Source organism: Terrirhizobium terrae (assembly GCF_030323265.1).
Classification (GTDB): domain Bacteria; phylum Pseudomonadota; class Alphaproteobacteria; order Rhizobiales; family Rhizobiaceae; genus Neorhizobium.
In genome coordinates this window covers 1,323,466-1,381,136 of record NZ_CP104992.1, presented here as the reverse complement: position 1 = coordinate 1,381,136, position 57,671 = coordinate 1,323,466, and the positions used below count along the sequence as shown (strand labels likewise).

34 protein-coding genes, 3 tRNA genes, 3 rRNA genes and 11 pseudogenes (2 of these 51 only partly in view) are annotated in these 57,671 nt (G+C 60.5%); 22 read left to right on the top strand and 29 right to left on the bottom strand.

Annotation, left to right across the window (positions count from 1 at the left end; all coding sequences use genetic code 11):
• Window positions 1-468 (top strand): annotated as a pseudogene (gene cobD / locus N7E02_RS14525) (threonine-phosphate decarboxylase CobD) (it extends 544 nt beyond the left edge of the window).
• Here the strand turns inward: cobD and N7E02_RS14520 are convergent.
• The 3 genes from N7E02_RS14520 to N7E02_RS14510 all read right to left on the bottom strand — a co-directional run bounded on the left by N7E02_RS14520 (window position 465) and on the right by N7E02_RS14510 (window position 4,382).
• The gene (locus N7E02_RS14520) at window positions 465-1,454 is read right to left on the bottom strand and encodes a P1 family peptidase (RefSeq protein ID WP_286583831.1); all 990 of its coding nucleotides are present in this window, start codon (window positions 1,452-1,454) and stop codon (window positions 465-467) included. The pseudogene cobD and the gene N7E02_RS14520 sit on opposite strands and share 4 nt — an antisense overlap.
• 17 nt (window positions 1,455-1,471) lie before the next feature.
• Entirely contained in the window at window positions 1,472-3,013 is a 1,542-nt protein-coding gene (amaB, locus tag N7E02_RS14515; RefSeq protein ID WP_286582750.1) for an L-piperidine-6-carboxylate dehydrogenase, read from the bottom strand.
• An 85-nt stretch (window positions 3,014-3,098) separates the two neighbouring features.
• A complete protein-coding gene (locus tag N7E02_RS14510; RefSeq protein WP_286582747.1) occupies window positions 3,099-4,382 on the bottom strand; it encodes an NAD(P)/FAD-dependent oxidoreductase in 1,284 nt (427 codons plus the stop codon).
• A gap of 97 nt (window positions 4,383-4,479) precedes the next feature.
• On the opposite strand from N7E02_RS14510, the gene N7E02_RS14505 reads away from it, so the two are divergent.
• Entirely contained in the window at window positions 4,480-5,382 is a 903-nt protein-coding gene (locus tag N7E02_RS14505; RefSeq protein ID WP_286582746.1) for a LysR family transcriptional regulator, read from the top strand.
• 77 nt (window positions 5,383-5,459) lie between these two features.
• Complete coding sequence (locus tag N7E02_RS14500; protein ID WP_286582744.1) at window positions 5,460-5,696, top strand: Lrp/AsnC ligand binding domain-containing protein; 237 nt, start codon at window positions 5,460-5,462, stop codon at window positions 5,694-5,696.
• A gap of 88 nt (window positions 5,697-5,784) precedes the next feature.
• On the opposite strand, the gene N7E02_RS14495 is transcribed toward N7E02_RS14500, so the two are convergent.
• From N7E02_RS14495 to purU, 5 genes are all read right to left on the bottom strand, one after another.
• Window positions 5,785-5,982 (bottom strand): hypothetical protein, encoded by a 198-nt coding sequence (locus N7E02_RS14495; RefSeq protein WP_286582741.1) that lies wholly within the window; start codon window positions 5,980-5,982, stop codon window positions 5,785-5,787.
• Window positions 5,983-6,389: 407 nt separating this feature from the next.
• Window positions 6,390-6,863: an aminotransferase class III-fold pyridoxal phosphate-dependent enzyme gene (locus N7E02_RS14490; RefSeq protein WP_286582739.1), complete on the bottom strand. Its 474-nt coding sequence runs from the start codon at window positions 6,861-6,863 to the stop codon at window positions 6,390-6,392.
• Between the two features lie 5 nt (window positions 6,864-6,868).
• Complete coding sequence (locus tag N7E02_RS14485) at window positions 6,869-8,458, bottom strand: hypothetical protein (protein ID WP_286582738.1); 1,590 nt, start codon at window positions 8,456-8,458, stop codon at window positions 6,869-6,871.
• The gene (locus tag N7E02_RS14480; RefSeq protein WP_286582737.1) at window positions 8,455-9,015 is read right to left on the bottom strand and encodes a hypothetical protein; all 561 of its coding nucleotides are present in this window, start codon (window positions 9,013-9,015) and stop codon (window positions 8,455-8,457) included. Before N7E02_RS14480 ends, N7E02_RS14485 begins: the two co-directional genes overlap by 4 nt.
• Before the next feature lie 85 nt (window positions 9,016-9,100).
• A complete protein-coding gene (gene purU, locus N7E02_RS14475) occupies window positions 9,101-9,985 on the bottom strand; it encodes a formyltetrahydrofolate deformylase (protein WP_286582736.1) in 885 nt (294 codons plus the stop codon).
• 345 nt (window positions 9,986-10,330) lie between these two features.
• Between purU and N7E02_RS14470 the strand changes: the two genes are divergently transcribed.
• Together N7E02_RS14470 and N7E02_RS14465 are read left to right on the top strand one after the other, a co-directional pair.
• A complete protein-coding gene (locus N7E02_RS14470) occupies window positions 10,331-11,716 on the top strand; it encodes an alpha/beta hydrolase (protein ID WP_286582735.1) in 1,386 nt (461 codons plus the stop codon).
• Window positions 11,713-12,126 carry a hypothetical protein gene (locus tag N7E02_RS14465; RefSeq protein ID WP_286582734.1) on the top strand — a complete coding sequence of 138 codons (414 nt, stop codon included), beginning with the start codon at window positions 11,713-11,715 and terminating at the stop codon, window positions 12,124-12,126. Before N7E02_RS14470 ends, N7E02_RS14465 begins: the two co-directional genes overlap by 4 nt.
• On the opposite strand, the gene N7E02_RS14460 is transcribed toward N7E02_RS14465, so the two are convergent.
• From N7E02_RS14460 to epmA, 8 genes are all read right to left on the bottom strand, one after another.
• Window positions 12,094-14,028 carry a glycoside hydrolase family 2 protein gene (locus N7E02_RS14460; protein ID WP_286582733.1) on the bottom strand — a complete coding sequence of 645 codons (1,935 nt, stop codon included), beginning with the start codon at window positions 14,026-14,028 and terminating at the stop codon, window positions 12,094-12,096. The genes N7E02_RS14465 and N7E02_RS14460 overlap by 33 nt on opposite strands.
• A 196-nt stretch (window positions 14,029-14,224) precedes the next feature.
• Window positions 14,225-14,674, bottom strand: a complete 450-nt coding sequence (locus tag N7E02_RS30205; protein ID WP_286582732.1) for a glycosyl hydrolase 2 galactose-binding domain-containing protein — start codon at window positions 14,672-14,674, stop codon at window positions 14,225-14,227.
• The gene (locus N7E02_RS14450) at window positions 14,671-15,651 is read right to left on the bottom strand and encodes a DUF1839 family protein (RefSeq protein WP_286582731.1); all 981 of its coding nucleotides are present in this window, start codon (window positions 15,649-15,651) and stop codon (window positions 14,671-14,673) included. The genes N7E02_RS30205 and N7E02_RS14450 overlap by 4 nt, the downstream gene beginning before the upstream one ends.
• Before the next feature lie 4 nt (window positions 15,652-15,655).
• Window positions 15,656-16,567, bottom strand: coding sequence for an amino acid--[acyl-carrier-protein] ligase (locus tag N7E02_RS14445; RefSeq protein WP_286582729.1), 912 nt, complete (start codon window positions 16,565-16,567; stop codon window positions 15,656-15,658).
• Window positions 16,568-16,597: 30 nt separating this feature from the next.
• Entirely contained in the window at window positions 16,598-17,779 is a 1,182-nt protein-coding gene (locus N7E02_RS14440; RefSeq protein ID WP_286582727.1) for an acyl-CoA dehydrogenase family protein, read from the bottom strand.
• Window positions 17,779-18,030, bottom strand: a complete 252-nt coding sequence (locus N7E02_RS14435; RefSeq protein ID WP_286582725.1) for an acyl carrier protein — start codon at window positions 18,028-18,030, stop codon at window positions 17,779-17,781. Before N7E02_RS14435 ends, N7E02_RS14440 begins: the two co-directional genes overlap by 1 nt.
• Window positions 18,031-18,884: 854 nt before the next feature.
• Window positions 18,885-19,931 (bottom strand): lysine-2,3-aminomutase-like protein, encoded by a 1,047-nt coding sequence (locus N7E02_RS14430; RefSeq protein WP_286582724.1) that lies wholly within the window; start codon window positions 19,929-19,931, stop codon window positions 18,885-18,887.
• Window positions 19,928-20,998 (bottom strand): EF-P lysine aminoacylase EpmA, encoded by a 1,071-nt coding sequence (epmA, locus tag N7E02_RS14425; protein ID WP_286582723.1) that lies wholly within the window; start codon window positions 20,996-20,998, stop codon window positions 19,928-19,930. Before epmA ends, N7E02_RS14430 begins: the two co-directional genes overlap by 4 nt.
• Window positions 20,999-21,150: 152 nt before the next feature.
• Here epmA and efp point away from each other — a divergent pair, with 152 nt between their 5' ends.
• Window positions 21,151-21,720: an elongation factor P gene (gene efp, locus N7E02_RS14420; RefSeq protein WP_286582722.1), complete on the top strand. Its 570-nt coding sequence runs from the start codon at window positions 21,151-21,153 to the stop codon at window positions 21,718-21,720.
• A 130-nt stretch (window positions 21,721-21,850) separates the two neighbouring features.
• Here efp and N7E02_RS14415 read toward each other — a convergent pair.
• The 5 genes and pseudogenes from N7E02_RS14415 to N7E02_RS14390 all read right to left on the bottom strand — a co-directional run bounded on the left by N7E02_RS14415 (window position 21,851) and on the right by N7E02_RS14390 (window position 29,560).
• Window positions 21,851-23,303, bottom strand: a pseudogene (locus tag N7E02_RS14415) (efflux transporter outer membrane subunit).
• 118 nt (window positions 23,304-23,421) lie between these two features.
• Window positions 23,422-26,532: an efflux RND transporter permease subunit gene (locus tag N7E02_RS14410; protein WP_286582720.1), complete on the bottom strand. Its 3,111-nt coding sequence runs from the start codon at window positions 26,530-26,532 to the stop codon at window positions 23,422-23,424.
• A gap of 78 nt (window positions 26,533-26,610) precedes the next feature.
• A pseudogene (locus N7E02_RS14405) lies at window positions 26,611-27,806 on the bottom strand (efflux RND transporter periplasmic adaptor subunit).
• Between the two features lie 148 nt (window positions 27,807-27,954).
• Window positions 27,955-28,557 carry a TetR family transcriptional regulator gene (locus N7E02_RS14395; RefSeq protein ID WP_286582719.1) on the bottom strand — a complete coding sequence of 201 codons (603 nt, stop codon included), beginning with the start codon at window positions 28,555-28,557 and terminating at the stop codon, window positions 27,955-27,957.
• Window positions 28,558-28,612: 55 nt separating this feature from the next.
• On the bottom strand, window positions 28,613-29,560 hold the full coding sequence (locus tag N7E02_RS14390; protein ID WP_286582717.1) for a phosphoribosylaminoimidazolesuccinocarboxamide synthase: 948 nt from the start codon (window positions 29,558-29,560) through the stop codon (window positions 28,613-28,615).
• 716 nt (window positions 29,561-30,276) lie between these two features.
• On the opposite strand from N7E02_RS14390, the gene N7E02_RS14385 reads away from it, so the two are divergent.
• From N7E02_RS14385 to N7E02_RS14360, 6 genes are all read left to right on the top strand, one after another.
• Window positions 30,277-31,756, top strand: a 16S ribosomal RNA gene (locus N7E02_RS14385).
• Between the two features lie 258 nt (window positions 31,757-32,014).
• Window positions 32,015-32,091: transfer RNA gene (locus N7E02_RS14380), tRNA-Ile, on the top strand.
• A gap of 123 nt (window positions 32,092-32,214) precedes the next feature.
• Window positions 32,215-32,290, top strand: a tRNA-Ala gene (locus N7E02_RS14375).
• Window positions 32,291-32,868: 578 nt separating this feature from the next.
• Window positions 32,869-35,664, top strand: a 23S ribosomal RNA gene (locus tag N7E02_RS14370).
• Between the two features lie 255 nt (window positions 35,665-35,919).
• Window positions 35,920-36,034 (top strand): 5S ribosomal RNA (gene rrf, locus N7E02_RS14365).
• Together the 16S, 23S and 5S rRNA genes with 3 tRNA genes alongside form the textbook arrangement of a ribosomal RNA operon.
• 251 nt (window positions 36,035-36,285) lie before the next feature.
• Window positions 36,286-36,362 (top strand) — tRNA-Met (locus tag N7E02_RS14360).
• A 222-nt stretch (window positions 36,363-36,584) separates the two neighbouring features.
• Here the strand turns inward: N7E02_RS14360 and derI are convergent.
• From derI to N7E02_RS14325, 7 genes and pseudogenes are all read right to left on the bottom strand, one after another.
• Window positions 36,585-37,040 carry a D-erythrulose-4-phosphate isomerase gene (derI, locus tag N7E02_RS14355; RefSeq protein WP_286582714.1) on the bottom strand — a complete coding sequence of 152 codons (456 nt, stop codon included), beginning with the start codon at window positions 37,038-37,040 and terminating at the stop codon, window positions 36,585-36,587.
• Window positions 37,041-37,052: 12 nt separating this feature from the next.
• Window positions 37,053-37,823 (bottom strand): triose-phosphate isomerase, encoded by a 771-nt coding sequence (locus N7E02_RS14350; protein WP_286582713.1) that lies wholly within the window; start codon window positions 37,821-37,823, stop codon window positions 37,053-37,055.
• Between the two features lie 5 nt (window positions 37,824-37,828).
• Window positions 37,829-38,600: pseudogene (locus tag N7E02_RS14345) on the bottom strand (DeoR/GlpR family DNA-binding transcription regulator).
• 93 nt (window positions 38,601-38,693) lie between these two features.
• Window positions 38,694-39,632: a sugar-binding transcriptional regulator gene (locus tag N7E02_RS14340; RefSeq protein WP_286582710.1), complete on the bottom strand. Its 939-nt coding sequence runs from the start codon at window positions 39,630-39,632 to the stop codon at window positions 38,694-38,696.
• Between the two features lie 69 nt (window positions 39,633-39,701).
• Window positions 39,702-40,634: a sugar phosphate isomerase/epimerase family protein gene (locus N7E02_RS14335; RefSeq protein ID WP_286582708.1), complete on the bottom strand. Its 933-nt coding sequence runs from the start codon at window positions 40,632-40,634 to the stop codon at window positions 39,702-39,704.
• Window positions 40,635-40,644: 10 nt separating this feature from the next.
• Window positions 40,645-42,155: pseudogene (locus N7E02_RS14330) on the bottom strand (glycerol-3-phosphate dehydrogenase).
• Window positions 42,156-42,194: 39 nt separating this feature from the next.
• Window positions 42,195-43,767: pseudogene (locus tag N7E02_RS14325) on the bottom strand (FGGY-family carbohydrate kinase).
• Between the two features lie 774 nt (window positions 43,768-44,541).
• On the opposite strand from N7E02_RS14325, the gene N7E02_RS14320 reads away from it, so the two are divergent.
• From N7E02_RS14320 to N7E02_RS29730, 7 genes and pseudogenes are all read left to right on the top strand, one after another.
• Window positions 44,542-45,198 carry a DUF2291 family protein gene (locus N7E02_RS14320; protein ID WP_286582705.1) on the top strand — a complete coding sequence of 219 codons (657 nt, stop codon included), beginning with the start codon at window positions 44,542-44,544 and terminating at the stop codon, window positions 45,196-45,198.
• Window positions 45,195-46,735: pseudogene (locus N7E02_RS14315) on the top strand (sugar ABC transporter ATP-binding protein). Before N7E02_RS14320 ends, N7E02_RS14315 begins: the two are co-directional and overlap by 4 nt.
• A gap of 116 nt (window positions 46,736-46,851) precedes the next feature.
• A pseudogene (locus N7E02_RS14310) lies at window positions 46,852-47,903 on the top strand (ABC transporter permease).
• Window positions 47,904-48,015: 112 nt separating this feature from the next.
• The gene (locus N7E02_RS14305) at window positions 48,016-48,963 is read left to right on the top strand and encodes a D-ribose ABC transporter substrate-binding protein (RefSeq protein ID WP_286582703.1); all 948 of its coding nucleotides are present in this window, start codon (window positions 48,016-48,018) and stop codon (window positions 48,961-48,963) included.
• A gap of 276 nt (window positions 48,964-49,239) precedes the next feature.
• Window positions 49,240-49,996 (top strand): annotated as a pseudogene (locus N7E02_RS14300) (DeoR/GlpR family DNA-binding transcription regulator).
• 54 nt (window positions 49,997-50,050) lie between these two features.
• Window positions 50,051-51,565, top strand: coding sequence for an FGGY-family carbohydrate kinase (locus N7E02_RS14295; RefSeq protein ID WP_286582701.1), 1,515 nt, complete (start codon window positions 50,051-50,053; stop codon window positions 51,563-51,565).
• 40 nt (window positions 51,566-51,605) lie between these two features.
• A pseudogene (locus tag N7E02_RS29730) lies at window positions 51,606-53,350 on the top strand (glycerol-3-phosphate dehydrogenase/oxidase).
• Window positions 53,351-53,448: 98 nt separating this feature from the next.
• On the opposite strand, the gene N7E02_RS14275 reads toward N7E02_RS29730, so the two are convergent.
• A complete protein-coding gene (locus N7E02_RS14275) occupies window positions 53,449-54,129 on the bottom strand; it encodes a GntR family transcriptional regulator (protein WP_286582696.1) in 681 nt (226 codons plus the stop codon).
• Window positions 54,130-54,347: 218 nt separating this feature from the next.
• Between N7E02_RS14275 and N7E02_RS14270 the strand changes: the two are divergent.
• The 3 genes and pseudogenes from N7E02_RS14270 to N7E02_RS14260 all read left to right on the top strand — a co-directional run.
• Window positions 54,348-55,336 (top strand): annotated as a pseudogene (locus N7E02_RS14270) (4-hydroxythreonine-4-phosphate dehydrogenase PdxA).
• Between the two features lie 181 nt (window positions 55,337-55,517).
• Window positions 55,518-56,456, top strand: a complete 939-nt coding sequence (locus N7E02_RS14265; protein ID WP_286582695.1) for a sugar phosphate isomerase/epimerase family protein — start codon at window positions 55,518-55,520, stop codon at window positions 56,454-56,456.
• 11 nt (window positions 56,457-56,467) lie between these two features.
• Window positions 56,468-57,671: the 5' portion of a dihydroxyacetone kinase family protein gene (locus N7E02_RS14260; RefSeq protein WP_286582694.1), read on the top strand. 509 nt of this gene lie beyond the right edge of the window; 1,204 of the gene's 1,713 nt are visible here — the first part of the coding sequence; it begins with the start codon at window positions 56,468-56,470; its stop codon lies beyond the right edge, outside the window.

The window sequence follows — 57,671 nt, the reverse complement described above, 5'->3', positions numbered from 1 at the left end:
GACGCGGAAAGCGTCGCCGCTATGGTTGACGAAGGCGGTCTTCTCGTCCTGCGCTCCTTCGGCAAATTTTATGGCATGGCCGGACTGCGGCTCGGTTTCGCTATCTCGCACCCGCAAGTCGTAGCTAGGATCGAAGACAGGTTAGGTCCTTGGGCCGTGTCGGGACCGGCGCTGCATGTGGCAAGCGAAGCGCTTGCCGATACGGTGTGGCAAGACCGGATGCGTGATAGCCTGAAGGCCGACATGGCTCGGCTCGATAATCTGTTTGCTTCCAAAGACATTGCCATCTTTGGCGGTACGTCGCTCTTCCGTTTGGTCCGAGATCCGCGTGCCCGGGCTCTGTTTCATCATCTCGGCAGCCGAGGCATTATCACGCGTCGGTTCGACGAGCGACCGGACGATCTGAGGATCGGACTTCCCGATGAAGATGGCTGGCCTCGTCTCGAAGACGCGTTGAAAAGTTTTTAGCCGGCGAATTTATCACGCCACGCAACCTGTGCATTCGGCACCGGCAATGCCGTCGCTTCGTATACTCCCCGAGCCACGGCACGCGCCGTCACCAGCGTCGCCAGATGGCAGAGTTCGGCGAAAGCGGTCATGTCGCCGAGCGGCTTTGCGCCGGTCGCAGCGGAAAAGATCGTGTCGCCGTCGCCCGGAAGGTGGGCGGGGAGCACCGCGCGCGCCAGGCCGTCATGGGCCATGATCGACAGCCTATGCGCCTGCGCCTTGGTCAGCGCGGCGTCGGTGACGATCACTCCGATCGTCGTCGCTTTCAGTTTCACGCCCTTCATCCGAAGCGCGGAGTGATCTTCGGTGAATGTCTGCGGCAATCCGAGGCCGCCAAATTCGCCATTTCGCTCGAATGGGGCTGCCCAGAAATGTGGTCCGTCACCGACGGTCGCGGCGCCCATGGCATTGACGGCGAGCAGGGCCGCTATCTTGTGGCCCGAGGATGTCATGGCGCTTGCCGAGCCGATGCCGCCCTTGAAGGTCGCGGTTGTGGCGCCTGTTCCGGCGCCGACTGTGCCGAGTTCGAAGGTACCTTTCCCGGCAGCTTTGAACGCGTCGTAGCCCATATCGCGATAGGGTGAATGCAGGCCCCAATCCTTGTCGCCGCCATTTAGCAAATCCATCAGGATCGCCTGCGGCACGATCGGAACCTTCGCGGAGCCGACCGGAAAACCGCGGCCGATCTGGCGCAATCCCGCCTGCACGCCACCGGCTGCATCCAGCCCGAAGGCCGAGCCGCCGGAAAGCACGAAGGCATCGACCGTCTGCACCGTCATGGCAGGATCGAGAAGCGCCGTATCGCGCCCGCCCGGCGCGCCGCCGAGAACCGAGCCGGAGGCAATCGCCGGCTCGTCGAAGATGATCGCCGTGACGCCCGAGCCAAGCACGAGATCGGTGACATGGCCAACGGCCACGCCCTCGATATCGGTCAGGAGATTCAACAGCGCCACGACGGTATCACTCAGGCGATATCGAACTTGACGCCCTGCGCCAGCGGCAGGGTGCGACCGTAGTTCAACGTGTTGGTTGCGCGGCGCATGTACGCCTTCCAGGCGTCGGAGCCGGATCTGCGGCCGCCGCCGGTCTCTTTCTCACCACCGAATGCGCCGCCGATTTCAGCACCAGAAGGTCCGATATTGACATTGGCAATGCCGCAGTCGGAGCCACGGGCGGAGACGAAGGTCTCGGCTTCACGCATGTCGTTGGTGAAGATCGACGACGAAAGGCCCTGCGGAACGTCGTTATGCAGGTCGACCGCTTCGTTGAAGGTCGAATATTTCATCACGTAGAGGATCGGCGCGAAGGTTTCTTCCTTCACTGGACCGGCCTGGGCCGGCATTTCGACGATTGCCGGGCGGACGTAATAGGCGTCGCCCGCTTCGCTATCGAGCACGCGCTCACCACCGACGACCTTGCCGCCAGCAGCCTTCGCCGCATCGAGTGCCGACTGCATCTTGTCGAAGGCGGCCTTGTCGATCAGCGGGCCAACGAGATTGCCGTCGGTCAGCGGCGAACCTATCGTTACAGACTGATAGGCCTTGGCGAGACGCGGCACGAGCGCGTCATAGACGCTGTCATGAACGAAGAGGCGGCGCAGCGTCGTGCATCGCTGACCGGCCGTGCCCATGGCCGAAAAGGCCACGCCGCGCAGGGTGAGGTCGAGATCCGCCGTCGGGGTGACGATCGCGGCATTGTTGCCGCCGAGTTCGAGGATCGAGCGGGCAAAGCGCTGGGCGAGCTTCGGGCCGACTTCGCGGCCCATGCGGGTCGAGCCGGTGGCGGAGACCAGCGGTACCTTCTCATGGTCGACCAGTGCTTCGCCGATCTCGCGGCCGCCGATCAGAAGGGTCGACAGCTTCTTCGGTGCGCTGCCGCCATCGGCGACATAGCGGGCCAGAGCCTTGTCGAAGATCGCCTGGGTGGCGAGCGCCGTCAGCGGCGTCTTTTCCGACGGCTTCCAGATGGTGGAATTGCCGCAGACGATGGCGAGCGCTGCATTCCACGACCAGACGGCGACGGGGAAATTGAAGGCGGAAATGATGCCGATGGCGCCGAGCGGATGCCAGGTTTCCATCATCCGGTGCTCGGAACGTTCGGTTGCGATGGTGAGACCGTAGAGCTGGCGGGAAAGACCGACGGCAAAATCGCAGATGTCGATCATTTCCTGCACTTCGCCGAGACCTTCCGACGTCACCTTGCCGACTTCGATCGAGACGAGACGGCCGAGTGCTGCTTTGCCGGCGCGCAGTTCCTCGCCGAGCAGGCGGATCAGTTCGCCGCGCTTCGGTGCGGGCACGAGACGCCATTCGAGGAAGGCTTCATGGGCGTCGTCGATCGCCTTTTTCGCGTCCGCAGCGCTGACTTCCGGCAGCTTGCCGATCTCGGTCCCGGTGATCGGCGAGTGCACGGTCAGCGTACCGCCCTTGTACTTGTTGGAGGCGACGCCGAGATCGGTGAAGATCTTGTCCACTTCGGCGGCGAGGTCGAGTTTGGCGAGCGTCATTGATGTCTCCGGGGCTTTTGAATTGCGTGGTCAATCTACAAATCGGCGGGCGTTTCGCAACCACTTCGCCGACAAAGGTTTGCGCTCAGAAGCGCTCGCCGGTGAAGTGGGCGATCTGGGCTCCGGCCTCGTAATAGGCCTCCCTGGCGGTTCGAAAACCCTGTTCCTTCACTTCCGTCAGCGGCAGGGGCAAATCCTGTTCGCTGATCTCGCCGAGGATATGGCGGGCCAGAACCTTGCCGAAATTCGTGCCGGGCGAGATGCCGCGGCCGTTGTAGCCGGAAAAGCCGATAACGTTCCTGCCGAACTTGTGGAAGCTGGGCAGGGCATTGTCGGTCATGCCGATCTTGCCATACCACTCGGCCTCGAACTCGACGTCGCCCAGTTGCGGGAAAAGCCGCTTGAGAGAACGACGCGCCCAGGCCTTGTGAACGGATAGACCGCTGCCGCGCAGCGCGCCGACCGAGCCGAAGACGAGCCTGCCAGCCTGGTCCATGCGGAACGAGGAAAGGATTTCCTTTGTATCCCAGCAGCCTTCCGAATTGGGCAGGATCGAGCGGCGCAGGTTGGCGGATAGTGGTTTGGTGGCGAGGTTGAAATAGGGCAGGTGGACTTGTTCGCGGCGCACCTCGACCCAAGGGCCCGTCGAGTAGGCGTCGGTGGCGACGATGATCCAGTCGGCGGAAACCTCGCCGCGCGCTGTCCTGACGATTTTCCTGCCATTGGGTTCGGCGGTGCCGATGACCGCGCTGCCGGTGTGGAGTTCAGCGCCCGCTTTCACCGCCGCATGAGCGAGGCCGCGTGCATAGGCAAGCGGCTGCAATGTGCCGGCGCGCATGTCGAGCAGGGATCCGGCATAGGCTTTGGTGCCGATCCTGCGTTCGGTCTCGGCGGCATCGAGTATCGTCACCGGCGCGCCGCGCTTTTGCCACTGGCGAGCGCGTTCCTCAAGCTCCGTCATACCCTCGGCGCCCACGGCACAATGCAAGGTGCCACTGGTCTCCAGCTCGCAGGCAATGCCGTGCTTTTCGATCAGTTCGCGGACGAAATAGGGGCCGTTGCCGAGAAGGTCGAGCGCTCGCTCGCCGTAATGGTCGCCAAGCTCCTTCGGAAAGTCGTCGGGCATGACCCACATGCCGGCATTGATCAGTCCGACATTGCGGCCGGCGCCACCGAAGCCGATCTCGGTCGCTTCCAGAAGCACAACATTGGTGCCGCGCTCGGCCAGATGCAGCGCAGCCGAAAGTCCGGTATAGCCACCGCCGACGATCACCACGTCGGCTGAGACCGATCCTTCCAGCGGAGACGTCACCGGTGCGGGCGGCGCGGTTCTTTCCCAGAGGCCATGGGAGCGCGGATCGTTGAGCATGGAAGTTCCCGGATTTTATCGTTGCGACGACTTTACAGAGGCGATTTCCCGGTGAATATCGACATGTTCTCAACAGGTCATTCGCTGGAGGAATGACATGCTGCCCCCAAGGCGGTTCCTGCCATCCTTTTCGCTTCTGGCTGCCTTCGAGGCCGCTGCCCGCACCGGCAGCGTCACGGCGGCCGCCAATGAACTCGGCCTGACCCAGAGCGCCGTCAGCCGGCAGATTTCCGCGCTCGAAAGGCAGCTCGGCGTTGCGCTCTTCCTGCGCGAACGCCAGACGATCCGGCTGACGATTGCCGGTGACACCTATGCCCGCGAGGTGCGCGAGGCATTGCGGCGCATTTCCAGCGCCTCGCTCAACCTCAAGGCCAATCCGGCGGGCGGAACGCTCAATCTCGCGATCCTGCCCTTTTTCGGTACGCGCTGGCTCACCCCGCGCATCGGCAGGTTTCTCGACCAGCATCCGGGCATGGTGGTCAACCTCATCACCCGGCTCGAACCCTTCGACTTCCGCTTCGATACGCTCGATGCGGCGATCCATTTCGGTGTCGCCCGCTGGCCGGGCGCGGCACTTACCCTGCTGATGGAGGAGGATGTCGTTCCGGCCTGCAGCCCTGCCTTCCGGAAGCGGCACGCTCTGGTAGAGCCGACGGATATGCTGCGCGCACCGCTTCTGCACCTCAGCACCCGGCCGGATGCCTGGGAACTCTGGCTTTCGCGGAACCATGTTCCCTTCGACGCGGTGCAGGGCATGCTGTTCGATCAGTTCGTCACTATGGTGGAAGCGGCGCTCGCGGGCCTCGGTGCCGCGCTGCTGCCGCGCTTCCTGATCGCCAAGGAGCTGGAGGAAGGCCGTCTGGTCCACGCGGTCGATGCCGAGCCCATGCCGACGGGACAATATTATCTCGCTTATATGCCGGACCGCGCCACCTATCCGCCGCTTGCCGCGTTTCGTGACTGGATGATGCAGGAGATCGGCGCCGACGCGCTTGCGTAGCCGGGCGGCATCGGCCAATAGTCCGGAATGATCCTCTTTGCGATCGCTCATGCGATCCGACCGACGGGAAGACATCGATGAAGCCCATTTTCGTCCAGCTCCGCTGCAAGCCGGGCAAGACCTATGAAGTTGCCGACGAGATCTACAAGACCGAGCTCGTGTCGGAACTCTATTCCACCAGCGGCGACTGGGACCTGCTCCTGAAGATCTATGTGAAGGATGACGAGGAGATCGGTCATTTCGTCAACGAGAAGATTGCCTCGATACCCAATATCGAGCGATCGCTGACGACGATCACCTTCACGGCATTCTGACAAGCATTATGCCGACAAAAAAGCCGCCTTTCAGGGCGGCTTTTTTCATTGTGGATCGGTCGCCATGGCGGCGACCGGTGTCGAATGACTAGGCGTGGGCAGCCGGTGCGGCGTTCTTCGACGCGACCAGACGGCTGATGGCCATGCGCACGTCGTCCGGGGAATCGAACTTCTGTTCGTCCAGATCGATGACGTGAAACTTCACGGCGATAAACTTCAGGCGGTCCTTATCAGGCACCACGATGCCGACCGGCTCGCCGGCGAATTCAATAACTTGCTTCTGCATGACAGACTCCCGCATTGGCTGCATGGTCTGCAGCTCAAAACGAATGATAATTTTCAGGAACGGAAAGAACCGGAAGCGTTACATTCGACAGCACGGAAGGGAGCAACGATCCGTGCCATTCATTTTAAGCGCATACCGACGGAAGGCGGTGACGCAAACAGTATCGACCATGTCACTCTCCTTCTCTTGAGTTGCGCGGTCAGGTGGGAATCAATCCCGACTGGCATGCAACGTATCCGAAGACAGCTGCATGATCAACGAAATCTTTTATACGCAGAATATTTTTCTGCCTGATGACAGGATGAAGGCGAGATTGTGAAATTTCATTCGCAATTTCGCCGGTTCGTCCCAGCCCGGCTTAAGTAGGTACTACGAGCTTCCAAGCAAGAGCCGAGGCGTCAAAAAGCTCATTCGTACAAAATCCCGAGCGCATGACGCAGGTGCGCGAGGTAGCGCGCCACGCTTTTCTCACTGATGCAGAGTGGCGGTGCGATCAGCAGCGTAGACGGTCCGGCATCGCCGTGGATGGCGCCATCGTTGAGGCGATCACGCAAATCAGGTGATTCTCCCGAAAGTTGCATCGTCCAGAGCAGACCGGATCCCTTCAGGCCGACGGTGTCGCGTGCGCGCTCTGCGATGTCCCGAAGCCCATCTGACAGGATCGGGGCAGACAGGGCTGCATTTTCCCGCAAGCCTTCATTCAGGAAGACCTTGAGCGCCGCCAGCGCCGTCGAGACGGCGACCGGGGAAACCGGCTTGGCGAGCTCCTCGAGCAGCTCTTGGAATTCCGCTGTGCAGAAGACGGCCACTAGTTCGCCGCCATCGCAGCTTCCGGCCATGACGAAGTCGTACGACACGCCATCACCTTCGGCGGCCCACATGACATCTACCAGCCGTCCATAACCGGTTCGCCTCTCATCGAGAGCGACGAGGTTCCTCCTTCGCGGGCCGCGGCGATGCGCGCTGCAAGCTCCGTCTCGCCTGGGATCGGTTCGATGATCACCGTGGACATATCACCCGGCGCAGTTTCCTGTTCGACCGCACCATTATCAGATGTCTCGTCTGCTTGCGGCTCGTCATCGTCGTCTTCCGCGACCTTTTCAGCGGGCTTTGCCTCGGCAAGCGTTGTCATTGCAGCGATGGCCGATTGCGCATCGGCAAAAAGGACAACGTGATCGAGACCCGGCGGTGCGATCCTGGCGAGTGCCTGCTTCAAGGCTTCGATGTCTGCCTGGCCTTCATGGGTCGTGGAAATCAGCAGATGCTGGCGATAGGAGGCGATGGCGACATCCGGATGGCCGTGCCCGATCAGCGGTGCGCTGCCAGTGACATCGAGCAGGCTTTTGCCTGTCTCGTCGAAGAAGAATTCCCGCCAGGCTCTCGCTATCCGATTAGGACTTGCCGGCGGTGCATCGCAATCCATTCCGAGCAGGCCTGACGGTGATGGTGCCAGATGCCGCCAGACCGGCGCTTCGGACGGTCGGCAGAACAGCGGTGGCGGCGTATCGAGATCACGCGAAAGCCTGAGTCTCAGTCCACCGACTGCGTTCTCTTCACCCGCCACCACCCCGATCGCTTCTCCAGCCTCTATCTCCGTTCCTTCCGCGGCCTCGCCGCTCAAGCCTTCGATGAAGAGAGCAATGCCTTTGCCGCGCAAGGAAAACAGCGAGGATGTGACCCTCGCGACGCCGGTAAATGGTGCGACGACACGCGTGCCTGCCGGCAGGCAGATATCTATGTGAAGCGCGAACGTCTCTTTTTCTGACTCGTCTTCTATGCCGGTGCGTGAGAGCCGGTATTCTCCATAACGCGTGCTGCCCATGCCCGTATCCCAGGCTACGCGGGCAAGCAGCTTCCAGTCGCTGTCCGGATCGGTCCAGTTGCCGTCATAGAAGAGCGGGCTCGCCACGCCGAGGTCGACCAGCCTGATCCGGTCGGCATCGATATCCGGCAGCATCTGCCCAAGTTCGCGCGGATTGAGTTGCAGGCCGCATGCGTCCACGATCGATGCGTGCATGAAGGCGGCGGAGACCGCACCGGCGGCACTAAGCAGACCGCGTCGCTCCGTGGCATGTTCGGCGGCGGTTTCATCATGCGGCGCGACTGCATGCCGGTTCTCGGCGATTGCGGCGAGCAATGCCAGCTGAGCGATCACCAGTGGCCACAGTGCTTCCGCCTCTCCTGCATTGAGCGGGTTGAGGGCATTGTAAGCGGCAACGGCCGGCAATATCGCGAATGGATCGCCTTCGACGCCATTGGAGCCAAGGATGCGGGCACAGGCCTTGGCAAGTGCTGCCACATACCAGTGCCGGGACAGGCCGCCGATATCGGAAATTCCCGTCGGCGCCCATTCCAGGCCGTCTCCCTCCCCGACAAGCTTGTCCAGCGCCAGATCCGGCACGGTCAGGCCGACGCGAAAGGCCGGAGACAAGGGGTGCACACGTCGAAGGGCCGAGACCATGGCTCGGGCGATCATGTCGCGTGCCTCCTGGTCGTGCACCTCGGAGAGAAGCGACACCGCTTGCGGGCCTGCCTTGCGCAGATCGTCCTCGCGGTCGCCGCCGGTGCCGGCGGCATCGAAATCTTCCAGGCTTTTTCGAGGCCTGCCACCAGCGATCCGAGGGCGGCGCTGGCCTGCGGAGACAATGGGCCGGAGATCGGCGGCGCGTCGCCCTCAAGCGCCGTCAGCAGTCGCAGCAGCTTTGCCTGGCCATCGATCGGTGCAGTGACGATGTCTTCGCCATCCTTGGTCGCCACGGGTTCGGGAACGGCCGGACCATCGGGATCTCGGATGATGTGTCGCATTGCTTCATGCTGCAGCCGAAGCTCCGCCTCGTCCTGCGGCGGCCTGACTTCCAGGAGGTAGCGGAGGTGGCCATTATCGACCAGGAAAGCCGTACCGTCCTCGTCGCCGACGGGAAAGACCTGGCCGGAAAGTCCCCAGTGGTCCCGCAGCAATTCGTTGATCCGGTCCAGCGCATCATTGCTGACGGAGTCATAGGGCACTTCAGGCTCAGGCGCGGCGTCTGACATCCTACTCTCCGGGACAAGCTCCCGAAAGAGGATAGCGCGCTATAACGCCGCGTCCATAGGGCTTTTCAGCCCTGACGCATGTTCATCAGCCCATACGCTCGGAGGCGTAGGATCCGGGGCTCGGCGGGAAGACCACCGTGCGGTTGCCGTTGATGAAGGTGCGGTGATGAATATGGGCGTGAATGGCGCGGGCGAGGACCTGGCTTTCCACGTCGCGACCCAGCGAAACATAGTCGTCCGGCGACTGGGCGTGGGTAATGCGGGCGACGTCCTGCTCGATGATCGGGCCTTCGTCCAGATCGGCGGTGACGTAATGCGCCGTCGCACCGATCAGCTTCACACCCCGCTGATAGGCCTGTTTGTAGGGGTTGGCGCCCTTGAAGGACGGCAGGAAGGAATGGTGGATGTTGATGATCTTGCCCGACATCTTGGCACAGAGCTGGTCGGAGAGAACCTGCATGTAGCGGGCGAGAACGACCAGCTCGGTGCCGCTCGATTCCACGACTTCCATCAGCTGTGCTTCGGCTTGCGGCTTGTTCTCCTTCGTCACCTTGATGTGGTGGAAGGGAATGTCGTTGTTCACGACGAGCTTCTGGTAGTCGAAATGGTTGGAGACGACACCGACGATATCGATCGGCAGCGCGCCGATTTTCCAGCGATAGAGAAGGTCGTTCAGGCAGTGACCGAAGCGGGACACCATCAGCAGCACCTTCATCCGGTCGGCGCTGTCGAACACGTCCCATTCCATGCCGAACTTTTCCGCAACCGGGGCAAAGCCTGTCATGATCGCGTCACGGTCCACGCCCTCTTCGGAAATGAAGCTGACGCGCATGAAGAACTTGCCGGTATCGAGATCGTCGAACTGGGAGCTGTCGATGATGTTGCAGCCCTTCTCGGCCAGAAAGCCGGAAATGGCAGCGACGATGCCTCGCGTCGATCTGCACGATACGGTCAAGACATAGCTCTTCATTCACTTACCCCTGCGCTGCGTTGCAGCATTGACCTATATGCAAACACGACACGATTGAAGCCCGCAGACGCGGGAAGAGCGATTTTCAAACCGTGTTCGATCCTTGTTTCCGTCTCGTCGTCTGCTGGAGCGTTACATTATGCGATGCCAGCCGAAACTCCGTTCCGGTTGCGTCTTTTGCCTGCGCATCGCCGTCGCCGCCTGAATGCCGCAGGGGTCGATGCGGCTGCAATCATTAAACTTCGAGCCATGATGGTAATGCGGCGCAGGTGACTTTGGGCTAGTCTAATTTAGCTGATTCTCATCGGCCGGATTCCGACAATGAATAGTCATGAAAGTCCCCATATGCCTGATGGGAACCCGCCACAGCGGGCGGCTCAGCCATTAGCCTTTTCGGATACGATCGGTCTGTTCATGCCGGCCGGCGCCGCAGAAGCGCCTGCTCGGCTTGCGGTTCTTTTCGCCAGCCCGTGGGGATTGGAAGAGTTGTCGATGCGAAAGCTCTGGCGGGTCACTGCCGAAAAGCTCGCCGGGCATGGAATTCCCAGTCTCCGCTTCGACTATCCAGGCACGGGCGATGCGCTCGATCCTCAGGACGGGGATAACGGCCTTGCGACATGGGTCGAAAGCCTCGTCGGCGCTGCGGAAAAACTCAAGGTCCTTTCAGGCTGCGGCCGCATCGCAATCATCGCCGAGGGTCTAGGCTGCGTCATCGCCGCGAAGGCTGCGGCGTCGATCGAGGGAGTGGAGGCAATGGCGTTCCTCGCACCGGTCGTGTCGGGCCGCATGCATCTTCGCGAGCTTGCCCTATGGTCCAGCGTTGTCGACGACAATCTTGGCCTTGCTCCCCATCAGCGCAGCCAGTCCGGCGTCTCGATCGGATCGCTCATCATGCCCACCGGCGTTGCCGACGAATTGCGCCGCATCAACCTGATGACGCTGGACGTGCCGCCTGCGAGCCGTATCTTGGTTGCGTCACGGCCCGAGCGGCCGTCCGACGGAGAGTTCGCTGCGCGGCTCGGTGCCATCGGCGCGGATGTCAGCGAATGCGGCTTTAATGGCTATCAGGCGCTTGTCGCCAATCCGACCACGTCCGTTCTGCCGCTGGCACTGGTGGAAGAGGTTGTCACCTGGATCTCCGCGCTGCCTGTCGCGCCACATCCGGCTGTTCCCATGGAGGCCGCAGAGGTCGGCCAGTTGACTGGTCGGGGTTTCGTCGAAACTCCGGTTCGTTTCGGTGGATCGGATCATCTCGTCGGCATCCTCTGCGAGCCTTCGGAGGAACGCCAAAACGGCACGGCCGTGCTATTCCTCACCTCGGCTTATGATCGGCATTCCGGCTGGGGCCGAAGCACGGTCGGCATGGCACGGCAGCTTGCCCGTTCCGGCATTGTCTCGCTGCGCTTCGATACTGCCGGTGTTGCCGATAGCCCCCGGTCGCCAGTCGTCCGGCGCAGGTCCTCTACCATGACAGCCAGATCGCTGACGTCTCCGATGCCCTGGACTTTCTGCAATCGCGCCATTTCGGCCGCATCTGCGTTTCCGGCCGCTGCAGCGGTGCCTATCTGGCTTTCCGCGCCGCGTTGCAGGACGAGCGGATCGCCGGCGTTGTCGCCGTCAACCCGGCGGTGTTTCGCTGGCAGCCGGGGCGGTCGGTGGATGACGCGGTCGTCAACGGCACCCGCAGTCTCGAAGATTACGGGCGGCGTGCTTTCAACGCGGGTACGTTGAAACGCATTCTTTCCGGCCAGGTGGATCTTGCGGCGGCAATCTCGAATATCGCAGGTGGGATGAGCCAACGCCTGACCCGCGGTGTGCTGCATTTCGCGCGCTTCGCTCTGCCGGAAGGTCGGGAAATCCTTCAGGTCTTCGAGATTCTCTATCGCCGCCGGATGCCGCTCACCATCCTCTACAGCGACGGCGATCTCGGGCTTGAGCAGTACAGCTATTATTTCGGCCGCGACGGGCGTTCTCATGCCCAGTGGGAGAACGTTTCAGTCACCATCATCCCCGAAGCCGATCACAACCTGACGCCACCGGAGGCGGGGCAGATATACCTTGATGCCGTATTGCAGATGGCAACCCGTCTCGCTGCGGAGGCGTCAAGCTCAGAAGATAACGGGTTTGCCGCCGGCGAGTGATCGAACGGTGCCTGTTGGCTGCCCAGCGGTCGTCTCGGTGTTCGGCTCAAGCCGGATACGCCTGGCGCCCGGCGCCAGATGGAACCAGTTGTCCGAAGGTCGAAAGCCTTCCACTTGAATGCTGACCGATTGGGTGAGTACGTCGGTCGACACTTCGAGCCACCAGCCATCAGCGTCCTGATCGATTCCTGCGGCGAGCTGTGCCCCATGGATCGCGTTGTCGCGCCCGAGAGGGAAGTGAAACGCCTCGGCAATGACCTTGCCGGTATCGGCTTCGATCAGCCGAGCCACCACGACATCGTGGGAGGGTGGGCCGAAGCGATAAGCATAGTTCGTGTCGAAGAAGGCGCCGAAAAGGTCGGTGCAGGCAATGGTCTCATTGCTTCGTGGCGCGAGCGCAAGATCTCGTCGACCGGAAACGACGGGCATTTTCCCATCACGCAGGCAGGAAACCTCCAGCGTCAGCGCACGGGTTTCGGCAGTCTCGTTGAGGATATGCACGTCGAGCCCGTTCGTGCCCTCATCGGCGAACAGCACCTGAACCGGGCGAAACGCTCTCTTCAGTGCAAACCAGGCGGGCTTCGGCCTGCCGTCCACGCCGACCACGCCCCAGCCGGGGCCTCGCATGACATCCTGCAAGGTAAATGCCAGAGCGCCATTGCATGAGGAGCCGGGCCTGCGCCATTCCGCGAAGGCGGTTTCCATCACCTCGCCTGTTACAGCGCGAGCCAGTGTCAGATAGCGCTCGAAATCGTTCTTTCGCAGCGCCTTCGCAGCGGCGCCATAGAGAACGCCGAGATAGTGGTCGCGGACATCCTCGAAATCCCAGTCGGCACCGGCATCGCGCGGGATGCCGGACTTTCCGCCGTCCAGAGTTTCGGTCTCCGACAGGTTGGAGAAGGCGAGGCACTCGGCGGCGAAGCGAATGTTCGCGCGACGCGCATCGTCGAGCGGCCGCAGATAGGCGCCGACGCCGTAATAATGGGCCACGCCGGCATTCGGATAGAATGGCAAGGCTCCGCCCGACGGCGAATTTTCCGCATAGGGAAGGTCCGGACGCTGTTCCGCCACCAGCCCGGGCAGGATCTCGGTGCAGAGCGGCCCTTTCCAGATCCGTTCGGGCAGGCCCAGCATCGCGCCCTGCTGCCAGATCTCGCTGGCGCCGCAGACGATTGCCAGCGATGGATTGGCCGATGTTCTCGCCAGAAACTGATCGACTTCCGATTTCACGTGAATCACGAAATCCGGGTCGGCGGCCGGATAGTCGAAATTGGCGAACATCAGGTCCTGCCAGACCAGCAGACCCATCTCGTCGCACAGCGCGAAGAAATCCCGGCTCTCATAGATGCCGATGCCCGGAACGCGGATCATGTTCATCCCCGCCTCCTTCGCCAGCCGCAGCCACGGCTCATAGCTCGCCCGGTTGCCCGGCAGACGGACGATATCGGCCGAGGTCCAGACCGCGCCGCGGCAGAAGACCTTCTCGCCGTTGACCAAAACAGCGAAGTCGTTGCCATCGGCGCCGCGATCCACCTCGACGCTGCGAAAGCCTGTGCGGGCAAGCGGCATGTCTCTGCCGTCGATACGCAGCGTGACCTCATGGAGCACGGCCTCTCCGTGGGTATGCGGCCACCAGGGCTTTATGCCAGGCAGGTGCAGTTCGGCCGAATAGAGCCCATCGGAAAAACCGAAGGCCGTCTCCCGGCCATCGCATACGAGGGAAAATCCGTAGCCCTGCTCCTCGGCGGCAAAGCTGATCTTGAGAACACCGTCTCCATTTCCGGCCAGTGATGCGGAAAGCCGGAAATCTCTAGGCTTGCTGATGGAAGCGGGGATCGTGCCCCATCCAATCTCCCCCTTGTGGGGGAGATGCCCGGCAGGGCAGAGGGGGTGTCGCAGCAAACTCATCGTCCGCCGAATGCGTTGATCCACCCCCTCTGTCACCTCCGGTGACATCTCCCCCGCAAGGGGGAGAGGGGGCCTGTACCGCTCACCACTGAAACCGGCCGCCAAGGCCCTACCGCCTGCACTTCCGGGCACCATCCGGGCATGAACCCCAATGTCGTGGTGCGGATCAGACGAAGTCCCTGATTGTTCATCAGCCGCGGCCGCCAGCGGGCGCGGGGGCGGTCTTTTCCAGATGCGGTTTCAATGCGCGAAAGCAGATGGAAAGGGTCTCTTCGCCCGTCAGCTCCACATCAACATCATGGCTTTCAAACATGCTCGACGAAGACAGGATCAGCCGCTCGTCGAGAAAGACATCGGCGATCGTCGCCAATCCCGCAAAGCGCAGGATCGCCTGCCCCGACGTGACGTCACCGAGCGAACGCCGATACCAGGCATCCTTGTCGATCAGCGGCTCGGGGTTGTCGCGGTCGAAGTGTCCTGCCGCTTCCAGCGCGGCGGCCACGGTGCCCGGCACGATTGCCGGCAAGGTCTCGCAATCGGACGGGATGTCATTGGGCAGCCCATAGGCGTCGGGCTTCGTCATCAGCAACGACCAGCCGTCCACAAGGTCGCCAGCCATGAAACGGGGCAAAGTCGTCACGCCGCCTCGCGCTTCCGGTCGAGCGTCCGGGCCAGATCGGCCATCAGCGCGTCCCAGGCGTCCACCGCCGGATCGAGCGCCGTCTTCAGCGGCTCGAACTTCTTGCGGGTCACCGCACGGGCGAGCTGGAACTGGGTGGATTTCGCCACTTCCGAGATTTTCAACGCCCGGGCCTGTGCGTCGGGAAAATTCCCGCCATTCAGCCATTCGAGATGGCTCGCCAGAAGCTCGAAATTGGCGCCGACCTGGCGCAGCGTGTTGAAGGCGTATTTGTGGAAGAAGCTGAAATCCCGCTCCGCCACGCGCTCCACCTGCGCCGGGAAGACCTCCGCGAAGGTACGGATCGGATTGGCCTCCGGCCGCCGGGCGAAGTGATGGCGCAGCAGTTTCCAGGCGGCTTCGCGCAGATCCTTCTCGGCCGGATGGGCTGTCGGGAATTTTGCAAATTCCGTGTAGGGCAGGAAAGGCAGGGCGTCAGGCCCGGCATTCATCTGGAACAGGCCGTCGAAATCCTCACCGGCCAGATGAAAGAAGCCACCGTTATGGAAATAATCCAGTTCCCGCGCTTGGAGATCCAGCCGGTTGATCGCGACGGTGGTCTTGCCGTGTTCGGTCCGGTAGGTCAGGCCGCGGGTGTCGGGCAGGTAATAGCTGTCGAGTTCCAGCAGCGACAGCCGGCCGCGGCCGATCTGCTCGATCACATGCTCTTCCGGGCGGTCGAAGATCGCAAGCTCGGTGACGCGGATGCCGTAGAGCGTTTCGAGGTCCTCCAGCGGCACCTTGAAGAAGGTGAACTGGTCGCCCTCGAAATCCTGGGTCAGGGTGAAGCCCAGCATCGCTTCCGGCGCCAGGCCTTGCGCCGCCAGCACCTCGATCCACAGGTCGACATAGCAGTTGGTCTCCGGCCACATCCGCTCGGCGGAATGTAGCGGGTGCGGCTGGTAGCTTGCGGGATCGAGCGCGGGAAAGACCTTCATCGGCTTAGCCCCAGAGGGTGGCGCGAACCTCTGCCGGCCAGGCCTTGGTGTCGAGCCCATGGGTGTGGAACAGCGCCAGCGCGATGCGCTCCAGGCCGAAGCCGACGCAGGCGGTATGCGCCACGCTGCCGTCTTCCAGGTTCAGGCCCCATTTCAGGCCGAATGAATCCTGGTGGTAGTTGAAGCTCATGCAGGCGGTCGGATTGGTGGTCGAGGTGATCGGGATCAACAGCTCGAATTTCAGATTCTGGTCGCGCTGGTTGTTGACCATCATCTTGCCGGCGCGGCCGAAGAACGGGTCGTTGGCGATGTCGATCGTTACGTCCAGCCCGACCGACTTCATCATCTCGACGCCGCGGTCCATCCACGTCTGGCGGAAATCGGTGACGTGCTGTTCGGTGCCCATGCAGACATATTCACGCATGCGGAACAGCTGCTGGCGGGCCGGGTCCTTGGAGGGCTCGTGGCGGAAGCAGTAGCTCTGCAGGTCGTAGAGCGCGCCCTCGGCAGAAATCTTGCCGCGGCGGGCAATGGTCGGGTAGAGCGGGTAGCAGGCGGCAGGCGTCAGCACGATGTCGGTGGCTTCCTGGCCCTTGGTCCAGTCTTCCTCGCCGACTTCCATGCACTTGATCAGGCTCATGTGGTCGAGCTCGCTGCCGCAGAAGGAATGCACGGTGCCGGCAAGCTGCGGAAAGCTCTTCATGTAGCCGCTCTTTTCGAAGAACTCGCGATTCATGCCCGGCGGAAAGCGCATGGCTTCGGCGCCATCGGCGCCGCCGACGCGGTCGATCAGCCTTTCGAAAGCGGCGATCACCTCTTCGAATTCGCCGCCGCGGCCGTAAAGGCCGTCGACGCCTGTGTCGATCAGAAGCCTTGCTTCGAACAGACGGTCGAGGAAGGAGATTTGCATATCCATGGCGTTATCCCGTTCGTTCATTGCTTGGCCTCAACCCAGAAGGCTGGTGTCCGGTTTCTGTATCATCAGCATGGTCGACGTGTTGCCGAGAATGCGGTCGTTGGAAATCATCAGCTGGGCGGAATGGGCGTCGCGCAGATGCCGGCCGAGGCTGTAGGGCGTGCCGTTCTTGTAGCCCATGATGCCGCAGATGATCATCGCCTGGTTGATGATGGTGAGGATCATCTCGGAAGAGGCGAGCTTGACGTTGTTCATGGCGATCGAAAACGCCATGGAGGACAGCTGGTCCGGATCGGACCGGGCATCCTCGTAGGCCTTGAGGCCGGAAAGAACATTGCCCTTCAGGAGCTGCAGCAGCGTCGAAGCTTCGGCTAGGCGGATGGCGCCGGGTGGCGTCGCGCCGCCAGACTTGCGGGCGGCGGCCCTGACGAAGGCCTGGGCGCGCAACACCGCATCGGCGGCGATGCCGTACCAGACGGCGCTCCAGAGAAGATGCGAGGTCGCCAGCATCGATTGCGCCGCGATCTCGGCAAAGGGTTTCGGAAAGATCTGGGCGGCCGGAGCCTCGCCCTTGAAGAGAAAGCCGTCGGAGCAGGTGCCGCGCATGCCGAGCGTGTCCCAGTCGACCGTCTTGTCCAGAGTGTACTGGCCGCGTTTGAACACGGTCATGACCTGATCGCCGGGAGCGGCATCCGCATGGGCGCGCGATGTCACCATGATCGCGTCGGCATGGGCGCCATAGGAAATGACGGTCGCGTCCTTCGTCAGGCGGCAAACATCACCGTCGATCTCGATGGCGCATATGGAATTGCGCATATTGCCGCCGATACCGCCTTCGGTCGTTGCCGAACCGACCAGCAACTGGCGGCCCGTGACTTCGCGCATGAAGTCGCCATGCCAGGCGCTTTCCTGGCCGTGCTCGACAAGGCTCGAAACCTTGATCTGGTGCATGGCGAACACCATCGCGCTCGATGCGCAGGCTTGACCCAGAATGGAGCAGACCTCGGCAATCTCCGACAGCGTCACGCCTTCGCCACCGAAGGCGGAGGGGATCTGGATGCCGAGCAGGCGCTCGGTCTTCATCGCCTCGAGTGCCTCGCGGGGAAAGCGTCCCTCGCGGTCTACCCGATCGGCAAATTCCGCCGCGACTGCCGCCGCGCGTTTCGCGCGTGCGGAAAGCGTCAGGTCGGCTGCAACGGCGGCGAGGTTCATCAGGCTGCCTCGTTGGCTTTCAGGATCTGGGTGACCGTCGCCTCGATCGCCGAAATGCTGGCGAAAGACTTGCGGTTCAGGAGGCTGTCGGGAAACTCGATGTCGAACTGTTCCTCGATGGCCAGCATCAGCTGCACCGATGCGAAGGAAGATAGGCCTGCGGCATAGAGGTCCGCGCCGTCTTCAAGATCGGTTACCGGCACGGGCAGCCCGCCCACTTTCGCCAAAAGTCCGCGAATGGTCTCGTTCATCTCGACATCTCCGAATTTCCAGGAACGGCTGCGCTTATCTGCTGCGCACTGATTTACGTTGGAAAGCATAAATTTGTGAAAAAGAACATGCTAAAATTAAAGCTGCGGGATTCCTTCGAATTTTAGGCAATCGATCTCGCCGGATCTTTTTTGCTACCATTCCATCCCCCTCGTCCGGACCTGTGCCTACAATCTCCTCGCTTCCGTCGCCGGAGTGTTTCGCGAGACGTTCGCGGGCAGGCGGGAGCCGGCGCTTTCGTCCGAACCGTAACGTGCGGCAAAGGCGGAAGGGGTGAAACTCATGGGAAGCGCGGCGTCAGACCCCGAGCTTTCCTATCAAGCCTCCCCCGGCAGCCATGCCGGGTTCGGTTGAGCCGTCCAAGTGTGGGAAACCACGTGCAGCGAGGCGAGAGGATCACCCGTAGGGACCGGAAGTCCCGAAAAGACGCCGAAGGCCACGCATATGCGGAGCCACATTACTTTAATTCCCTGAGGCCCCGCATATGCGTGCGCTTCTCCGGATCGGGTTTTGAAAGCCACGGCAGCGATGCGCGGGGCGAGATTAGTGCGTCTGGTGACGATCCCTCACCAACAAAATCTATGACTTAGCTGAAGCTAAGATCATGATTTTGTAACCTCTCCCACAAGGGGAGAGGACTGGTCGGCGAAGCCGACGAAACGATCCAGTGAATCGTTTCGAAGAACGAACGCCTTGAGCCAAAGCGAAAGGCCGGTCGGTAAAGCGCCGCGGGTGGGGCACTGGTATCTCTCCCCTGTGGAGAGAAAGCGATTTCAACATCTTAGCGTCAGCTAAGTGTTAGAAATCGCAAGTGAGGATACTTTCGGCCACGGCTTCACTTCGGGGGATATTCATGCTCCCCGCCGCGAAAATCGTTAACGGAATAGCAGCCGCCTTCGCCGCGTATCGCGCTTTCGCCGATCACCGCCTTGCCGTGACCGCCGGGGATATCCAGAACATAGGTCGGCTGGCAAAGACCGGAAATGGTGCCCCGCAGGGCCGAGACGATCCTTTGGCCTTCCTCGATATCCATGCGGAAATGGCCGGTTCCTGGAGCCAGATCGGGATGATGGAGATAGTAGGGCTTCACCCGTGTCTCAACGAATGCCTTCATCAGATCGCCGAGTACCACGGGGTCGTCATTGACACCCTTCAACAGCACCGTCTGGCTCACCATTGGAAAGCCGGCATCGACCAGTCTTGCGCAGGCGGCACGGGCATCGACCGTCATCTCGTTCGGATGGTTGGCATGCAGCGCGATGTAGATCGTCTTGCCGCTCTCCTTCAGTGCCGCGATCAGCGCCTCGTCGATGCGGTGGGGCTCCGCCACCGGAACGCGGGTGTGAAAGCGGATGATCTTCACATGCTCGATCGCGGCCAGTCCGCGCATAATCTCGGTCAGCCGGCGTGGCGAGAGCACGAGCGGATCGCCGCCGGTGAGGATCACTTCCCAGATTTCCGAGTGCCCGCGAATATAAGAGAGCGCTTCGGCCAGTTCGTCGGGTGCCAGCGTGCCGTCACCCTGCGGGCCGACCATTTCGCGGCGGAAGCAGAAGCGGCAATAGACAGGGCATATGTGAACGGCCTTCAACAGAACCCGGTCGGGATAGCGATGGACGATGCCCTTGACCGGGCTGTGGGCAGCGTCGCCGATCGGGTCCGCCCGTTCCTCCGGCGTGGTCACCAGTTCCGCCGCATCCGGCACGAATTGCCGGGCGATCGGATCGGCGGGGTCGTCGCGGTCGATCAGCGAGAGCACTGTCGGCGTCAGCGCGATCGCATAGCGGTCGGCGACCGCGCGGATCGCATCCAGCCGTTCGGATGCGACAAGCCCTGCAGCTTCGAGCTCCTGCGGTGTCTTCAATGACCGGGCAGCACTCACGGCAGAACCTCCGCCACCGGCGCCCACATCACCTGGTCGATGCGGGTTGCACCCGTCGCCAGCATGGCAAGCCGATCGAAGCCGAGGGCGGCGCCGCTTGCCTCGGGCATGATCGAAAGGGCTGCGAGAAAATCCTCGTCGATCGGATAGGTCTCGCCGTAGATCCGTGTCTTCTCCGCCATTTCATGCTCGAAACGGCGGCGCTGCTCGCCGGCATCGGTGAGTTCGCCGAAGGCGTTGGCGAGTTCGACGCCGCAGGCATAAAGCTCGAAGCGCTCGGCAACCCGCGGATCACGGGCGGATGGTCTCGCAAGCGCTGCCTCGCAGACCGGGTATTCGCACAGAACCGTCGCACGGTTGCGGCCGAGATGCGGCTCGATCTTTTCGACCAGAACCTTGCTGAACAGGTCGGCCCATGTATCGTCCTCGGCGACGCGCATGCCGGCATCGCGAACACCTGCGGCGAGATGGTCGCGGTCGGTTTCGCCGGACGCCGAGACCGAGGAGAGGAGGTCGATACCTGCGAAGCGGTCGAAGGCTGCGGCGAGCGTCAGTCGCTCCGGCTCGGCAAAGGGGTCGACCTCCATGCCGCGGAAGGAGAAGCGCTTCGTGCCGGTCGTCTCGGCTGCGAGCATCAGCATCTCGGCGCAATCGGTCATCAGCTGTTCGTAGCCTTCACCGACGCGGTACCATTCCAGCATGGTGAATTCCGGATGGTGCAGCGGCCCGCGCTCGCGGTTGCGATAGACATGGGCAAAGGTGAAGATGCGGCTCTCGCCGGCAGCCAACAGCTTCTTGGCGGCGAATTCAGGCGATGTGTGCAGGTAGAGCGGCGCTGCCTGTCCGTCGATCGTCAGCGCCTCGGTCGCGAAGGCATGCAGATGCGTTTCGTTGCCGGGCGAAACCTGCAATGTCGCGGTATCGACCTCGATGAAATCGCGGTTGGCGAAATAGTCGCGCAGCGCTGCCTGTACCCTGTTGCGGCCGATCAGAAACGGCCGACGGTCGGCATGCGCATCCGGCTGCCACCAGGCGGTTTGGGCGGTGTGTTGTCGCGAGAGGCTCATAAGCGGCTTTCTTCGCCTTGTCGGCCACAGCCAAGGGGCTGGCTATTTGACGGATTTTGCGTTAGTTGCGCCGGCAAGGAAACCTGAAAAGCATCTCTACGGCATTTCGCCAGTCCTCTACGACGTGGCCGGCCGAGTTACAAGGAAGTCTTATGGTCAAGGTCATCGCCTCTTCCGTCCGCAAGGGCAACGTCATCGATGTAGACGGCAAGCTCTACGTCGTCCTCACCGCTGAAAACTTTCACCCGGGCAAGGGTACGCCGGTTACCCAGGTCAACATGCGTCGCATCGTCGACGGCGTGAAGGTGTCGGAACGCTGGCGCACGACGGAACAGGTCGAGCGTGCCTTCGTCGAGGACGTCAACCACCAGTTCCTCTATGAAGACGGCGAAGGCTTCCACTTCATGAACCCGGAGACCTACGACCAGGTCGTCGTTGACGTCGACACGATGGGCGATCAGAAGGCCTATCTGCAGGAAGGCATGGTCTGCATCCTGTCCATGCATGAAGGCGTCGCCCTTGCCCTGCAGCTGCCGCGCCACGTGACGCTTGAAATCACCGAGACCGAGCCGGTCGTGAAGGGTCAGACGGCGTCTTCTTCCTACAAGCCGGCCATGCTGTCGAACGGCATCCGCACCGCGGTACCGCCGCATATCGATGCCGGCACCCGCGTCGTCATCGCCACGGAAGACAATTCCTACGTCGAGCGCGCCAAGAACTGACGAATTTTTGCCGAGGCATCGTCCCCGGCCTTTATGGTGGCATTAAAAAACCTCCGAGGCGAAAGCATCGGAGGTTTTCTTGTTTTTAGGTAGTGGAAAAGAAATGGCCGGCGAACCGGCCATCCTTGTATCAGTCCTTGACGACCTTGGCAGACGCGACCTGATTGGTCGGTGCCGAGCCGACTGCGTAGCCGCTGCCGATCGCGACGTTGAGCGATACATAGTCGCGGGCCATCTGCTGCACGGCTGCGGCAAGGTTGCCCTGCGCGGTCGATACTTCGCGCTGGGCATCGAGAACGTCGAGCAGCGAGGACGCACCGTCACGATAGCTTGCGGTCGCCAGCTGGAGGGCTTCTTCGTAGGATCGAACCGTCGCACGGAGCGCCGATACGGTGCGGCCGTCGCGAGCGACTGCAGCGAGAGCGTTCTCGACCTCCTCAACACCGTCAAGCACCGTCTGCTTCCAGAACAGATAGGCTTCGCGTGCGGCCGATTCGGACGACTTGACGCCGGCCTTCAATGCGCCGCCGTCGAAGATCGGCAGCGATACGGAAGGACCGAAGGACCACGAAAGCAGCCCGCTCTCGGTGCCGAGCGTCCGAGTGTAGGACGGAGTAATCGTGCCGCCTAATGTGATTGCCGGATAAAGCTGGGCTTCGGCAACGCCGATCCGTGCCGTTGCCGCTGCAAGCTGGCGCTCGGCAGCGCGGACGTCCGGACGGTTGCGGATCAGGTCGGCCGGAACACCGGATTTGGGGCTGAAGCGTGCGACCGGCTGGCGGGCACCACGCTGAAGTTCCGGGATCAGCGAGGATGCCGGCAAGCCGAGCAGGGTTGCGATGCGATGGGCGGAAACCCGGAAATTGGTTTCCAGACCCGGCAGTTCCGAAAGCGTCGAATTGACGAGACCTTCAGCCTGAACCACGTCGAGACGAGAGGCCGCCCCGGCTTCGAGCTGAAGCTTGGTCAGGTTCAACGTTTCGCGACGCGAGATCGAGGTTCTGGCGGGCGATGGCAAGGCGCTCCTGGTAGAAGCGCACGTCGATATAGGCAGCTGTCAGCGCCGAAAGGAGCGACATGCGGGCAACGTCAACGCTGGCGTAGCTGGCATCGAGGTCGGCAAGGGCTGCTTCCTTGCTGCGGCGGTAGAGGCCGAACAGGTCAAGGAACCAGGACGCAGTGGCGCTGCCATTGGCCGAGGTCTGCTCGGCGAGAGTGGTTGCGCCGGGGCTAGCCGGTCCGCCGATGTCCCGGGCACCGCTGCGTTCACCCTGAGCGCCGACGTCGAGCGAGGGGAGGCCGCCTGCACCGGCAGTGATCACGGCGGCCTGGGCCTGGTTGATGCGTTCGAGCGCCTGGAGAACGTCGAGGTTCTGCTTCAAGCCCTGTTCGACATAACCATTGAGGCGCGAGTCGGAGAATGCCGTCCACCATGGCTGGACAGCGACGTCGGCGTTGCTCGCGGAAGAGCCCTCAGCAAACTTGGACGGCAGAGAAATCTGCGGCGGTGTGTGGTCCGGGCCGAGCGTACAGCTGGACAGCAGGAGCAGGACGAGAGGAGCGGTTAAGCGTTTGGATGTCATATCTTTGTCCCAGGGCCCTTAACTGAATGCGCTTCGCTTAAAGCAAAGCCGTCTTGACTGGAGCCGCCGACGAGATCAGAGCCGGCGGAAAAATCTAGTATCGTTCAGATTAACGATTTCACACTGTCTTCTCTCGTTTTTCACGGTTTGATAACCGCCTGACGACAACAAAAAAGGATGGAACGAAGAAAATTCCGAGCAGTGTTGCAGAAAGCATACCACCTAGGACGCCTATGCCGATTGCGTTCTGCGCTGCGGAACCCGCTCCAGTCGCAATCGCAAGCGGCACGACACCGAGGATGAAAGCCAGCGAAGTCATGATAATCGGTCGCAATCGGAGGCGCGCAGCCTCCAATGTTGCCTCGATCATGCCCTTGCCTGCCTCCTGCCTGTCCTTGGCGAATTCGACGATCAGGATCGCGTTCTTCGCCGCAAGACCGATCGTCGTCAGCAGACCGACCTTGAAGTAGACATCGTTCGACTGGCCAAGGAAATAGGCCGCAGCCAAGGCCCCGAGCACGCCGATCGGCACCGCAAGGATAACCGAGAAGGGGATCGACCAGCTCTCATAGAGGGCCGCGAGGCAAAGGAAGACGATCAGAACCGACAGCGCATAGAGCATCGGAGCTTGCGAACCGGAAAGCCGTTCCTGATAGGAAATGCCCTGCCACGCAACCGTGTAGCCGCCCGGAAGTTCGGCCACCAGTCGTTCCATCTCGTTCATCGCGTCGCCGGTGCTGACACCGGGTTTGGTTGCGCCGTCGAGCGAGATCGCGCTGGTGCCGTTGTAGCGGGCAAGCTGCGGCGTGCCGGTTACCCAGTTGAGCGTGCTGAAGGCCGAGAAGGGGACCATCTCGCCATCGCCGTTGCGGGCATACCAGTATTTGATGTCATCCGGCTGCATGCGGTAAGGCGCATCGCCCTGGACATAGACCGGCTTCAGCTCGTTGTTGAGCGTGAAGTCGTTGACATCGCGGCCAGCGAAGATCGTTGCCAGCATTGAATTGACGGCAGCGAGATCGACCCCCATCGCTCCCAGCTTTTCCTGATCGAGCAGGATCTTCATCTGGGTTTCGCTGCGCTGGTTGTTGGTGCGCAGCGAACTGATCAATGGGTTGGTCGCGCTTTCGCTGATCAGCTGCTGGGAAACCTGGGTCAGCGCGGCATTCCCGTTATTGCCGCTATCGACCAGATACATGGAGAAGCCGCTGGAATTGCCGAGACCCTGGATTGCCGGCGGCAGAAGCGCGAAGACCTGTGCGTCGCGCAGAGTCAGGAAATGCCCCTGAGCCCGTTGCAGGATCTCGGGCGCCGACTGGCCGGCCCCTCGCGCTCGGAAAAGTCGCGCAGCTTGGTGAAGACGATGGCATTGTTCTGGCCGCTGCCGCTGAAACTGAAGCCCAGCGCGCCGAAGACGGCGTCGACATTGTCCTTTTCCTGCTCGAGGAAATAGGATCTCGACCTTCTTCAGGGCGTCTTCGGTGCGCGCGCTGGTCGAACCGACCGGCGTCTGGATGATCGTCATCAGCACGCCCTGGTCTTCCTGCGGCAGGAAGGAACTTGGCAGGCGGGTGAACAGAAGCCCGCAGCCTCCGACGATCAGCGCGAAGAGAATCATGACCCGAAGCGGGCGTTTCAGCAGATAGCCGATCGTGCCGACATAACCGTGCGTCGTGCGGTCGAAGCCGCGGTTGAACCAGGCACCGAGGCCGCGCTTCTTCTTGGAATGGTCTATCGGCTTCAGCATGGTGGCGCAGAGCGCCGGCGTCAGCACGATGGCGACGACGGCGGATAGAAGCATGGCGGAAACGATCGTCACCGAGAACTGACGATAGATGATGCCGGTCGAGCCGCCGAAGAAGGCCATGGGGATGAAGACGGCGGTCAGAACCAGCGCGATGCCGATGATCGCACCGGTGATTTCGTGCATCGACTTCTCGGTTGCCTCGACGGGTGACAGCCCCTCTTCATCCATGATGCGCTCGACATTCTCGACGACGACGATCGCGTCATCGACGAGAAGGCCGATCGCGAGCACCATGGCGAACATGGTGAGCGTGTTGATCGAGTAGCCGGTTATCGCAAGTATGCCGAATGTGCCGAGGAGCACGACAGGCACGGCAATCATCGGGATGAAAGTGGCGCGCAGGTTCTGCAGGAAGACGAGCAGGACGACGAAGACGAGCACGATCGCCTCGATCAGCGTGTGGACTACCTTTTCGATCGACAGTTCCACGAAGGGCGTCGTGTCATAGGGATAAGTGATCTCGACGCCGTCGGGCAGGATCTGCGCGACGCGGTCGAGTTCACCCTTGACGCGGGCTGCCGTATCAAGCGCGTTGGCGCCAGTCGCGAGGTTGACGGCGAAACCAGCCGCCGGCTTTGTGTCGAAACGGGAGCCGCCACCGTAGGATTCCTGGCCGATTTCGACGCGGGCAACGTCGCTCAGCCGGACGGTCGCGCCGTCCTGTTCGACCTTAAGAATGATGCGCTCGAATTCGTCGACGGTGGTCAACTGGCTCTGGGCGGTCATGGTGACCGTCAGCTGCTGACCTTCCTGAACGGGCTGGGCGCCTAGAGAGCCCACGGAAACCTGGGTGTTCTGTGCTTCGATCGCGCTCGTCACATCGGCTGCGGTCAACTGATATTTCTGCAGCTTGAACGGATCGAGCCAGACGCGCATGGCATAGCCGGAACCGAAGACGTTGATGCTGCCGACGCCCTCGAGGCGCTGCACCTGATCTTCGATCGAGGTGGCAAAGATGTCGCCGAGATCGACCGAGCTGCGCTTGCCGTCTTCCGACACCAGCGCGCCGACCATTAGAATACTCGAGGTGGAGCGGGTGACCGAGATACCCTGCTGTTGCACGACATCGGGCAATTGGGACTGGACGAGCTGCAGCTTGTTCTGCACCTGAACCTGGGCAATATCCGGCATGATGCTGTTGCCGAAGGTCAACGTCACGCTGGCGCTGCCGGTGGAGGATGACGAGGTCATGTAGGTCAGGTCGTCAAGGCCGGTCATGCCGTCCTCGATGATGCTCGTCACCGATTTCTCGACGGTTTCGGCGCTTGCACCATTATAGGTGGCCGAAATCCGCACCGTCGTCGGGGCGATGTCGGGATATTGGGAGATCGACAGCGTGGTGATCGCGAGCGCACCGCCCAGCATGATCACGATTGCGATGACCCAGGCGAAAACCGGTCGCCGAATGAAGAAATGCGCCATTTCGAAATTCCTTGCCGCGTTCGGGCTTTCCGTCTCGGAAGATTTGGCCTTTGCGGGAGATTGGGCCGTTGCGGGAGATCAGGGCTTGGGCGTATCGACCTTGGGCTGTTCGACCACGAGGCCCTGATCGTCGACCGTGGCTTCGACCGGAGCAATGGCTGCGCCCTCGGCAATCCACTGGAAGCCATCGACGATGAGACGGTCGCCATCGGCGATCCCGTCGGTGACCAGCCAATTGTTGCCCGATGCCTTGCTGGTGGTGAATGTGCGGGTCTCGACCTTGTTGTCGGCCGAGACGAATTTCGCCGATAATTCACCACGGGCATTGCGGGTGCCGGCGCGCTGAGGGATGAGATAGCCATCCTCGGTGCCGACGGTCACCGTCGCACGGACATACATGCCGGGCAGGATGATGCTGTCCGGATTGTCGAAGATCGCCCGGATCTGGTAGGTACCGGTCGTCTCGCTGACAGCGAGCTCAGCCATGTTGACCTTGCCGGTGCGATCATATTTCGTCCCGTCTTCCAGCGTCAGAGCAATGTCGGCCGTACCCGGATTGCCATGCAGGCGGCCAGAGGCGATCGCCGAGCGCAGTTCCAGAAGATTGGTGCTCGAATCGATCAGGTCGATATAGATCGGATCGATATTGCGCAGCGTCGTCAGCGCATCAGTCTGATTGGCGGTGACGATATTGCCGATGCTGAACTTGGAGATCGTGGTGACACCATTGAAGGGCGCGCGGATTTTCGTCAGATCGAGATCGATCTGGGCAGCGTTGAGCGCCGCCTTGGCCGACTGCACATCGGCTTCCGCCTGCAGCAGGGTTACCTTGGCATTCTCATATTCGATCTGGGTCGCGCCGCTGTTGACCAGCCGTTCGTAACGGGTGAGGTTCGCCTGGGCGGCAGGAATGCTGACCTCGGCCTTCTGCAGCGCAGCCTGTGCCTGCGCCACGGTTGCCGCATAGGTGTCGTCTTCGATCTGATAGAGAACGTCGCCGGCCTTGACCTCGCTTCCTCCTTGAAGGTGATCTCGCTGATTGCGCCGGTGACCCGCGGCCTGATCTCGGCCGTCTGGAAGGCAACAGCGCGTCCCGGCAGGACGTTTGTGATCGGCCGCTCGGCCTTTTTCATGACAACGACGCTGACGGGCGAGGCGGGCTTCTGCTGGCCGGCGGCATTTCCGCCGCCCGCAGCATTCTGCTGGCCGGAATCGCTGCAGGCCGACAATGCGGTCGCGAGAAGAAGAGTGAGAACCAATTGGCGACGGATCATGGTGTTTCCCGGGGACGAATTGCGTTCGCCGCCCGGCCTCAAGCGCGTGGCGGCGGCGAAGTTAACCCGCAGGATGCGGGCGGAACTGGGGCAGAGGCGGAAATGAAGTCCGAAACGCCGCTTGCAAAGTGACGTAATTCAAAAACCGTCACTTTGCAAGCGGGCTTTGAAGTGCTGCATTGGCGAGCGCGACGAGGCCATCCAGGCGCTCGTCGATCTCGGCCTGGCTCTCATGGGCAAGGAAGACGGGATGGAGGACGCTGGCAAAGGATGCCGCGACATGGCGGCTCGTCGCCCGGCAGTCGGCGCAGTGGTAGACGCCTGCCTCGACACCATCCTGGACGAGACGGAAGAACAGGTCTTCGATGAGCTGCCTGTAGTGGTGGCCGCTTTCGAACTCGGTCTTCGCCACGAGAAAGATGATTTCGAGAAAGTATGAATTCTGCCGGATGTCTTCCAGATGGGCCTGCATTAGCCGGCGCACGACGAGCCCCAGTTTTTCGGGTGGCGGCGCCGGCGCATCGAGCGTGTCGAAGCGGCCGATCATATGGGTGATATGGCGGTCGCAGATGGCATCGACGAGCGCGGTCTTGGAGTGGAAGTGCTTGAACACGTTTGCCGGCGACATGCCGAGCGCCTGGGCGATATCCGCAATCGATGACTTCGAAATTCCCCGTTCACGAAACAGGGTCTCGGCAGTCTTCAGGATATCCTCGCGCGTTTCCTCGGCTTTGCGACGCGGTCTTCGCACTTTGCCTCCTTGTTCAGAATGTTCCAATCACTGGTCGGCCGACGATCCGCCGAACCTATTTCGGGAAATAGGGCTGCAGATTGCCGCGAATGCGGTCCAGTACCGTGTCACCGGAATTGTCGGGAACGAAGGCCTGGCCGGTAATCATCTCAAAGGCCGTCCGGTAGACGGTAGAGGTTTCCTCGATCAGCTCGGCGGGAATCGCGGGAACGGCGTCCTTATAGGGGTCGCATCGTTCCACCACCCAGGCGCGGATGAAATCCTTGTCGAAGCTTTTCGGTCGGCCGCCGGTCTTGAACGCTTCGTCATAGCTGTCGGCCATCCAGTAGCGGCTGCTGTCGGGTGTATGGATCTCGTCGGCAAGAATGATGTTGCCCTCGGCATCGGTGCCGAATTCGTATTTCGTGTCTACCAATATGAGGCCGCGTTTCGCCGCCATTTCCTGGCCGCGCGCGAAGAGGGCAAGCGCGTAGCGTGAGACCGTGTCCCACTGTTCCTGGGTCAGGAGCTTGTGTTCGATAATGTCGGCAGGGGTCAGCGGCTCGTCATGGCCGCCGTGGAAGGCCTTGCTGGTCGGCGTGATGACCGGCTGGGGCAGGACCTGGTTGTCCTTCATGCCGTCGGGCAGGTCCAAACCATACATGGTGCGCTCGCCCTTCTTGTAGAGGGTCAGAAGCGAGGTGCCGGTCGTGCCGGCGAGATAACCGCGCACGACGATCTCGACAGGCAGGATGTCGAGCCGCTTGCCGATGACGACATTCGGGTCCGGATAGGCGACGACATGGTTGGGGCAGATGTCCTTCGTCTGCTCGAACCAGTAGCGTGCCGTCTGGGTGAGCACATGGCCCTTGTCGGGAATGCAGGTGAGGATGATGTCAAAAGCAGAGAGGCGATCGGTGGCGATGATGACGCGGCTGCCGTCGGCGAGATCGTAATTCTCCCGCACCTTGCCGCCATAATAATTCGGAAGTTCGGGTATGAAGGCTTCGGTGAGAACGCGCACGGATCAAGCTTTCCAATCAAGCGCCCGTCGGGGCGAGGCTTCTATATAGGGAGCCCCGCTATCGCATGTTTGTCCGCCGATAGACAAGTTCATTGGGCGGCAGAGGCGGTCGAGGATGCCCGGCGGTCCTTTCCGGGACGGCTCGTCGTCGAATGACCCAGAGAGCTCGCCGTTACCAATGGTTAACGCCCGTTTAGAGCGGGTGTCGACGGCGAATTTTGAAATACCCCAATAAATTCAATGACTTTTCATTTTCTTGAGGTTTTTGCGACGTGGTGTGTTGACTTGGAAAAGGGGTGTCCTCTATAAGCCACCTCACTGACGAGGGCGGCGGCGCTGCTGGCGACGACGACCTTCGTTCTAGAGAAAACCGGTTGAGGCCGGGGCGATCTGGAGACAATCACAGAGAAGTTGGCGCATGCTGATGGAGCCGGGTTTACGGTTTGGCTCTGGGATTGATGACGTTTCTGTCTATTAGGTTAGACGGTAGTGTCGGTTTTTTGACAATTGAATATGGAAGAAAGAGAAACGTGGTCGGCGGGTTTTCGCGGACGGTCTCGAGGGGCTTTAGGGCTTTAGGGATTGTCTGTTTAGAAGACAAAATGACGGTCACGTTTTGATATGAGAACCATGGAAATTGGCGCTGAGAAGCGCTCAAGTGTACATATGAAGTTCTCGTCGATTCAGAACATAGTGATCAGTCATGATTGAATTCTCAACTTGAGAGTTTGATCCTGGCTCAGAACGAACGCTGGCGGCAGGCTTAACACATGCAAGTCGAGCGCCCCGCAAGGGGAGCGGCAGACGGGTGAGTAACACGTGGAATCTACCCATCCCTACGGAACAACTCCGGGAAACTGGAGCTAATACCGTATACGCCCTTCGGGGGAAAGATTTATCGGGGATGGATGAGCCCGCGTTGGATTAGCTAGTTGGTGGGGTAAAGGCCTACCAAGGCGACGATCCATAGCTGGTCTGAGAGGATGATCAGCCACATTGGGACTGAGACACGGCCCAAACTCCTACGGGAGGCAGCAGTGGGGAATATTGGACAATGGGCGCAAGCCTGATCCAGCCATGCCGCGTGAATGATGAAGGCCTTAGGGTTGTAAAGTTCTTTCACCGATGAAGATAATGACGGTAGTCGGAGAAGAAGCCCCGGCTAACTTCGTGCCAGCAGCCGCGGTAATACGAAGGGGGCTAGCGTTGTTCGGAATTACTGGGCGTAAAGCGCACGTAGGCGGATATTTAAGTCAGGGGTGAAATCCCAGAGCTCAACTCTGGAACTGCCTTTGATACTGGGTATCTTGAGTATGGAAGAGGTTAGTGGAATTGCGAGTGTAGAGGTGAAATTCGTAGATATTCGCAGGAACACCAGTGGCGAAGGCGGCTAACTGGTCCATAACTGACGCTGAGGTGCGAAAGCGTGGGGAGCAAACAGGATTAGATACCCTGGTAGTCCACGCCGTAAACGATGAATGTTAGCCGTCGGGCAGTTTACTGTTCGGTGGCGCAGCTAACGCATTAAACATTCCGCCTGGGGAGTACGGTCGCAAGATTAAAACTCAAAGGAATTGACGGGGGCCCGCACAAGCGGTGGAGCATGTGGTTTAATTCGAAGCAACGCGCAGAACCTTACCAGCCCTTGACATGTCCGGCTATCCAGAGAGATTTGGAGTTCCCTTCGGGGACCGGAACACAGGTGCTGCATGGCTGTCGTCAGCTCGTGTCGTGAGATGTTGGGTTAAGTCCCGCAACGAGCGCAACCCTCGCCCTTAGTTGCCAGCATTCAGTTGGGCACTCTAAGGGGACTGCCGGTGATAAGCCGAGAGGAAGGTGGGGATGACGTCAAGTCCTCATGGCCCTTACGGGCTGGGCTACACACGTGCTACAATGGTGGTGACAGTGGGCAGCGAAGGAGCGATCCTGAGCTAATCTCCAAAAGCCATCTCAGTTCGGATTGCACTCTGCAACTCGAGTGCATGAAGTTGGAATCGCTAGTAATCGCGGATCAGCACGCCGCGGTGAATACGTTCCCGGGCCTTGTACACACCGCCCGTCACACCATGGGAGTTGGTTTTACCCGAAGGTAGTGCGCTAACCGCAAGGAGGCAGCTAACCACGGTAGGGTCAGCGACTGGGGTGAAGTCGTAACAAGGTAGCCGTAGGGGAACCTGCGGCTGGATCACCTCCTTTCTAAGGAAGCTGTGGAATTGGTAAGACGCTTGGCTAGACCAGGATGAACCTTCCCGTGCTTTTTAGAACATAGATGGCACCAGTCAGGTGACCATCGAAACGAAATACGCCGGATAGATGCTTGCATCATCACGGTATGGCGAAGACCGCCGACTACGTTTCTCTTTCTTCAAGAAGACAATTGCCGCAAAGCTCGGTGTCCAACTTGTCGACCTCTTGTCGATCAAGCGATGTAAGGTGTAAGCCTTGCAGGTGAATGGGCCTGTAGCTCAGTTGGTTAGAGCACACGCTTGATAAGCGTGGGGTCGGAAGTTCAAGTCTTCCCAGGCCCACCATTCGCTTTTGAGCGAGTGCTGGACGCGGTGACGGATTTGACCTGCTGGATGGGTTTTGCGGAAAATGGTGTTGATGAACGGGCTTTGACTGATCTTGTCAGTTCGGGCTGTTCCCAAGAGATTGGGGCTGTAGCTCAGCTGGGAGAGCACCTGCTTTGCAAGCAGGGGGTCAGCGGTTCGATCCCGCTCAGCTCCACCATATTTGGTCCTCGCGGCGAGCGCATCCTTTGGATGCTGCCTGCGGACGGCGCGCCGAACGATCGGCGACGGCCTCTGGCCTACGAGGTGCCAAACTCATTGTCTTCTGAAGAAATACAAGTTTGCACAATGCGATCTGCATTTGTGCCTGTTCTGCAAAAATCGTGAAGAGAAGATTGATCTGGAGGCTTCCAGGTTCGGATTTAGGTCCGAGTTTGAAGCTGATCCTTATGATGTCGTTGATGGTCTAGCCGACTGGATACGAAAGAGGGATCGGTGGAGATAGGAAGCTTGTCACTCTGGTCGGTCGTTGTTGGTGTCTTGGTCTTCGGACCTTGGCACTTCTGATGACTTATTGATGTCCGGTTGCTAACCGCACGGACCCGGATTTAATCTCGAGAAGCTGGTCTTATGACCGGACGTGAAGTGGGCCGCTCGGCGTGGCCCTTTAGAAAGCGATCCGGTCGAAAAGAACACGTCGATGGCATCATGAGATGGTGAGGTTGTAAAAGGTAGCCTTGCTGCTTCGCCTTTCCGCTGGAAAGGCTGAGCTAACTGATGAGCATTGGCAATGAGAACGATTAAGTGTCGTAAGGGCATTTGGTGGATGCCTTGGCATGCACAGGCGAAGAAGGACGTGATACGCTGCGAAAAGCCGTGGGGAGCTGCGAATAAGCTTTGATCCATGGATCTCCGAATGGGGCAACCCACCTTAAATACCTAGAAAGTTTAAGCCGTACTTCGGTACGGTTTAGGTTTCTAGGTATTGTTATAAGGTATCTAACTTTCGAATACATAGGGGTTAGAAGCGAACTCAGGGAACTGAAACATCTAAGTACCTGAAGGAAAGGACATCAACCGAGACTCCGCAAGTAGTGGCGAGCGAACGCGGACCAGGCCAGTGGCAATCAGGAATAAAGCTGAACAGGTTGGAAAGCCTGGCTATAGTGGGTGATAGCCCCGTAAGCGTAGAACACTGATTGTCCTTGAGTAGGGCGGGACACGTGAAATCCTGTCTGAACATGGGGAGACCACTCTCCAAGCCTAAGTACTCGTGCATGACCGATAGCGAACAAGTACCGTGAGGGAAAGGTGAAAAGCACCCCGACAAGGGGAGTGAAATAGAACCTGAAACCGGATGCCTACAAGCAGTCGGAGGGCGCAAGCCTGACGGCGTACCTTTTGTATAATGGGTCAACGACTTAGTGTAACTAGCAAGCTTAAGCCGGTAGGTGTAGGCGCAGCGAAAGCGAGTCTGAACAGGGCGTTCAGTTAGTTGCATTAGACCCGAAACCGAGTGATCTAGCCATGAGCAGGTTGAAGGTTGGGTAACACCAACTGGAGGACCGAACCCGCATCTGTTGCAATAGATTGGGATGACTTGTGGCTAGGGGTGAAAGGCCAATCAAACTCGGAGATAGCTGGTTCTCCGCGAAATCTATTTAGGTAGAGCGTCGACCGAATACCCCAGGGGTAGAGCACTGGATGGGCTATGGGGACTCACCGTCTTACTGATCCTAACCAAACTCCGAATACCTGGGAGTACTAGTCGGCAGACACACGGCGGGTGCTAACGTCCGTCGTGAAGAGGGCAACAACCCTGACCTCCAGCTAAGGTCCCCAAGTCATGGCTAAGTGGGAAAGGATGTGAGGATCCCAAAACAACCAGGATGTTGGCTTAGAAGCAGCCATCATTTAAAGAAAGCGTAACAGCTCACTGGTCTAAATAAGGGTCTTTGCGCCGAAAATGTAACGGGGCTAAAGCCATGCACCGAAGCTGAGGATGTGGATTTATCCACGTGGTAGCGGAGCGTTCCGTAAGTCTGTGAAGGGGGACCCGTGAGGGCCCCTGGAGATATCGGAAGTGCGAATGTTGACATGAGTAACGACAAAGAGGGTGAGAGACCCTCTCGCCGAAAGACCAAGGGTTCCTGCTTAAAGTTAATCTGAGCAGGGTTAGCCGGCCCCTAAGGCGAGGCAGAAATGCGTAGTCGATGGGAACCACGTTAATATTCGTGGGCCTGGTGGTAGTGACGGATCGCGTAGCTTGTTCAGACTTATTGGATTGTCTGGGCAGGGAAGCGGTTCCAGGAAATAGCTCCACCGTATAGACCGTACCCGAAACCGACACAGGTGGTCAGGTAGAGTATACCAAGGCGCTTGAGAGAACTATGCTGAAGGAACTCGGCAAATTGCACGCGTAACTTCGGAAGAAGCGTGACCCCTTTTACGCAAGTGGATTGGGGTGGCACAGACCAGGGGGTAGCGACTGTTTATCAAAAACACAGGGCTCTGCGAAGTCGAAAGACGACGTATAGGGTCTGACGCCTGCCCGGTGCTGGAAGGTTAAGAGGAGGGGTGCAAGCTCTGAATCGAAGCCCCAGTAAACGGCGGCCGTAACTATAACGGTCCTAAGGTAGCGAAATTCCTTGTCGGGTAAGTTCCGACCTGCACGAATGGCGTAACGACTTCCCCGCTGTCTCCAGCATAGACTCAGTGAAATTGAATTCCCCGTGAAGATGCGGGGTTCCTGCGGTTAGACGGAAAGACCCCGTGCACCTTTACTATAGCTTTACACTGGCATTCGTGTCGGCATGTGTAGGATAGGTGGTAGGCTTTGAAGCGGGGACGCCAGTCTTCGTGGAGCCATCCTTGAAATACCACCCTTATCGTCATGGATGTCTAACCGCGGTCCGTCATCCGGATCCGGGACAGTGTATGGTGGGTAGTTTGACTGGGGCGGTCGCCTCCGAAAGAGTAACGGAGGCGCGCGATGGTGGGCTCAGACCGGTCGGAAATCGGTCGTCGAGTGCAATGGCATAAGCCCGCCTGACTGCGAGACTGACAAGTCGAGCAGAGACGAAAGTCGGTCATAGTGATCCGGTGGTCCCGCGTGGAAGGGCCATCGCTCAACGGATAAAAGGTACGCCGGGGATAACAGGCTGATGACCCCCAAGAGTCCATATCGACGGGGTTGTTTGGCACCTCGATGTCGGCTCATCGCATCCTGGGGCTGGAGCAGGTCCCAAGGGTTTGGCTGTTCGCCAATTAAAGCGGTACGTGAGCTGGGTTCAGAACGTCGTGAGACAGTTCGGTCCCTATCTGCCGTGGGTGTAGGAATATTGACAGGATCTGTCCCTAGTACGAGAGGACCGGGATGGACATATCTCTGGTGGACCTGTTGTCGTGCCAACGGCATAGCAGGGTAGCTATATATGGAAGGGATAACCGCTGAAGGCATCTAAGCGGGAAACCCACCTGAAAACGAGTATTCCCTATCAGGGCCGTGGAAGACGACCACGTTGATAGGAGGCGTGTGGACGTGCAGCAATGCATGAAGCTTAGCCTTACTAATAGCCCGATTGGCTTAATCGTTCTCATTGACCATGCTCATCGAGCGCCGTAAGGCGCGAAGATGAAGCCATGACGTGTTCTAAAGACCATCGCCAGTTCGTCTGGCTCCCTTGCTCGAAGTCGAGCGGGGCAGCCATACAGAACAGAGTTCGTCGCCAATCGTTTGGCGGCCTGTCCGGAGCGCTACGCGCGTCAGGACAAAACAAAGGCGATGTTCCGAAAATCCAGCTTCTCATCACATTCCGACGTCGCCGTCGGAACATTGCCCTTAAACGACCTGGTGGTCATGGCGGGGCGGCCGCACCCGTTCCCATTCCGAACACGGCCGTGAAACGCCCCAGCGCCAATGGTACTCCGTCTTAAGACGCGGGAGAGTAGGTCGCTGCCAGGTCTTTTAAAGGCAATGCACGCACAAGCGTGAAAACAATCTTCTCGACACTCCTCGGCCCAAGCCGAATACCGATTGGGCCGCAATAGCGGCCCTTCGTCGTTTGCAGAACATTACGAAATAAGGACAGCGCACAGGATCTAGCCGGTGCGCCCCTTACAGGAGACAACGAGCTTCGCTCGTTGCTCCGGCACAAAGCATCACAGCAAAGCTGTGATGCTACCGCGACATTCGGCAAAGCCGAATGCGCTTGGCGCGGGGTGGAGCAGCCCGGTAGCTCGTCAGGCTCATAACCTGAAGGCCGCAGGTTCAAATCCTGCCCCCGCAACCAACATCCCTTCTCCCCCAACACCTCCACAGAACAACTACCGCTGCCGCCAAAACGTCAGCTGCCACGGCGATCATCAACATCCCCCGCGACATGAACTACGAATAAACGCCGTGAATGGCAGACATCGCCGCAGTGCGCGGTGGCGTCCCGGCAAGGAACGCGCGCAGCACGCAAGCCCCAAACGAAAACGGCGGCCAGCAGAAAGCCAGCCGCCACTCCAGATCAGCGGGCGTGGTACTTGCCGTCAACTTGGTTGATCGCCTCGACGTTGCCGGCGGAACGGCCTGCTTCGTCGAAGGTCTGCGCCAGATAGGCGTCGGCAATTGCCTTTGCGAGCTCGGTGCCGATAACGCGTGCGCCCATGGTGATGATCTGGGCGTTGTTGGACAATGCCGCACGTTCTGCTGAATAGGTGTCGTGAGTCAGCGCTGCGCGAATGCCGGGCACCTTGTTGGCCGAGATGCAGACGCCGATACCGGTACCGCAGACGAGGATGGCCTTGTCATAGGTGCCGTCGATGACGCCGGAGGCGACACGGTCGGACAGGTTGGCGTAGAATGCGTCAGGACCGGCATCCGTGCGCGATACCTCGTACACGTCGAAGCGGTCCTTCAGGTGATCGGCGAGAACCTTGGCGAGGCCTTCACCGGCGCTGTCTCCTGCGATTGCTAGTTTCATGGTCATATCTCCTCAGAGTTTGGCGGCACATTTCGCCAGGATGTCGAGGTAGCCCTCTACGTTCCAGGCGGAACGTCCGATGAAGAGCCCATCGATATGAGGGCTCGAAATCAGTTCTTCGCAATTGCCCGGATTGACCGACCCGCCATAGAGGCAGGGGATACGACGGCCAAGCACGGATTCTGCGACATCGATAATCTCGCCCTGGCGGGCGGAGGCATAATCGGCGCTGGCGGGAATGCCTTTCTCGCCGATCGCCCAGACCGGCTCATAGGCGAGCAGGATCTGCGCATTCTTCTGGTCGCCGGACAGTTTCGACAGCGCGCCGCGCACTTCCTTCGCCAAGATCTCAGGCGCCTTGCCGCTATCCCGGTCGGACAGCGTCTCGCCGATGCAGATCAGCGGGACAAGGCCATGGCGGACGGCGGCTTCGGTCTTCAGGCCGACAGTCTCGTCCGTCTCGCCGAAATGCTCGCGGCGCTCGGAATGCCCGAGTTCGACGATATCGAGATTGCAGTCCTTCAGCATCAGCGGCGAGATTTCGCCCGTCCAAGCACCCTGATCGGCCCAGTGCATGTTCTGGGCGCCGACCTTGACCGAGGTCTCGGCAAGCGCGGCCTTGACCTCACGGACGGCGGTGAAGGGCGGAATGACGAAGCACTGGATGCGCTGGTCCCTGCCTGCGTCGGCAGCCTTGAGAGCCTGTGCAAAATGCAGGGCTTCCGCCAAGGTCTTGTTCATCTTCCAGCTGGTGCCGACCCAGAAGCGGGGCGATGATGTCATGGTTGTTAACCTCCCGATGATGCGATGGTAAGCGTGACGCCCGTCTCTCTAATCTCCGCGAGAGCGGTTGGATCCGGCTGGCGATCGGTGATCACCGCGTCAAATTCATTAAGGCCGGCGAGCACATGAAGTGCCGTCTGGCCGATCCGCTCGTGGTTGACGAGCAGGCAGCTGCGTGTCGATGACGCCATCATCGCGCGCTTGGTGCGCACGACATTGTCGTCCATGTGATAGGCCTGTCCTGCCGCGACACCCGGCGTTGAGATAAAGGCGATGTCTGCCCTCAGCCGTGCCAGCGTTTCCTCGGTCACAACGCCGAAGAAGGCGTTGAACTTGGCGGAATAAACGCCGCCGAGGGCGATCAGCGTGATGCCGCTCTCGCCCTTGAGCCGGTCGATGACGGCTGCATTGTTGGTGATGACCGTCAGCGGCCGTTTACCGAGCAGTGCTTCGCCGAGAACCGCGGCCATGGATCCGTCATTGACCATGACCGTCATGCCAGGCTCGACGAGCTCGGATGCGGCTTGGGTAATCGCCTGTTTGGCGCCGTGGTCCTGTCTTTCGCGAGATCCGGAAATCGCTTTCGAACTGTGTTCCCGCGTCGATCGTGGCACCACCGCGCACCTTGCGCAGGACGCCTGCCTGTTCGAGTTCGTCGAGATCGCGATGGACGGTCATTTTGGAGACCGCGAAGCGGTCGGCAAGATCGTCGAGATCTACCGTCCTGCGTTCCACAAGCAGGTTGATGATGCCCTGCTGTCTTTCCTCGCGCTTCATGCGGGTCTCCAACCCATGACTTGCAGCTAATGTAACAATGATATCGTGATAATCAACATTTTTAATGTGATATTGCGATGAATTTATGTTCTATCAGCCCGCGAGCAAAGCCTTTGCGGTGCGTTCGTCGGTGATCAGCCCGAAGAGGCGGTGGCTGTTGAGGATCGCCCGAATGGCATCCGCCTTGTTCGGCCCGCCCGCGAGTGCCACGAGGCGTTCGCTTCTCGTTTTCGGAAAGGATGCCGACAGCATGCGGGCGCTGAGTTCCGTATTGAGGATGCGCCCATCCTGGTCAAAAAAGTGGCCTAGGATTTCACCGACGCCTCCGGCCGCAGCAATATCCGAAATCTCGCCGGGTTCGACCATGCCGGAGGAGACGAGTTGTGCATCCGCCTCGACACTGCCGATACCGACAAGCTTGAGGTCGGCATTGTTAGCAAGCTCGAAGACCTCCTTGACGGCCCGCTGCGCCCGCAAGACCTCGCGGTCCTCGCCGCTATTGGCGAAGAAGGGGACGGGCATGACATAGGCCTGCGTGCCGGTCTTTTCGGCGATGCGGTGCATCACGTCATAGGGGTTGGCGCCGTAATTGCGGGTCAATCCGCCGAGCAGCGAGACGAAGCGCAGGTTCTTCGCGTTGACCCGCGGCATATATTGCACGGCGGCCGAGAGTGTGCGGCCATGACCGAGGCCGATCACCGCATTGTCGCCGCGCTCTATCTCGCGTTTCAGATAGCCTGCGCCGGCATGGCCGAGTGCGCGCAAGGGAAGGCCCTCTTCACCGAGATCCGGTGCCACCTCGCAATATTGAAGGCCGAAACGCTCGGAAAGCTGCATTTCCAGTTCGACGCATTCAACGATGTCACCATCGATCGTCACCTTGACCACGCCTTCGGCGACCGCTTTCGCGATCAGGCGGTGTGCCTTGACCGACGGCACGCCGAGCCGCCGGGCCACTTCGGACTGGGTCAGGCCGCCGGCATAGTGCAGCCATGCGGCACGCACGGCAAGCGTATCATCGGCATCGGTCATGCCGCTTCCTTTCGGGATATCCTGTGGCGATGTCCGCCTTTCAATGCGGGCCTATAAAGAGGCTCGGCCTCAAATGTTCAAGTCGGCAATGCCGGTATCGATATGCGGCGCCCAGAAAGCCACGCTTTCGGCGATCTGCGGCACGACCTGCCGGTCGTTCGGCTCACGCTCCTTGAAGGATAGCTCGAGGCAGATCTCGTTATCCTTGGCGCCGCCCTCCGCAAATGCCTTCATTAGCGGCTCGGGCTGGATGCGGCCTTTGGCATTGAATTCCGCCGTGAAGGGACGGTGCCCGCCCTTGTCCATCAGGCTCTGCTTGATGTGGATGATCGGTGAAACGGGCGGTACGGCTCGCGCCCAGGCATAGGGGTCGAAGTCGTCCGGATTTTCCGAGGTGACGTCGCCGTGGTCGATATCGGCCATCATCCACATCGGCACCGCCATGTTGGCATCGGTCAGTCGCTTCTGCAGCGCCATGCAGGCTTCGATCGTCTCGCCGAATTCGCGGCCGATGCTCATTGGCTCCCAGAAGACATAGGACAGACCGGCGGCGCGCGCGTGTTCGGCAACCTCCGCCCAGCAGTCGATGGCAATCTTGATCAGTTCTTCGCGCTTCACCGGATCGTCGAAATCCTTGTAGGTGAAGATGGCGAACTGGGTTCCGACGGACGTACCGCCAAGATCAGCGGTGATATCGGCAAAGGTCTTGAACCAGTCGATATAGTAGCGGCGCACATCGGCGTCGGGATGGCCAAAATGGTTGAGGCGGCCATAGGGGCCGGTCATGCCGGAGGTTACGCGAACGCCGGTGCGCTGCAATGCGGCGCTCATCTGCCGCGTGAGGCGGCGGATGACCGGTGCCTGCCAACTCGGATTGATGAACTCATGGGTGAGCTGCAGGTCGCGGATCTTCAGGTCGTGCGCCACCGTGTCGATCAGGTCGTCGGGATCGGCGAAGCGGTTGACCAGCGGATTGGTGTTGAGCGAGAGGGTCAGCGGCATCGAGATCTCCTCAAGCAGCAACAGGGCGGCTCGACGCGAACCATTCGCTGAAGGCGCGGCGCTCGGTTTCGGTCAGGTGGAGGTAATGCTTGGTGCGGCGGTAGAGGATATCATCCGCCGTCTGCGCCCATTCCTTTTCGACGAGATATTTCACCTCCGCCTCGTAGAGCCGGCCGCCGAAGTGACGGCCGAGGCCTTCGATGCCTGCGGCGCTACCAACAATCTTGCGGGTCAGCGTGCCGTAGAGTCGGCCATAGTGATGGACCAGCGTGCGGGGCATCCAGGGATAGGTCTCGCGCAGGCTGTCTATGAAGGTCTCATAATCGGCATTCGGCATGTCGCCGCCAGGGAGAGGGCCTTCTCGGTCCAGTCGTCACCCATGTTGGGGAAGATGTTCTTCAGGCGCTGCATGCCACGTTCGGCGAGTTCGCGGAAGGTGGTGATCTTGCCGCCGAAGACGTTGAGCAGAGGTGCGCCACCGGTCTCGTCGAGATCGAAGACGTAATCGCGGGTAACGGCAGATGGATTGCCCTTGCCGTCGTCGAAGAGCGGTCGAACGCCCGAGAAGGAATGCAGCACATCCTCGCGGCGAAGCTTTTCCTTGAAGTAGCGATTGACCGCCTTCAGCAGGTAGTCGATCTCGCCCTCGTCGGCGGCGACATCCTCGGCGCGGCCCTGATAGGCGATATCCGTCGTGCCGATCAGCGCCTTGTCGCCTTCGTATGGGTTGATGAAGATGACGCGCTTGTCGTGGTTCTGAACCAGATAGGCGTTCGCACCGGCCCAGAATTTCGGCACGATGATGTGGCTGCCCTTGACCAGGCGCACATTGCGGCTGGAATTCGAGCCCGCCACGCGATTGATGATATCCGTCACCCACGGACCGGCGCAGTTGACGATGCATTTGGCACGGAATGTCCGCGTTTCGCCCGTCAGTTCGCTTTTCGTGACGATCGTCCAGCCGCCATTCTCTCGGCGGGCTGAGACGGCAGGCGTGCGGGTCAGCACGATCGCGCCCTTCTCTGCGGCGCTGACGGCATTGAGAATGACCAGGCGTGCGTCATCGACCCAACAGTCGGAATATTCGAAGCCGCGCGGGTACTGATCGAGGATCGGCGCGCCCTCGGGATCACGCAGCAGATTGAGTGTGCGCGTGCCGGGCAGCTTCTTGCGGCCGCCCAGATGGTCGTAGAGGAACAGGCCCAGGCGCACCAGCCATGCCGGGCGATCCTGCGGGCTGTGCGGGAGCACGAAACGCAGCGGCCAGATGATGTGCGGCGCCGCGTTCAGAAGCACTTCGCGCTCGATCAGCGCCTCGCGAACGAGGCGAAATTCGTAATACTCAAGATAGCGCAGACCGCCATGGACCAGCTTGCCCGAGCGGGAGGAGGTTCCCTGCGCCAGGTCATCCTTCTCGCAGAGCGCCACCTTGAGGCCGCGGCCCGCGGCATCGCGCGCGATGCCTGCGCCGTTGATGCCGCCGCCGATGACGAAAAGGTCGAGAGTTTCGGGTTCACTCATGTCCATGCTCCTTCGATGCCAGCTGCATCAAAATTCGATTCATGCGCTGCCGGGCAGCGTCGTCGTGGCTGCGGCAAGTTTGTCCCATGCGGGGGCGATTGCCGTGCGGATGTCCGCATAGGCGGAAAAGAGGCGGTCAAACCGTGCCGCCTCGGTCGGGTCCGGCTTTTCAAGTTCGCCGAGGAGGGCGTGACCCAGTCGGCAATGCAATCATCCATGGTCGGATAGACGCCAACGGCGACTGCAGCCATCATCGCCACGCCGGCAGCGCCGGTTTCTTCGCGCTGGGATTGGCGGATCGGCGCATTGACGGCCGCCGACAGGGAACGGCGCAGGGCATTGGAGCGTGTCGCTCCGCCGGTTACGCGCAATTCCTCCGGCGCCGCACCCATCGCCGCGTAGCAATCCCGGGTCGCGAGCCCCAGTCCTTCGACGACGCTACGGATGAGATCAGGGAAGCCGTGACGCGTCGAAAGGCCGGTAAAGCCGGCGCGTGCATGGGCGTTGACGAAGGGGCCGCGTTCTCCGGCCTCTGAAATATAGGGGTGATAGAGGACCGCACCCGGTTTGCTCTCTGCAAACCAGCCATCGATCCGGGCAATAAGTTCCGCATGCGAGACGGATTTTCCGGCGTCCGCCATCAGCGACGATGCGATGCCGAGGATCCAGTCGATATTGATCGTCGAACCCATATTCGTCTGGACCTGGGTGACGATGCCGGGGATGGGCAGGGCAATGACATAACCGGTGCCTTCGCGGTTGAGATGTACATCGGCGACGGTCTTGGCGCGCATATGTACGCCGGTCGAGCCGATGGTCGAGCAGGCGGCGTTCAGCCCCCGCTTCTCACGCCGGCACCGAGCGCCGTCATTACCATGTCCACATAACCGAGGCAGACGGGCGTGCCGACAAGCAGCCCGCAGGCCTTGGCAGCATCGGCCGTCAGCGGATGGCTGACTTCGGTTCCGTCGATGATTTCCGGCAGGAGAGAGCGACGGCGTCCGAGGCCAAGCGCATCGATCACCACCTCGTCATATTGGCGTGTGCGGAAATTGCCGAAGGTAAAGCTTGCCTCGGAAGGGTCGGTGGCGCGCACTCCGGTCAGGTTCAGGTAGAGCCAATCCTTGCAGTGCAAGGCGACCTCGGCGCGATCGAGGAGATCCGGCATGAGGCGGTCCATATGGGCGATCTGGGCGCCCTGCTGGCAGGTATTGAGCCCTGTGCCGGTCGCCTCGAAACGCGCCCGGTTCATCTCTCTCGACGCAAGTGTGGTGACTGTCGGTGCAGCGCGGGCGTCGAGCCATAGCCACGCATCGGCTGCCGGCTGGTTGTCGCGACCGACGAGCCATGTGCCGTCACCCTGACCGGTCACGGCAACTGCTGCCGTGCGCGATGCAAGGTCGGCGACTTTCTCGCCGAGGCCGCGCAAGGCGCTGGCGCAATCGAGCCAGGTCTGGGAAAGCGACTGCGTGGCCGAGCCGTCGTCGCCGGTCGCATATCTATTGCGAACGGATGCCGTCGCCAGTTGCCGACCCGAGAGATCGAAGGCCACGGCCTTGATCACGGACGTTCCGGCATCGATGCCGATGATGATGTTTTGAGCCGGTGTCATCGCTGGGCTATCTCGCCGACGATGCCGTTCCCGCGGCGGGCAAAGCGCGCGTGAAATTCATGTCTATTCCTCCCATTCGATCGGCTTGTCGCAGGATAAAGCCGTTGTGCGCTCGACCCACTTCATCGGCGCCTGCATGCGCAGAGAGCCAGATCGGTAGGCGCTCTCGAAACCTCCCAAGGCCTCACGAGAAAAGATAACATAAAGATATCATGTTGCCAGCAATAATTTTCTGGCAATGAAATTTTTTCAATTAAGATTGTGGTTGTTGAGGCTCTGATCTTGCTTGGCTCATTTTGGCCCACATGCGCGGACAGGTAAAGCTGACGGTTCCGGCGACCCCATTTTTATTATTAATAATCATTGATTTATGGAGGCAATTTGAGCCTCGCCCGTGCGAATGAGTCCTGCTGCAATCGCAAAATATGCTGCGCTGCAGCGATAGCTCAGTTGCATCACAGTTAGGCGATCTGAGCAAAATACGACAAAACGGCCGTTGACAACTGCCAATTATTATAACAGTCTTTCCGTCATAAATAACATATTTCTATCACGGGTCCGTGTTCCGGGTGGAAATGGCAGGCCAGGCGATTGGAGGAGACAAGCGCCGGTTCTGCGAAGGAGGAGGTTGATGCGGATGGTTATCCAGAACAGCGTTTCCCTGATTGCCCGATCGGCTTGCTCGCCGATGCCGGCGGCTGCGCTCACGCCGTTGCGTCGGGCATCGCGCTAACTCCCCTAGAGATCAGTTCAAAACCGGAAGGCCGTACGATCATGAGTACACAGCCAGCCCAGGCAGCCCGCAAGCCATCAAGCGGCAACCTCAAGCTCATCGTCAGCGCGGTGTTTGCGGTTGCCGTGGTCGGTGCCATTGCGCTCGACACCAAGGTCGTTGCGATCGGCTCTGAAAGCGATGTCAGGAAGCAGGCGTTTTCGCCCGAGAGCTACGGCGCCGAGCAGTTCCCGAAGATCCAGGCGGATGTCGAAAAGCGTGCGGTTGCCGCAAACGAGCTTGCGACTGCGATCACGGCCGACAAGAAGGCAGCGGGCGAGAAGTACGGAATTGCCACCAGCACCGGCCCGGTCATTCCCGTCACACTGACCGGCACATTTTCGACGCGCAAATCCAGCATCAATGAAATGAAGATCGATGGCCTACCTCCCGAGACGGTGGTCCGTGTCCAGACCGGCCCTGCGGTCAATGGCACGGACCTCCGCGATGCCACGGGAACGATCGAGTTCGGCCAGTTCACCAACCAGATCCAGTACCAAGACGCCGGCTCGGCCATCAATAACGAGATGAAGAAGGTGGTTCTCGGCAATCTCGACGTCGATACGCTTGACGGAAAGTCGGCCACCGTCGTCGGCGTCTTCAAGCTGATCAACCCGAAGAACTGGCTCGTCACGCCGGTGAAGGTCGAAGTCAAATGAGCGCGCCGAGCCCCGCCCCAGTCGATCAACGTGAAGTCGTTCTCGCCGCCCGCGATGTCGCCAAGTCCTATGGAAGCGTACATGCGCTGAAAGGCGTCAATTTCGACATCCATCGTGGCCAGGTGACGACGCTGTTCGGCGAAAACGGTGCCGGCAAGTCGACGCTGATGAAGATCCTGTCCGGCGTGGTGCGCCCGACCTCGGGAGAAATCATCCTCGACGGTGCGCCGATCAGCTTCAACTCTTCGACCCATGCACGCGATTGCGGCATTTCCATCATCCACCAAGAGCTCAGCCTCGCGCCCAATCTCAGCGTCCGCGACAACATTTTCATGGGCCGCGAGATCATCAAGGGTGGAGCGGTCGACTTTGCCGAAGAAGAGCGGCAGACGCGTCTCCTGATGGAGGAATTGGAGGAGGACATCGATCCGCTGACGCCGGTCGAGGACCTGCGCCTCGGCCAGCAGCAGATCGTCGAAATCGCCCGCGCCCTTTCGGTCAATTCACGCATCCTGATCATGGATGAGCCGACATCGGCCTTGAGCGCAACCGAAGTCGAGGTCCTGTTCAAGGTCATCCATGACCTGACCGATCGCGGCGTGTCGATCGTCTACATATCGCACCATCTCGAAGAAGCGCTGCAGATCACCGATCATGCGGTGGTGCTGCGCGACGGCAGGATGACGGCCTATGCCAAGCGCGAGGAGATCGATCTCGAATGGATCGTCCGCAACATGGTCGGCGACAATTTCGATCTCGGCAGCCCGCCGGACAGCCAGTTCGGCGCAGTGGCGCTCTCCATTGAAGCTCTCTCCGTTCCCGGCCCGTCCGGCGCTGCCTATAACGCCGTCGACCGGCTGTCGCTCGATGTTCGCGCCGGCGAGATCGTCTGCATCTACGGGCTGATGGGGGCAGGGCGCACGGAATTGCTGGAATGCGTTGCCGGTCGGCTGAGCGCCAGCGGCGGTCGCGTATTGCTCGAAGGCGAGGATGTCGGCGGGCTCAGCATCGCCGCGCGTATCGCCAGTGGCCTCGTTCTCGTGCCGGAAGACCGCCAGCGGGATGGTCTCGTACAGACGATGTCGGTCGGTTCCAACCTGTCGCTTGCCAGCATCGGCACCTTCACCAAGGGCCTCTTCACGTCCGGCAGCCGTGAGCGCGGCCTTGTCGATGAGGCCATCCGCCGAGTGCATGTGAAGACAGATGGCGGCGGTGCTGCGATCGGCTCCCTGTCCGGCGGCAACCAGCAGAAGGTCGTCATCGGCAAGATGCTCGCCACGCAGCCGAAGGTCATCCTGCTCGACGAACCGAGCCGCGGGATCGACATCGGCGCCAAGGCAGAAGTCTTCAAGCTGCTGGCGGAACGCGCCAAGCAGGGCTTGGCGGTCATCTACTCGACGTCTGAAGTCAACGAATGCCTCAGCATCGCGCACCGCATCATCGTCATGCATCGCGGCAGGATATCGGCTGAGTTCGACTCGAGCGTGACAAAGAAAAGATCATGGCCGCCTCCGGCGAAGCCATGGTCGCGCACTAAAGCCTCGCAGGCGATTGCCGGCAAGGCTCTAACTCTTTGATCTTATGCAATTCCGGATGCAAAGCCGGTTTCCACTTTGCTGGAATTGCTCCGGCCCGGAATATGGAGAGCTGATCATGTCAGTCACGAATGTCACCGATAGCAAGTCAGCCGCGAACGGGCAGAAACGCAAGATCAACTTCGTGCACCTGCTCCTGGAAGGGCGTGCATTCTTCGCGCTGATCGTCATCATTGCGGTCTTCTCCTTCCTGTCGCCCTACTATTTCTCGGTCAACAACTTCCTGACCATGGCCTCGCATGTGGCGATCTTCGGCATCCTGGCGATCGGCATGCTGCTGGTCATCCTGAATGGCGGCATCGACCTGTCGGTCGGCTCGACGCTTGGCCTTGCCGGATGTATCGCCGGCTTCCTGATGCAGGGCGTGACGCTCGAGCAGTTCGGCATCATCCTCTATCTGCCGGTCTGGGCAGTCGTTGTCGTCACCTGCGCATTCGGCGCGCTGGTCGGCGCAGTCAACGGTGTCCTGATCGCGTACTTTAAGGTCCCTGCCTTCGTCGCCTCGCTCGGTGTTCTCTACGTCGCACGCGGTATTGCGCTGCTGATGACCAACGGCCTGACCTACAACAATCTCGGCGGCCGTCCCGAACTCGGCAATACAGGCTTCGACTGGCTCGGCTTCAACCGCCTTGCCGGAATTCCGATCGGCGTCATCGTTCTGGCCGTGCTGGCGATCATCTGCGGCATCGTGCTGAGCCGCACCGCCTTCGGCCGCTGGCTCTATGCTTCGGGCGGCAACGAGCGCGCCGCGGAACTCTCCGGCGTCCCGGTCAATCGCGTCAAGGTTCTGGTCTATGTCCTGTCGGGCATCTGCGCATCCATTGCAGGCCTTGTCCTGTCGTCGCAGCTGACCTCTGCCGGTCCGACCGCCGGCACGACCTACGAGCTGACTGCAATTGCGGCGGTCGTCATCGGCGGCGCTGCGCTGACCGGGGGCGCGGCACGATCCGCGGCACGATGCTCGGCGCCTTCGTCATCGGCTTCCTGTCGGACGGCCTCGTGATCATCGGCGTCTCCGCCTACTGGCAGACCGTCTTTACCGGCGCGGTGATCGTCCTCGCCGTCCTGATGAACAGCATCCAATACGGCCGCCGCGCTCCGTCATCCTGATCGGCGACCAAGCAGACTTATCCACGACGGCAGGCTCCATCGCGCAAAAGCCGATTGCGGAAAGCACCGCCGGGAAACCGGTTAAACCAAACGACTCAACGGGAGAGAGATTATGTTCAAGAAAGGCATGCGCGTTATCATGGCAGCTGCGGCTGTCACACCTTTGCTGATGGGCTCCGCCTGGGCTGCCGGAATGATGACGATCATCGTCAATGATCCGTCCAACCCTTACTGGCTGACCGAAGGCAATGTCGCCAAGGCTGCAGCCGAAAAGCTCGGCTATACCGCGACCGTCGGTGCCCACAAGGGTGACACCAACACCGAAAGCAACCTGATCGATACGGCCATCACCAACAAGTCGGTCGCGATCATTCTCGATCCGGCCAATGCCGACGGTTCCGTCGGTGCGGTGAAGAAGGCCGTTGCCGCCGGCATTCCGGTCATTCTCGTCAATGCCGAGATCAACCAGGAAGGCCTCGCCAAGGCGCAGCTCGTTTCCAACAATGCGCAGGGCGCCGCCATCGGTGCGCAGCAGTGGGTCGAAGCGGTCGGCGACAAAGGCAAGTACGTCGAGCTCTTCGGTTCTCCGTCGGATAACAACGCGGCAACACGCTCCAACGGTTACGAGACCGTGCTGACGCAGTATCCTGACCTGCAGAAGTCCGGCCAGGAAGTTGCGAACTGGGATCGTACCCAGGGTCACAACAAGATGCAGTCCCTCTTGCAGGCCAATCCGGATATCAACGGCGTCATTTCCGGCAATGACGAAATGGCACTCGGCGCGATCGCCGCGCTGAAGGAAGCCGGCAAGCTGAAGGACGTCAAGGTTGGCGGTTTCGACGGTTCGCCGGATGCAGTCGCCGCCATCAAGGCCGGCGACTTGCAGTACACGGTTCTGCAGCCGGTTGCGATCTTCTCCGAAGAAGCGGTCAAGCAGGCTGACAGCGTGATCAAAACCGGCAAGACCGGCGTGGACAGCGAAAAGCAGCTCTTCGATTGCTTCCTGATCACCAAGGACAATGTCGACAAGTATACGGCGCCGTTCGTCCTCGAACAGTAATGTACTCATGGCAGGCGCTCCATTTTTGGGGGCGCCTGCCATCCATCCTGCGGTATCTACCGCTGAATGCGCGATCTCACCGGAATGAAGCATCATTGATGCTTTCCCCATCCGCTTCGCCGCCTTTTGCCTCAGTCAGGCAATCACTGTACGAAGCGGTGAGATCGAATTCAGCGACAGGGGTGATCCGTGAAAGAGAAATCCAGCCAGGGCGAAGATCTCCTCGAAGAGCTGACGAGCGATAGCCGTCAGACGCGGCAGGTTGCACGCCGCCGCATGATCGCCGAGGCTGTCATGAGCGAAGGCTCGATGCGGATCGAGGATCTCACCGACCGGTTCGGCATCAGCCTGATGACGGCGCATCGCGACGTCGACGAGCTTGTGAGCCGCGGCCTCTTCCGCAAGACCCGCGGCATCGTCACGGCCGCTGCGACCAATCTGATCGAATCCAGCGACGTCTATCGTTCGAACCGCCAGGCGAGCGAGAAGAAGCTCATCGCAGCGGCGGCCATGCAGTTCGTCGAGCCGGGGCAGGCTATTTTCTTGGACGATCTCGACGACGGTTCTGCAGATGGTGCCGCATCTGACCTCGAAGGCGCCGATTACGGCGATTACCAATTCCCTGACATTGATGAATGCGTTGACGGGCGCGCATGACGTGACGCTGCTCGCGCTCGGTGGCCAGTATTACAGCTGGTGCAACGCTTTCATGGGGCGCATGACAATCAGCGAGATCAAGGCATTGAGGGCCGATATCGCCTTCATCTCCATGTCGGCGATCAGCGATGGCGTCGTGCTCCACCAATCGCCGGAAACGATCGATACCAAGCGCGCGATGTTCGACTGTTCCGTCAAGCGTATCCTGCTTGCCGACCATACCAAATTCGAGCGGCGGGCGCTTCACAGCTTCGCGGCGCTGGAAGAATTCGATGTCGTCATCGTCGACGACAAGCTTCCGCTCGAGCAGATCGATCGGATGCGGGCAAAGAATATTGATGTAGTTGTCGCCAGGAGTGCTGCCGCCCGTTCATGATCGAGGTCATGACCAAGCGGACCGCTACTGGCTCATTGCGAGGCGTAAGGCATAATGCCGAGTTTGCTTGGGATCGACAGTGGCCTGACCGTAACCAAGGCCGTCATCTTCGATATTGATGGTACGCAGCTTGCCGTCGCCAGACGCAAGGTGACGCAGTTCATGCCGAAGCCGCATCATGTCGAGCGCGACATGGATGAGCTCTGGAGCGCGACGGCCGACGCGATCAGGGAAGCGATCGCACTCAGCGGGCGACCGGCCAGCGACATCCAGGCGATCGCGGCCACGGCCCATGGTGATGGGATCTATCTTGCTGATCGTGATAAAAGACCGCTCGGACGCGCCATCCTGTCGCTCGATAGCAGAGCCGGCAGCATCGTCGATCGGTGGCAAGCGAATGGCGTATCCGATCGCTCTATCGGTATCACCGGACAGGTGCCGCATGTTTCGGCTCCGTCTGCTCTGCTCGCATTCATGCGCGAAGAAAAGCCGGAGCGGTTCGGTCGCATCGCCCATGCGATGAGCTGCAAGGACTGGCTGACCTTCTGCCTGTCAGGCGTCATCGGGACCGATCGAACGGAGGCGAGCACATCGTTCACCGATGTCCGGACGCAAGACTACAGCGACGAGGCGCTCGAGCTATTCGGTCTCAAGCAGCTTGCTCACGCGCTTCCGCCGGTTTCCCAATCCGACAGGATCGTTGGCCGGGTAACGCACGAAGCTGCGCAGCGGACCGGGCTCGCCGAAGGAACGGCTGTCGTTGCTGGCGTGCACGACGTCATGGCCTCGGCGCTCGGGGCAGGGCACTATGCTCAAGGTACGGTTGCGGTGGTGGCCGGCACCTATTCCATCAACGAGACCTTGTCTGCGGAGCCCTTGGTCGACAAGCGCTGGTTCTGCCGCAACGGAATCGCGCCGGGTACCTGGAATAATATGTCGATCTCACCGGCATCGTCGGCAAACTACGAATGGTTTCTGGACACGCTCTGCGGCGCCGATCGGGCCAGTGGCGAGGCGGATGGCATTTCGATCCATGCACTCCTCGGGCCGGAAATCGACGCCGCCTTCGAGCGGCCGTCGACAGTCCTGTTCCATCCCTTCCTGTTCGGCTCACCCTATGGCGCCGCGGCGAGTGCGAGCTTCTTCGGCCTCGGTGGCTGGCATGATCGGGGTGATATGCTACGCGCCGTGCTGGAGGGTATAGCCTTCAATCACCGTATCCATGTTGACGCGCTCCGCGACGGTTTTGCATTCGACAGGGCGAGCCTGACCGGCGGCGTTTCCCGTAATCCTGTTGTCGCGCAGCTGTTCGCTGACGTTTTGGCCATGCCGGTCACGGTAACGGAGACCGACGAGGCTGCGGCCTGGGGCGCCGCCCTGTGTGCTGGATCCGGTGCCGGCATCTACGCCGATCCGCAGAGCGATCCGCGCGATATCGAGCGTGTTGCAAAGACCTATCAGCCGGATGCCGCACGCAGCGCTGACATGGAAAGACGCTATCGGATCTTCTGCGAGATCGCCGAGACGATGGCACCGTTGTGGCCGAAGATTGGGGCATTGGCGAGTTGAGCCGCCAAGCCCGAAAGACATATATTCAGGACGAAAAGACATGACAGCCGATCTGCAAACGCGCTTCGACAACCTCCAAGAGACGGATATCGATGTTCTCATCATCGGCGCCGGCATCAATGGCGCGGGGCTGTTTCGCGACCTTTCGGTCCAGGGCATCAACTGCGCTATCGTCGACAAGGCGGATTTCGGCTCGGGCACCAGTGCCGCGCCGTCGCGGCTCATTCATGGCGGATTGAAATATCTCGAAACCGGCGAGTTCGGGCTCGTCGCCCAATCGACGCTGGAGCGCAATCTGCTTCTCAAGAATGCCCCCCATTGCGTCGAGCCGTTGCCGACCTTCATTCCGGTGTTTTCATGGACGCGCGGCATTTGGGCTGCCCTGCGTACATTGTTCGGCTCCAAGACCGCGCCGCGCAGCCGCGGTGCCATTCTCATCAAGATCGGGCTCGGGCTCTACGATTTCTACGGCTCGCGCGACAAGGTCATGCCACGCCATCGGCTGATCCTAAAGGCAAGGCGCGGCGGGAAATGCCGCATGTCACGCCGGCGATCGTCGCCGGTGGCATCTATTACGACGCGAAGGTGAGCCGGCCGGAGCGGCTGGTCTACGAGCTCGTCAGCGACGGGCTTCAGGCGAATGAAAAGAGCGTTGCTGCGAATTTTGCGACACTGGTGGAGAGCCGGGACGGTCGCGTGACCTATCGTCGGCCGGATGGCCGCGAGTTTGCTATCACGCCCAAGCTGGTCGTCAACGCTGCAGGTCCATGGATCGATCACGTCAATGCGGCACTCGGCAGCCCATCGAAGCTGATCGGTGGGACCAAAGGATCGCATATCCTGCTCGATCACCCGGAGCTGGTGAAGAGCCTCAACGGCCACATGATCTATTTCGAAGCGGATGACGGTCGCATCTGTCTCGTCTACGGCTATCTCGGCCTGGCGCTTGTCGGCTCGACGGATATTCCGGCGGATGATCCCGACAATGTCCGCTGCGAGGAGCCGGAGACCGACTATTTCCTGGAAAGCGTCCGTTCGCTGCTGCCGAGCCTCACATTCGACCGCGACCAAGTCGTCTACAGCTATAGCGGCATCCGGCCGCTGCCGGCTTCGGATGCGACCGCGCCTGGCCTGATCAGCCGCGATCACTCCGCACCGGTCAAGGAGCCGGAATCCGGCCGGCCGTTTCCGATCGTCTCGCTGGTCGGGGGCAAATGGACGACGTTTCGCGGCTTTGCGGAGGAAGTTGCCGACACGGTGCTCTCACGTCTGCAGCGGTCCCGCACGCAATCGACCCGCTATCTCGCGATCGGCGGCGGCAAGGATTTTCCCACGAATGAAGAGGCGCGCGGCGGCTGGGTGAGTGGCGTCGCCGAGAAGGCCGGTGTGTCTGCCGAACGTACAGCTCAATTGCTTGGCCGGTATGGTACGACCGCCGCAGCCCTCCTTTCAGCATCTTCGGCATACGGTGACGAGCGGCGCCTCTCGGGCGCGCCGGACTACAGCTTCCACGAAATCGACTGGATTACTCGAAACGAAATGGTCGTCCATCTGTCGGACATCGTGCTCCGGCGCACGACGATCGCCATCGAAGGGCGGCTGACGCTCGAAGGCCTGAGAGAGATCGCAAACATCGCGGGTACGGCTTTGGCGTGGGATGCGGAACGAACAGCGTCGGAAATCGACGATGTCGTCACGCAGCTCGACCGCTTCCATGGCCAGACACTGACAGGCAGGAAGAAGTCTCCCGAACTGGGTACGGTTTCTGCTTCGGCAGTGGAATAGCAGGGCCTGAGAGAAGCGCCGTCACCGCTATTATTGACGCCGGGTGGCCTCAATCGGATTGCGTCCGGACCGACCTCGTCATGCCACTGAATCAATGGCTAGATGGCGTCCTTCACTCGCTGCCAGGCGTTCATGAGATGGCGGCCCAGAACTTTGGACAGCGCCTTGCCGTCGCGGGCTTCGAGGGCGACGATCATCTCTTCGTGCTCTGCCATCGCAGCGGCCCACTTTTCCGGGCCCTCGTGGCCAATGAAGCGAATCCGCTTGAGGCGCGACTGCAGCAGCGCCTGCATGCTGCTGAGTGCCTGGTTATGGGCGATCTGACAGATTTCCGTGTGGATCGCCTGGTTGAGCTTGTAATAGCGCAGCCGATCCTTCGCGTCGTAGCAGGCACGCATTTCGTCATGCAATTGCCTGACCTTGGCGATCTCCGCGTCCGTCGCCGTTTCGCAGGCGAGGTTGCCCGCAAGCTCCTCAAGGCTCTTCAGGACGATGAGCATGTCGTGCACATCCTTGCCGCTGAACCTTTTGACGATCGCACCGCGGCTCGGGATGAGTTCAACCAGTCCCTCGCTGGCAAGATACTTGATCGCTTCGCGCAAAGGCGTGCGCGAAACGCCAAGCTGCTCGCCGAGTTGGCTCTCATGCATACGCGAGCCAGGCTCCAGCTCGCCCTCGATGATCATGTCACGCAGACGGGTGACAAGCGTATCGTGCAGCGCCGTCCGCTGGATCGGTCCGGAGTTCGAGGCAGGCGGTGCGGGCAAAGTTTCATTCATGTCGAAGCTCAGTTGCTGGAGCGTAGACGCTCATCGAAAGGTTGTTCAAGGGTTACACCAGATCACTGGTCGTTCCAAATACAAAAATGCTGCATACAAAATGCAAAAGACTTGTTCTCCGATCTCGGATGGCTTAAAACCGTCGTCAATCGAGGTAGGAGAACAAAGCATTGGATATCACCAAGCAATCCGACAACCGTCCCGTCATCGCGCTTGCCATGGGCGATCCCGCCGGTATCAGCCCTGAATTGACGGCCCAGCTTCTGGCCTTGGACGACATCAAGGAAAAGGCTTACATCGTCACGATCGGCGACCGCCGCATCCTCGACAAGGGCGCCCGCGAAGCCGGTGTGGAGCTTGATCTCGTATCGGCTTCGCTTGATGACCTCGCCGGTCTCGACCGTTCCAAGCACGCTTTCGTCGACTTGGCGCATCTGGCCCCGGAAGACGTTGATCGCGGTGAGGCGACGCTCGCCGGCGGAACGTTTGCAACCAAGAATTTCCGCACCGCGCTGGAACTGGCTCATGCAGGCAAGGCCGATGCCGTCTGCTTCACGCCTTTCAACAAGAAGGCGATGCGCTACGCCTATCCAGGCTATGATGACGAAATCCGCTTCGTCTCGGACGTCATCAACTTCACCGGCAAGATCCGCGAATTCAACGTTCTGGAAAAGGTCTGGAACGCACGTGTCAGCTCGCATATCCCGCTCAAGGAAGTTGCCAACCATCTGTCGGTCGAAGGCATTCTGGCCGAGTTGGATCTGACGATCTCCTGCCTCAAGGCTTCCGGTATCGACAAGCCGCGCGTCGCGGTGGCCGGCCTCAACCCGCATGCGGGTGACGGCGGCAGCTTCGGCATGGAAGAGATCGATATCATCGAGCCGGCCGTCGCCGAAGCCAAGGCCCGCGGCTTCGATGTCGATGGTCCTTTCCCGGCCGACACCGTTTTCCTGCGCGCCCTCAAGGAAGGCTATCACGCCGTTCTGACCATGTATCATGATCAGGGCCAGATCGCGATGAAGATGATGGGCTTCGATAAGGGCGTGACGATGATGGGCGGCCTGCCGTTCGCGCTCTGCACCCCGGCGCATGGCACGGCCTATGACATTGCCGGCAAGGGTATTGCCGATATAGGTGCCACCCGTGAAGCGCTGCTTCTGCTGCCCGCATGGCAGCCCGCCAGCGCCAGGCTTCCAAGGCCGCCTAAGCGACAATATCAGCTTGACCGGCCGCTTATGCGGCCGGTTCTGCATGCCCGAGAGGAAGCGGGCCTGGCGTATGACGCCGGTTGGAATCGACTGCCGATCCGGCGATGCGCAATGTCAAAGTGTTGCGGCTTCCGCGACGCGCGCCGACTGGCGCGGCGGTGCCGTGGTTGGAGGATGACAATGACGAGTTCCGCTCGCAAGTGGACGCGCGAAACCTGGCCGATTGCGGCCGCCATGATTCAATATCCGAACATGCTGCCGGATGGTCGTACCGTTCAGGACCAGTCCGTCGAGGAATGGGCCGCCACGGTCGGCGAAGTGGCCGACGCAGGCTTTACCGAGATCGATCCCACCGACAGCTGGCTCCGGGTCGCCGACCTGTCGCCCGAGCGCCGCCGTGAATTCTGCAACGTAGTGAAGCAGGCCGGCATGACCATCCCGGCCATCTCGACATCGCGTCGCAGCGTCATCGACGAAAAGCACGGTGATGACTATCTGGCCTATAGCCACCGCGTCATCGACACGGCGGCCGAAATCGGCGCGCACAGCGTCTCCTTCGGCTTCTTCGAGCCGCTGACCGAAAAACAGAAAAGTGTACTCTGGTTCTGGACCGAACAGGGCGCAAAGAACCCGGACGATCCGGCGACGTGGAACAAGGCGGTCGCCCGCATCGCCGAACTCGGCAAGCATGCCGCTGAAGTCGGCGTCGAGATTTCCCTCGAAATGTATGAGGACACCTATCTCGGTACGGCGGACAGTTCCGTCCGTTTCGTCCAGGAAGTCGGCCTCGATAATGTCGGCATCAATGCCGACCTCGGCAATCTCATCCGTCTTCATCGGCCAGTCGAGCACTGGCTGCAGATGATGACGAAGGTCGCTCCCTATGCGAAATACTGGCATGTGAAGAACTACATGCGGATTGAGGACGAAAATACGGGCCTGATCGCCAGCCATCCCGTTCCGCTCGAATCGGGCTTGATCAATTATCGGACGGCAATCAAGCTAGCGCTGGAACATGGCTACAATGCCCCGTTCCTGTGCGAGCACTACGGTGGTGACGGTCTTTCCGTCAGCGCTGCCAACCGTGATTATCTCCGGCGCATTCTGCCGCGTAATTGAGGACTGCCACTATGACGACGATCTTTGACGCTCCCGAAGAGTTCGCCGCGACGGCGCTTGCCGGCTTCTGCCAGATCTACCCGAACCACGTACGCCTGATCAGCAATGGTGTCGTTCGCGCGACGACCGTGCCGAAAGGCAAGGTTTCCGTTGTCGTTGGCGGTGGATCCGGCCACTATCCGGCTTTTGCCGGCTATGTCGGCCAGGGCATGGCCGATGCCGCGGTTGCTGGCGACGTGTTCGCTTCCCCATCCACGGCCGCCGTTGCACGCGTCTGCCGTCAGGCTCATAACGGTGGCGGCATCATCCTGGGCTTCGGCAACTATGCCGGTGACGTGCTGAATTTCGGTGTTGCTGCGGAACGCCTGCGGGCCGAAGGCATAGATGTTCGCATCATCGCGGTGACGGACGATGTCGCAAGCGCGTCGGCCGATGAGCATGCCAAGCGTCGCGGGATTGCCGGCGACCTGATGGTCTTCAAGATCGCGGGTGCTGCGGCAGAAGCCGGCCTGTCGCTCGATGAGGTGGAACGCGTCGCCCGTCACGCCAATGACCGCACGGTCTCGTTTGGTGTCGCCTTCGCCGGCTGCACGCTGCCGGGTGCCAAGGAGCCGCTGTTCACGGTGCCGAAGGGACGCATGGCGCTCGGCCTCGGCATTCATGGTGAGCCGGGCATCAGCGAGCAGGATATTGCCAGCGCGACAGACCTTGCGGATGTGCTGGCGGACAAGCTGCTGGCTGAAAAGCCGACTGGCTGCAAGCGTGTTGCCGCCGTGCTCAACGGCCTTGGTTCTACCAAGTATGAAGAGCTTTTCGTTCTCTGGACGGCGGTACAGAAAAAGCTGAAGGGCGCTGGCCTGGAGATCGTTCAGCCGGAAGCCGGCGAATTCGTTACCAGCCTCGACATGCAGGGTTGCTCGCTGACGCTGACCTGGCTGGACGAGGAACTGGAACGCTATTGGGCAGCGCCCTGCGATGCCCCGGCATTCCGTCGCGGTCGGCCTGACGTGGCAGAACTGCGCAGCGACGTGATTGTCGACGAAGAAGCCGCGCCGGTCATCCCGACGGCATCCGAAGCCTCCCGCAAGTCCGCGGCCTGCATCAGCGACCTGTTTAATCAGATCGCTGCAATGCTGAAGGAGAAGGAATCCGAACTCGGCCGCATCGACGCGATTGCCGGCGACGGCGACCACGGACAGGGTATGCAGCGCGGCT

Bases quoted from the DNA above. Each gene is read 5' to 3' on its own strand.
- amaB (WP_286582750.1), bottom strand. From the start codon at position 3,013: ATGACGCTCGCCAAACTCGACCTCGCCGCCGAAGTGGACAAGATCTTC.
- N7E02_RS14510 (WP_286582747.1), bottom strand. From the start codon at position 4,382: ATGCTCAACGATCCGCGCTCCCATGGCCTCTGGGAAAGAACCGCGCCG.
- N7E02_RS14505 (WP_286582746.1), top strand. From the start codon at position 4,480: ATGCTGCCCCCAAGGCGGTTCCTGCCATCCTTTTCGCTTCTGGCTGCC.
- N7E02_RS14500 (WP_286582744.1), top strand. From the start codon at position 5,460: ATGAAGCCCATTTTCGTCCAGCTCCGCTGCAAGCCGGGCAAGACCTAT.
- N7E02_RS14495 (WP_286582741.1), bottom strand. From the start codon at position 5,982: ATGCAGAAGCAAGTTATTGAATTCGCCGGCGAGCCGGTCGGCATCGTG.
- N7E02_RS14490 (WP_286582739.1), bottom strand. From the start codon at position 6,863: ATGTGGGCCGCCGAAGGTGATGGCGTGTCGTACGACTTCGTCATGGCC.
- N7E02_RS14485 (WP_286582738.1), bottom strand. From the start codon at position 8,458: ATGATCGCCCGAGCCATGGTCTCGGCCCTTCGACGTGTGCACCCCTTG.
- N7E02_RS14480 (WP_286582737.1), bottom strand. From the start codon at position 9,015: ATGTCAGACGCCGCGCCTGAGCCTGAAGTGCCCTATGACTCCGTCAGC.
- purU (WP_286582736.1), bottom strand. From the start codon at position 9,985: ATGAAGAGCTATGTCTTGACCGTATCGTGCAGATCGACGCGAGGCATC.
- N7E02_RS14470 (WP_286582735.1), top strand. From the start codon at position 10,331: ATGCCTGATGGGAACCCGCCACAGCGGGCGGCTCAGCCATTAGCCTTT.
- N7E02_RS14450 (WP_286582731.1), bottom strand. From the start codon at position 15,651: ATGAAGGTCTTTCCCGCGCTCGATCCCGCAAGCTACCAGCCGCACCCG.
- N7E02_RS14445 (WP_286582729.1), bottom strand. From the start codon at position 16,567: ATGGATATGCAAATCTCCTTCCTCGACCGTCTGTTCGAAGCAAGGCTT.
- N7E02_RS14440 (WP_286582727.1), bottom strand. From the start codon at position 17,779: ATGAACCTCGCCGCCGTTGCAGCCGACCTGACGCTTTCCGCACGCGCG.
- N7E02_RS14435 (WP_286582725.1), bottom strand. From the start codon at position 18,030: ATGAACGAGACCATTCGCGGACTTTTGGCGAAAGTGGGCGGGCTGCCC.
- epmA (WP_286582723.1), bottom strand. From the start codon at position 20,998: ATGAGCCTCTCGCGACAACACACCGCCCAAACCGCCTGGTGGCAGCCG.
- efp (WP_286582722.1), top strand. From the start codon at position 21,151: ATGGTCAAGGTCATCGCCTCTTCCGTCCGCAAGGGCAACGTCATCGAT.
- N7E02_RS14410 (WP_286582720.1), bottom strand. From the start codon at position 26,532: ATGGCGCATTTCTTCATTCGGCGACCGGTTTTCGCCTGGGTCATCGCA.
- derI (WP_286582714.1), bottom strand. From the start codon at position 37,040: ATGAAACTAGCAATCGCAGGAGACAGCGCCGGTGAAGGCCTCGCCAAG.
- N7E02_RS14350 (WP_286582713.1), bottom strand. From the start codon at position 37,823: ATGACATCATCGCCCCGCTTCTGGGTCGGCACCAGCTGGAAGATGAAC.
- N7E02_RS14340 (WP_286582710.1), bottom strand. From the start codon at position 39,632: ATGACCGATGCCGATGATACGCTTGCCGTGCGTGCCGCATGGCTGCAC.
- N7E02_RS14335 (WP_286582708.1), bottom strand. From the start codon at position 40,634: ATGCCGCTGACCCTCTCGCTCAACACCAATCCGCTGGTCAACCGCTTC.
- N7E02_RS14320 (WP_286582705.1), top strand. From the start codon at position 44,542: ATGAGTACACAGCCAGCCCAGGCAGCCCGCAAGCCATCAAGCGGCAAC.
- N7E02_RS14305 (WP_286582703.1), top strand. From the start codon at position 48,016: ATGTTCAAGAAAGGCATGCGCGTTATCATGGCAGCTGCGGCTGTCACA.
- N7E02_RS14295 (WP_286582701.1), top strand. From the start codon at position 50,051: ATGCCGAGTTTGCTTGGGATCGACAGTGGCCTGACCGTAACCAAGGCC.
- N7E02_RS14275 (WP_286582696.1), bottom strand. From the start codon at position 54,129: ATGAATGAAACTTTGCCCGCACCGCCTGCCTCGAACTCCGGACCGATC.
- N7E02_RS14265 (WP_286582695.1), top strand. From the start codon at position 55,518: ATGACGAGTTCCGCTCGCAAGTGGACGCGCGAAACCTGGCCGATTGCG.